The organism is Staphylococcus sp. AntiMn-1 (genome assembly GCF_001663395.1).
GTDB lineage: Bacteria > Bacillota > Bacilli > Staphylococcales > Staphylococcaceae > Staphylococcus > Staphylococcus equorum.
Map to the genome: position 1 here is coordinate 1,844,683 of NZ_CP012968.1, position 57,671 is coordinate 1,902,353.

The window sequence follows — 57,671 nt, forward strand, 5'->3', positions numbered from 1 at the left end:
TTGCGCAGAAAGTAGCTACAAATGAACGTAATTATTCAGTTGGTATCTTCTCGCTTGAGATGGGTGCTGACCAATTAGCGACACGTATGATTTGTAGTTCGGGCAATGTCGATTCTAACCGATTAAGAACAGGTGCAATGACTGAAGAAGACTGGAATCGTTTTACAATTGCAGTAGGTAAGTTATCACGTACGAAGATATTTATTGATGATACACCAGGTATCCGTATTACAGATATTCGTTCAAAATGTCGCCGCTTGAAACAAGAACACGGGCTAGACATGATAGTGATCGACTATCTACAATTAATTTCAGGTAGTGGTTCACGCTTTTCAGACAACAGACAACAAGAAGTTTCTGAGATTTCTCGTACATTAAAAGCCATTGCCAGAGAACTTGAATGTCCTGTAATCGCACTAAGTCAGCTATCACGTGGCGTTGAACAACGTCAGGACAAACGACCAATGATGAGTGATATACGTGAATCTGGTTCGATTGAGCAAGATGCCGATATCGTTGCCTTCCTATATCGTGATGATTATTACAATCAAGGCGAAGATGAAGAAGACGATGACGACACGAACTATGAACCACAAACGAATGATGATAATGGTGATATCGAAATTATTATTGCCAAACAACGTAACGGTCCTACAGGAACTGTGAAGCTGCACTTTATGAAACAATATAATAAATTTACAGATATAGATTATGCTCATGCAGATATGATGGGTTAGAAAAAAAGATTAAATTAATTTTTCCGTACAATAATACAAACTTATGTTTTATTGTACGGTTTTTGTTTGGATTTTATTCTTGAATCTTAATGTAAGTATGTGTCTTTTTTAAATGAAAAATACAATTAAAACATTGGTGTTACTATGTTTGTCGCATTTATTGCAGTATTTGAAAATTAATAAGTATTAGAAAAATGACGAAAAATCAATGTTCGATTTTTGTTTGCAATATCGTTGTGGTATTGGTAGAATACTCATTGGTTAATTGAGAAAAACTTGGAGGTGCTCATATGTCATCAATAGTAGTCGTTGGGACACAATGGGGAGACGAAGGTAAAGGTAAAATTACGGATTTTCTAGCAGAACAAGCAGATGTTATTGCACGTTTTTCAGGCGGTAATAATGCGGGCCACACAATTATATTTGGTGGAGAAACTTATAAATTGCACTTAGTACCATCTGGTATTTTTTATAAAGAAAAATTATCAGTAATTGGTAATGGTGTAGTCGTAGATCCAGTTGCACTATTAAAAGAATTAGATGCTTTAAATGAACGAGGTATTTCAACAGATAATTTACGTATTTCTAATCGTGCACAAGTTATTTTACCTTATCACTTAAAACAAGATGAATATGAAGAAGAACGCCGTGGAGATAATAAAATTGGCACAACGAAAAAAGGTATCGGCCCAGCTTATGTAGATAAAGCGCAACGTATCGGTATTCGTGTGGCAGATTTATTAGACAAAGAAACATTTGAACAATTACTAAAAAATAATATTGAATATAAAAATGATTACTTCAAAGGTATGTTTGGCAAACCATGTCCAACTTTTGATGAAATCTTTGAAACATATTACGCTGCAGGTCAACGTATCGCACCTTTCGTAGTAGACACAGCTAAAGTATTAGATGATGCGTTTGTAGCAGAAGAAAAAGTATTATTTGAAGGTGCTCAAGGCGTTATGTTAGACCTTGACCATGGTACATACCCATTTGTAACTTCAAGTAATCCAGTAGCAGGTAACGTTACTGTAGGTGGCGGTGTTGGTCCAACATTCGTATCTAAAGTAATTGGCGTATGTAAAGCTTACACATCTCGTGTGGGTGATGGTCCATTCCCAACTGAACTATTCGATGAAGATGGTCACCATATTCGTGAAGTTGGCCGTGAATACGGTACAACAACTGGTCGTCCACGTCGTATTGGTTGGTTTGACTCAGTGGTATTACGTCATTCTCGTCGTGCAAGTGGTATCACAGACTTATCAATCAACTCTATTGATGTATTGACTGGTCTTAAAGAAGTGAAGATTTGTACAGCTTATGAATTAGATGGTGTAGAAATCACTGAATACCCAGCAAACTTGAAAGACTTAAACCGTTGTAAACCAATCTTTGAAACACTACCAGGTTGGACTGAAGATATTACGGGTTGTCGTTCATTAGAAGAATTACCTTTAAATGCACGTAGATATTTAGAACGCATTTCTGAGCTGTGTGATGTGAAGATTTCAATCTTCTCAGTAGGCCCAGACCGTAATCAAACAAACTTATTAAAATCTTTATGGTAGGAAAATAATACCAAGTTAGGCTTCTAGTCTAATTATGAAAAAATACCTTGTAGAGTTCACCGTTAACGGTGCGTCTACAAGGTATTTTTATTTATATATAACTGTTATTTAATTGAATTGGCAAATTTTATTACGAAAAGCGAGTATTTGGTCTACTGCATATGCATAACCCGCTTCATCGATAGATTGCACGTTTTTTACTTTTTCGATATGTCGTTGATAATACATTTGATTTTCTAACATTTCTGATACAGCACAGCTTAATTGTTCAGACGTAATGGCCTCATCAATGTGATGACCTACATTTAAGTCTGCTATCTGTTTGGCTACCATAGGTTGGTCTGCACTCTGTGGGAAGGCTAGCATTGGCACATTCATCATCATAGCCTCGTTTGTACTATTCATGCCCGCATGTGTTAAGAATAATGCTGTATGCTGTAATAACTCAGTTTGTGGTACATAATCTTTAATTATAAAGTTGTCAGGTACCTCATCAAAATCGTTCAGATGATTTGTTTCACCGATAGAAACGACGATCGATGCATTGATGTCTGCTAATGCTTTAAAACATTTATTGAAAAAAGCGATATTTTGATTAAAAATAGTTCCTAAAGAAATGTAAATGATTGGTCGTGTCTGATCAATGTCATCCATAAATCCAGAGGGTTGTGGTTGAATGACTGAAGGGCCAGTAAAGACACAATGCTGTGCATCAAACAGGTCATAATTCATTTGGAAACCTTTCATTACATAACATAAGTTGAAATCTCCAGGATTATTCATCACTTCAAAGCGAGTAGGCACCTCAACGTTATATGTAGATTCAATATGTTGTTTCAATTCATTAAATGTGTCATCGGCTTGTTTAATTTCATTGGCATCAACCATTGTTGTTAATTTTTCTGTAAATGCATCAAAACTTTGTTTGCTATGCGCAAATGATGCAATAGAAGATATTGAAGGGATATTTAATTTTTGTGCAAGGATATGGCCACAACTAAACATAGAATCATGAATCATATAATCATAATGCTCATCTTTCGTTTCTTCCAAAATTTGAGGCACGATGATATCCGCAGTTTTTAATAAACCGTTAATTACGTTATATAAGTGATGTTGGCCATAAGATCTAAAACGGTCGACTATAGCATCAGTAGGTAACGTGCGTACTTCTACACCTGTGTCAGCTAATTTATCTTTATATTTATCGCATATGTAATAAACGACGTTTTCACCACGCTCAACAAGTTCTTTACATACTGCAATAGTTGGATTAAAATGTCCGGGTGATCCTGAGTTGATAAATAATACATTTGCCAAAGGTAAGCCTCCTAATTTATTTTATTACACAAGTTTAGCAAAAAGTTTTGAAAACAAAAAAGATTTTAAGTTTAATAGTTTTGTTTTAAATTAAAAATTATTGACACGATATTGAATGAATTTAAAGATTTCTGCATTTTCATTAGTGGCTTTATAGCAGTTTTTTCAAAATAAATCTTAAAACACTAACTTTATACAATTAATATAGAAAATTATACTAATAAAATTAAAAAAAGAGCTTGTCTTCCTTCTAGAGACTTGGTATAATTTAACTTGTGCTTAAGACAGGCTCCTTGGTCAAGCGGTTAAGACACCGCCCTTTCACGGCGGTAACACGGGTTCGAGTCCCGTAGGAGTCACCATTTTTTAGGTCTCGTAGTGTAGCGGTTAACACGCCTGCCTGTCACGCAGGAGATCGCGGGTTCGATTCCCGTCGAGACCGTATAATGCCCATCCAATAGGATGGGCATTTTTTTGTTATCATTATCAATTGATTATACTAGTGTTATTACATATAGAAGTTATAAAATGAGCTTAATTTGAATTTGATAAAAAAATTGCTTATGATAAATGAGCATATGGTAGATTAATTTCAATTTTCAGCATAAGCATAACGAGATGTCGCGGTGATGATGAGTATTTATTGGCATAGCATCATATGAAATCAATGTGAGGAGTGTAAGTATGGCAAATGATAAAAGTATAGAGGGATTGGACCTCATAGATTTAATTAGTGAACGTCACAGTGCGCTTAGACAAACTTTGGAATCCACAACTTCAGAGCAAATACAAGATGTTCACTTCAGCAGCTCAGAATGGTATCTGATTGATAAAATCAACTATGAGAAACCAACTTTTGCCGAACTTACTAGAAAAATTCATCTCACACGCCAAGCTATTCATAAAGCGATCAAACAATTAGAGCACAAAGGTGTCGTTCAAGTTGAAGCTGTACCCAATAATAAAAAAGAAAAATGCGTAAACTTAACTACATTAGGTCTGCAGTGTTTTGAAGAGTATGTAGAACATAAATTACAACTCGTCGCGCACATAGAAACAATGATTGGTAGTACACAGTTAGAGCAACTTAAACAAGTACTCCAGCAAGATTGGCATTTAGAAGATATTGAAATAAATACTAAATAGATAATTAAGTATCAAGCAATAGAAGCAATTGTTTGATGCTTAAATTTTTACAATCATTTTCGTCAACTAGGTTGACATTAATTTGAAAAATTTGGTACAGTAAGTAAGTTCATATTGAGCGGACGTTGTTTGTTGTCATCATGATTTAAATTATTTCCTGGGTGATACTAAACTGATGTTCAATTTATATAGACTAAAATGAAATGGAAATATAGGAATAAGTAGTAAAGCATGGAGATGAATTTAATAAAATGAGCGACAAAGCACGATTGCTATACACTTGAATATATACCTCAAGGCAACACTCACTTTATTATCTCTTAATTATACTTATACTTCGTTTACCATAAAAAGGAGTATATCAAATGGCAACACAAGTAATAGTGAAAAATCCAAAAATGTATGCACTCGTATTAATGATTGGCGGATTTATGGGTCTGTTTAGTGAAACAGCATTAAATATGGCTTTAACAGATATTATGGCTGATTTTCAAGTTTCAGCAGCAACTGTACAATGGTTAACGACAGGTTATTTACTCGTCATGGCTTGTTTAGTTCCTGCATCTTCGTATTTAATCAAATGGTTTAATACAAAGTCTCTAGTTATTACAGGCATATTATTATCTTTATTAGGCGTCATCGTAGGCGCACTTGCACCTAACTTTGGCTTGTTATTGTTAGGACGTATTATACAAGCATTAGGTACAGGTATCTTGTTACCGATTATGGTGACCGTACTAATGTTAATCTTCCCAATTGAAAAACGTGGTGCCGTCATGGGGATAATGGGACTTGTTATTACAGCAGGACCAGCACTCGGGCCGACATTATCAGGTGTTATTATTTCAGCATCAAGTTGGCACTTCATCTTCTGGATTAGCGCAATTTTATATATTGTTGTATTATTGATGGCTTTTTCACATGTTGAAAACGTTGGAGAAATTACGAAACCTAGAATAGATATTATTTCGATTTTCTTATCGACGATTGGTTTTGCAGGACTAATATTCGCACTTAGCTCAATGGCGGAAGCGGCATTTACAGATGTCATCGTATGGTTGCCATTATTCATTGGCGTAATTGGCTTAGCAATCTTTATCGTGCGTCAGTTTAAAATCGACTCACCAATGCTTAACTTAAACGTATTTAAGTACCCAATGTTTATATTAGGTGCAGCAATGGTGTTCATAACGATCTTATGTATATTATCTACAGGTATTTTATTACCACTCTATTTAAAAGGTGCGCTATTATTTAGTTCTGTTGTTGCTGGTTTAATCTTATTACCAGGTAACGCAGTGAACTTAGTATTATCGCCAGTTATTGGATCATTATTTGATCGCTTCGGCGCGAGATACTTTGGCATTATAGGTTTCGTACTTATGTTTATCGCAGCAATCTCATTCGCGTTTATGATTTCAGCTTCTACTCCAGTATGGGCAATCATTCTTGCATTCATGGTGTTATTCTGTGGTATATCCATGGTTATGATGCCAGCACAAACAAATGCGTTAAATCAATTGCCACATCATCTATATGCAGATGGTTCAGCTACGATTACAACATTAATTCAAGTAGGTGGCTCAGCTGGTACTGCGATTGCCATAACAATTTACACTACAGCAATGAAGGCATTCGGTTCAGCTAACCCGACTGCTGCACAAGAAGTTGTACTTGCACACGGTATCCAATATACCTTCTTCTTTATAGTAGGTTTAACAATAATCGGATTTATACTGTCTCTATTTGTTAAAAAAACGAAAACAATTTAAAAATGATATGTGATACATATAAATAAGTGATGCGTACATGTAGAAATTAGAGCGAATGAATCATTCTCCGCTGTAACTTGAATACATGACCCGTTACTTCATATATGTATCACTTTTTTTGATTTTGATAGGAAGATGTATGCGTATTGCATGCTTCTTAAAAGGAAGGTTAAATGCAGGATGTATATGGGTTATAGGCAAGAAGTTCGATTGATACGCTGATATTGTTTACACTTGATGCATCTATGATTTATCGATAAGTACCCATTTAATACGAACAATGTTATAATTTTACAATATACAAATATAATTTTCTATTTAGAAAAATAGAATTAATAGGTTATAAATGGTAAATTATACTAGAGAGAAAGACGTAAAATTTTTAAAAATGAACGTACTACAATTTAGAAATGAGGTTTATAAATATGGCTAGAAAAGTTGTTGTAGTCGATGATGAAAAACCAATTGCTGATATTTTAGAATTTAACTTAAAAAAAGAAGGTTACGAAGTATTTTGTGCCTACGATGGTGATGATGCAGTTGATTTAATATATGAAGAAGAACCCGACATCGTGTTATTAGACATTATGTTACCAGGGCGTGACGGCATGGAAGTATGTCGTGAAGTACGTAAGAAATTTGAAATGCCGATCATTATGCTTACAGCAAAAGACTCAGAAATTGATAAAGTATTAGGTCTTGAGCTTGGCGCAGATGATTATGTAACGAAACCGTTTAGTACACGCGAATTAATCGCACGTGTGAAAGCAAATTTACGTCGTCATTATTCACAACCAGCACAAGAAGTGGACAACGCATCCAATGAAATTTCTATTAAAGACATCGTTATTTATCCAGATGCATACTCTATCAAAAAACGTGGCGGAGAAATTGACTTAACACACCGCGAATTCGAATTATTCCATTACTTATCTAAACATATGGGTCAAGTAATGACACGTGAACATTTATTGCAAACTGTTTGGGGTTATGACTATTTTGGTGACGTGCGTACAGTAGACGTAACAATTCGACGCTTACGTGAAAAAATCGAAGATGATCCATCTCACCCAGAATATATAGTAACTCGTCGTGGCGTTGGATATTTCCTCCAACAACATGACTAGGGGTCGCTTATAAATGAAATGGCTTAAATATTTTCAGTCTTTACACACGAAACTTGTTATTGTCTATGTGTTGCTCATTGTAATCGGTATGCAAATTATCGGTTTATATTTTACCAATAGTCTAGAAAAAGAATTAACACAAACATTTAAAAATAATATTTCGCAATACGCGAAACAAATCGAAATTAATATAGAAAAAGTCTATGACGAAGACAATTCGGTTAATGCTCAAAAAGAAGTTCAAAACTTATTAAATGAGTATGCCAATAGACAAGAAATAGAAGAAATCCGCTTTATTGATAAAGACCAGATTATTATGGCCACTTCAAAGCAGTCTACGCGTAGTCTAATAAATCAAAAAGCGAACGATAACTCTATCCAAAAAGCCTTATCTTTAGGCGAAATTAATAGCCATACCGTGTTAAAAGATTACGGTAACGGGAAACAACGCGTGTGGGTATATAACTTACCAGTTAAAACATCAAACGACGGTACGATAGGTAACGTCTATATCGAAGCGGATATTAACGATGTATTTAAACAACTTAGCAGCATCAACCAAATCTTTATCGTTGGTACAGGGATTTCCTTGTTAATTACTATTATCTTAGGTTTCTTTATTGCACGAACAATTACGAAACCTATTACAGATATGCGTAACCAAGCTGCAGAGATGTCTAAAGGTAACTATACGCAACGCGTAAAAATATACGGTAACGATGAGATTGGTGAGCTGGCACTTGCCTTTAATAATCTATCGAAACGTGTACAAGAAGCACAAGCGAATACAGAAAGTGAGAAACGTCGCTTAGACTCAGTAATCACTCATATGAGTGATGGTATTATAGCGACCGATCGCCGTGGTCGCGTGCGTATTGTCAACGACATGGCATTGACGATGATGGGCTCACTAAAAGAAGATATTATTGGGGACTACATGTTAAATGTCCTTAAATTAGAAGAAGAATTCTCTTTAGATGAAATTCAAGAGAATAATGATAGCTTCTTATTAGATATTAATGAAAATGAAGGCATTATTGCACGTGTTAACTTTAGTACAATTGTTCAAGAAACAGGGTTTGTGACAGGTTACATTGCCGTACTACATGACGTTACAGAACAGCAACAAGTAGAACGTGAACGTCGTGAATTCGTAGCAAATGTTTCACATGAATTACGTACACCACTGACATCTATGAACAGCTACATTGAAGCGTTAGAAAGTGGCGCTTGGGAAGATAAAGAACTTGCGCCGCAATTCTTATCTGTAACACGTGAAGAAACAGAACGTATGATTCGACTTGTAAATGATCTCTTACAATTATCTAAAATGGATAACGAATCCGATCAAATTACGAAAGAAATCATAGACTTTAATATGTTTATCAATAAAATTATTAACCGTCACGAAATGTCCGATAAGGAAACGACATTCGTCCGCGAAATTCCAAATAATACGATTTTTACAGAAATCGATCCAGACAAGATGACACAAGTATTTGATAATGTCATTACCAATGCGATGAAGTATTCTCGCGGCGATAAACGTGTAGAGTTTCACGTGAAACAGAACGCATTATACAATCGTATGACAATACGTGTGAAAGATAATGGCATTGGTATTCCAATTAATAAAGTGGATAAAATCTTTGACCGTTTCTACCGTGTGGATAAAGCACGTACACGTAAAATGGGTGGTACAGGCTTAGGCTTAGCCATTTCCAAAGAAATTGTTGAAGCACATAATGGTCGCATTTGGGCAAACAGTGTAGAAGGACAAGGAACATCAATCTTCATTACACTGCCATGTGAAGTACTAGAAGATGGTGATTGGGATGCGGAGTAAAGAGTTAATCAAATCCATCATCCTATACCTTTTAGTATTAATGAGTGTTGTGCTGACATACATGACGTGGAACTTCTCGCCAGACTTAGCGAACGTAGATCAACAAGATAGTAGTAATAAAGATGCGAAAGCAAATACGATAGGTAAACCACTTGATCAAGGTATGAGTAAAGTTGTTGCGCCATATCAAATCATTCACTCTAATGGTGATGACACAGAAGGTATGGAAGCGACACGTAGCAACGTCGAAGAGACCATCAGCCCCTTGAAAAATCAGCGCGTACTACATGCCGAACAAATGCATAGTAACCATAATTTGATCATTCCAGATTTAAGTGACGAATTTTTAGTACTGGATTTCAGTTATGACATGCCACTAGCGACTTATTTAGGCCAAGCATTGAACATCGATGCGAAAGTACCGAATAACTTTAAATTCGACCGTTTATTAATTGATGACAATCAAGACGGCAAAGTTAAACTCTATGCTGTTAGTAAAGATCGTCATAATGTTGTGCGTATGACGACGACGGCGAAGATCAGTTCATTTGCTAAACAAATGAAAGAACAACAGAAAAGTATGAAGCCATATACAGAGATTATTACGAATAAAGATACCATCGATAAGGCTACACATATTTTTGCACCAAAGGCACCTAAAGGTTTGAAATCATATCACACGATTTATAATCGCATCAGTGTCGATACGATGAATTCTATACTCTTCAATGACTCAGTAGTCGTACGTAGCACGAAAAGTGGGACAGCGACATACAACAATAACACCGGTGTCGCCAACTACAGTGAAGATAATGAAAAATATCGCTACACGAATCTCTCAGAAGATGAGGATCGTTCAACAAACATGCAAGATAGTATTCCAAGTACTTATGATTACATCAACAATCATGGTGGCTTTACAGATGATTACAGACTGTTCAGCACAGATAATAAAGGCGGCGAACTGACATATCAAATGTTCCTAAACGGCCGACCAACTTTCAATGATGACGACTTGAATAATATTAAAGTCTCATGGAGCGACAAAGGCGTCTTCAGTTATGCACGTGCATTGTTAAAATCTAATGTCACGATAGACAGCGGTGAAGATGAAATAGATTTACCAGGTGCTGAAACAGTACGTTCAGAACTGGCAAACAATCCTGAAATCGACTTTGAAGAAGTAACAAATATGACGATTGGTTACAACATGGAACATAAAGATGACGGTAGCGACATCGAAATTCAACGTAATAGTGAATTCAAACCACAATGGTATGTAGAGTATAAAGGCGAATGGCATGCATACAACGATGGGGGGCTAGAATAAATGAACTGGAAACGCGCAAAAACATTATTTATTATCGTATTTATTCTAGTCAACATTAGCCTGATTATTATCTACGTGGATAAAGTGAATAAATCACAAATTAGCGATAGTGAAGACGAAAATGCAGTGAATTTTAAACAAGAAGAAATTAAAATTCCAGAGAACCTCCCAAGTGTGAATGGTTTGAAAATGCAATTACTGACAGCAAGGTCTAATGATTTTTCATCTTATGCGAAGACACGTCCAAGTATCACCAGCGAGCATTCAGGCGCATTAGCCAAAGGTGATATTAGTGACCCAATTAACATCGGTAATGATCAATTCACCGACCTTAAATCGTATGTCAAAGGCAGCGTCTATAAAGGTGAAGATTACGAAATGAGCCATATTGATGATGAAAAAGTTACATTTGAACAGACATATAATGATTATCCAATTATGAATAATAGTAGAGCGAAATTAGAATTTAATGTAGAAGATGGCAAAGCTTCAAGTTATGAACAAACTGCTATGAAATCTATCGAGCCTTCAGAAGGTACGAATAATGATAAAAAGCAAGTGAACACAGCGCGAAGTGCCATCGAAGACCTTTACTATAATCGTTATCTCAAGCGCAATGATGAAGTAACTAATGCACGACTAGGCTACTATACTGTTGTCAAAGAGCCGAACGTTCAAGTGCTTGAAGCCAATTGGGAAATCAAAGTAAAACACGGCGATAAAATTAAAACATATTATGTCGAAGCTGTAGCAGACAGTCCAAAAATTATTGAAGAATAATCTTGTGGATAACTGTGGATAACTGTGGATAAGTTGAGAATGAATTACGCACACCTTTTTAGTAAGGTGTGCTCATGCTGTTGACAAAGTCTCTGACTTTGTTGGCAGTTTTTTTATGCACGCTTTCCGCGGGCGCTGCCTTATCCTGTAGATTTTGACTCGTGTTGTTTACTCAGGCGTCTCGTTAAAAATTTTTACAAGTTACGTATAATTATTAAATCACTTTTTAGAAAGTGATTAATGTAATTTAAAAGATAGATTAGTATTTAAATAAACAATTTGGACATGCTGAAAGCTAAAAGTATGTTAAAATTAAATACTGTTAATGAGAGTTATTAAAGAAGTATGAAATGGTTCAAAAGCCTATCATATACTTAGAATTTTGAAGATAGCTCAAGCTAATTTTTAGAAAAGAGCTCGTTTCATATTCTCAAAAACTTAGATAAATTACTTTATTATAATAAATAATTAGACAGAGGGCATGTTGATGGCACATAAACCGGAGACTTCCCCATAAGTAATAGAAGCAATAGATTAGAAAGGGTGAATCGCTTGATACGTATGAGCGCATTGGCGAGTGGCAGTACTGGGAACGCCACTTATGTGGAAAGTGATAAAGGTAGTATTCTTGTCGACGCAGGTTTGACAGGAAAAAAAATGGAAGAGCTATTTGGACAAATAGATAAACAAATTAAAGATTTAAATGGCATCTTAGTTACACATGAACATACTGATCATATTAAAGGTCTAGGTGTGTTAGCACGTAAATATGGTTTGCCAATTTATGCGAATGAGAAGACATGGACAGCCATTGAAAAGAAAGATAGTAAGATTCCAATGGATCAGAAATTCATTTTTAATCCATATGAAACGAAATCAATTGCTGGATTTGATATCGAATCGTTTAATGTTTCTCATGATGCGATAGATCCACAATTCTACATTTTCCATAATAATTATAAGAAATTCACGATTTTAACAGATACAGGTTATGTTTCAGACCGCATGAAAGGCATGATTCAAGGTAGTGATGCCTTTATATTCGAAAGTAATCACGATGTGGATATGTTACGCATGTGCGGTTATCCTTGGAAGACGAAACAACGTATATTGAGTGATATGGGACATGTTTCAAATGAAGATGCAGGTTTAGCAATGACAGACGTCATCACAGGCAGCACAAAACGCATTTACCTGTCTCACTTATCACAAGATAACAACATGAAAGACTTGGCACGTATGAGCGTTGGACAAGTCCTCAACGAACACGACATCGACACAGAAAAAGAAGTATTGCTATGCGATACTGATAAAGCCAAAGCAACACCGATATATACACTATAGAATATTTTAACTTGTTTGAAGTTTAGATTTTCTTAATGCATTAGCTTCAAGCTAATGTAATCCATGGTCAACAATAAAGTGAAGGAACCGATATCTCAATAGCAGGTATCGGTTTTTTATATTTTTTTAGCATATATATATAAGATAGAATACATTTAATAGGAGGATTTTTATAGGGAAATTTACTCAATAAAAGAAGGAATATATGGGTATACAACCCTAGGTCTTAACTGAAAATAGCTATATGCAATTGACGGATAATTATAACAATTAATGAAATTACTATGTAGTAAGGATTCAGCAAAGATAGTATGAAGATAATGTAAACACTGTGAATAAGTATGTAAGACAACCTCGTACTTATCCACGGAATTATACATAGTTATCCAGAGATGTGCACAATTCACAGGGAAGTACCCACATTGTACACAGAGTTATCCACAAATAAACAGGTTATTCACTTGTTTTTGTGTAGAAAACGTAAACATTATTAAAAAATAGTATGCATTCCTGTTATAATAAGAGGGAATAGTGTGAATAAGTGTATAACTTGTGGATAAGTCTAATAACTGTCAACTACTACACAATTTTTGGAGGATAACTATGAAGATTACGATACTCACAGTAGGTAAACTAAAAGAGAAATACTGGAAACAAGCTATAGCAGAATATGAGAAGAGATTAGGAGCTTATTCTAAAATAGAAATCATCGAAGTAGCTGATGAAAAAGCACCCGAAAATATGAGTGACAAAGAGATAGAGCAAGTTAAAGAGAAAGAAGGTCAGCGCCTACTAGCAAAAGTAAAACCACAATCCACAGTGATTACTTTAGAGATTAAAGGAAACATGCTGACGTCAGAAGGATTAGCCAAAGAAATAGAAAGCCGCATGACACGCGGTCAAAGCGACTTTACATTTATTATTGGCGGATCAAACGGTCTACACAAAGAGGTTTTAGACCGCAGCAACTACGCCCTGTCATTCAGTAAAATGACTTTTCCACATCAAATGATGCGCGTCATCTTAATCGAGCAAGTCTACCGTGCGTTTAAGATAATGAGGGGAGAGCCCTATAATAAATAAAACAAGAAATTAAGTTGTACTTAACTTAGAAGTGGATGTGAAGACTATTAAACTTTTTTAGGTAAGCTTTAACCTGTAAATATCTTTTTAGAAAAAGGTGAAGATTTATTAGATTATCAACATATTAAAGCACAAATAAAAAGTAGGGACTTACAGATAAACAATAAACTTACGAAAGATCCACAAGTTGCTTTTATTCATAATGCACGTAAGTTTCTAGGAGATAAATTTATTAGAATTGCAAAGCCACATAAATTACTAAGTAATAATAAAATAATTGCTGTTAAACTTCCTTAATCAAGCAATGCCTATCCTTCATCGCCATTGCTTGTGTAATCTGTTCTAGTCTATCCATCCATCGTCCACTAATTCTATTCTAGCTTATCCACCCGACGCAATTTTCTGACTCATTCTAGCTTTGCCTATCCACCTATCGTCCTTTATCTACGCACTCCACCTTTAAAATCTACAACTTCCTTATGCTTATTCATTCACTAACCCTCCATACTCTTCTCATCGTTCTTTTAATTCACACCCCCCTTTTCCTTCGTCACTCGGTCATGGCAGTTTGTAATTCTTGTTCAATTAAGTAGATATGTGTACTGATCAAATTCCGTTGTTCGTTCAAGAATTCTAGGTGTGCGCGTAAAACGCTTGGGACATCTATTTTGTTTTGATAAAGCATGTCTGTGTTTTTTCGGATTTCTTTTAATGGCATATTCAAATTGCTTAGGCACTGGATAAATTTAATCATTTCGATATCGTCGTCTGTGTATAAACGCTTGTTATTTCTATCTCTGTCGATGTGTTTCAAGATATTCTTTTTCTCGTAATAACGCAGTTTGCTTTTAGGTATATTGCAATAATCTGAGACATATTCAATGTAATATTGTTTCATGTAAGCATATCCTTTCTCTTAAACCAAGGTTTAACTGATATTGTACTCTATATAAACATGAATGAGGAGGAAATACAATGAAAAAAGCTTTAATTGTTGTAACAAACATTGCGAAATACGATAATTTAGACAGACCTACGGGTGCGTGGTTCTCAGAGGTTACGCATTTTGCGAAAGATTTCTATGACGCAGGTTATGATGTTGATTTCGTAAGTCCGAACGGTGGATATGTGCCTCTTGATCCTATCAGTCTTAACCCTGAAATGATGGGAGCTGAGGACTGGGAATACTACACGGATCATGATTATATGAATAAATTTGGACAAACATTATCTCCAAAAGAGGTTAATCCTAGCGACTATCAAGCCATTTACTTTGCAGGTGGACATGGTGCGATTTGGGATTTTAGAAATAACAAAGAACTTAACGACATTGCGTTAAGTATTTACAATAACCAAGGCATTCTCTCTTCTGTATGTCATGGTGCGGCTGGTCTACTCGACATTAAAGAAAATGGCGATTACCTCGTTCGTCATAAAGACGTGACTGGTTTTACAAATAGTGAAGAACAAGCAAATGGTACAACTGAATACATGCCATATTTATTAGAAGACGAATTTATTAGTAACGGTGCACATTTTAAAAAAGAGGATGACTGGAGCAATTTCGCAGTCGTAGATGGTCGCATTGTGACTGGTCAAAATCCTCAATCAGGACATGCTGTTGCTGAACATGCTTTAAAAATCTTAGCTAATCAATAATTTTAAAAAGGAGCGATACACATGAAATCGTTAATAATTGGCGCTCATGGTGGCGTTGGTCAACATCTCGTACGCAAACTCAAAGCACGAAACGTTGACTTTACTGCCGGTGTTAGAAAAGAAGAACAAGTTGAAGTTTTAAAAGCAGATGGTATTGATGCAACTTACATTGATGTTGCAAAACAATCTATTGATGAATTAATAGAATTATTTAAACCGTATGATCAAATCCTTTTTTCCGTCGGTTCTGGTGGAAGCACAGGTGACGATCAAACAATCATAGTAGATTTAGACGGTGCAGTGAAAGCAATTAAAGCAAGTGAACACGTCGGTCGTCAACATTTTGTTATGGTATCAACGTACGACTCACGTCGAGAAGCGTTTGATGCGTCAGGCGACTTGAAACCATATACCATTGCTAAACATTATGCGGATGACTACTTAAGACATGCAAATTTAAAATATACCATTGTGCATCCAGGCGCTTTAACAAACGAACATGAAACGCAACAATTCAATATGAGTGCGCAATTTGAAAATGTACAAAATCCGTCTATTACAAGAGAAGATGTAGCAGAAGTGCTTGTTTCTGTATTAACTGATGAAGCATTACAAGGTCACGAATTCCAAATCATCAATGGTGATTTGTCATTATCAGACGCAACGACTAAATATCTGGAAGAATAATAAATGAATAATCAACAAGTTGTACTTGCAAAACTACCATAAGGTATCCCTCAAGACCGTTGTATTTAGATTTGAAACAATAGAAGCACGAGAACCTTAAGTAGGTGAAGTTCAAGTAGACTCCATTTATTTATCTATAGATCCTTACATGAGAGGTAGAATGAATGATACAAAAAGCAATATTCAACCTTTCTAAGTGGATGAGCAATTACAATTTATCATGTTCGCACTCGCGAAACTATTATAAGACTTATCATAGCAACGCCTGGAACATTACGTTTTGTTCCAGGCGATTTTTTTATATTTACACTTAAAATCAATGTATATCAAATGATTCTCAACATGGGGCATGGCAATGTATATGCGCTCTTTGTTTAATTATGATTATATCAAACATTTACTTTGTAATTTGTCTATAGTGATAAGTCTCTAAACTAAGAAAATCAAAAGTTAAATTGCGAGTATGAATGTAAAAAGAAGTAAAAAATTTATATTTTTATATAATTATTTTGTGGCATTGTAATATTAATGTAATAATGTGGCCTGTAAGACAAATATGAGGAGGGTTTTTATGAAAAAAGTTTCTAAATTTATTTTAGATAGTAGTTTAGTTTTGAGCTTTTCTGTAACGCCCGAATTATTTAATGTCACTCAAGCACATGCACAAGAATCTGTGAAACCTTCTTTTAATTATAGAGGTTAGACAGCACATCAAAGTAACTTTATTCTAGATAAGAAATTTAAAACATCTCTAAAAGCTGTTAACTTCAAGATTAATAATTACAAGATTACTAAAAATAATAAAGACTTATACGATCCAACATATTACGGGGTTTCTAAACATAAAGCGAATGGTGTTTTCTTCTTATTAGACCGTAAGTCAGTGAGCAAAAAAGAATTTTTGAATCATTACGGTGAAGCAAAGTATACATCTACATCAGCCTGAGGTAAAGAATATATCTATAAAATTGAAGATAAAGATGTGAGATTTTTTGTTAACCAAAAGGATTATGTCATCAAAGGACAAATCATTAGTGAATAAAATGAGATACTAAGCATGTATGAGAAGTGGGATAAAATTCATTTTGAATCGTAGTCTCGCTCCCTAAATTAATTTATACTGCATTTAATTCAAAAGTTATTTTACATGTTTAAGATTGACGATAAAACAATATAAAAAACCGCATCATTAACCGATACGCAGAAAGTTATCCTAGGTGATTTGAATTATTAAAAAAGTGAAATCGAATGAATTAGCATCAAAAGTAGTTAAGTAAAGTTTCATCTTTCTGAATCAGGTAATACCAACACCAACTAATTTAGGCATAAAAACCCCACAATACTTTAAAATATTGTGGGGAATTACTTTCATCCAATTTTAGGCGTTTTTAAAAATAGCTTAGCAAGAAATCAAACTATTTTGTGTGTAACTTTAAATGTAAAACGTGTACTTTTTCTGCCAATTCTTGAACTGGGCCATCGACATCAGCATTTTCAATAACTTGATGGATAGGTAAACTTTTTACTGGTGATTGTGGTGCACCAATGTCACTTAGCCATGTATTTAATTGCTCAGAAGAACTGGCATAAACGATTCTTCCAAGACCTACCCAACCATGAGCGGCGGCACACATCGGGCAGTGTTCCCCAGAAGTGTAAACCGTTGCTGTCTTGCGCTCTTCTGGTGTTAAATGATTAGCAGCCCATTTCGCTATTTCGAATTCAGGGTGTCTAGTGTGATCACCACCACTAACATGGTTGTGATCTTCAAATAAAATGTTGCCATTAGAACTCACTAATATAGATCCAAATGGTTCGTCTCCCTTATTCAATGCCTGTTCTGCTAATTCGACACATTTCTCTAAATAAGTCATATCAGATTCACTAACCATCTAATAACCTCCTTAGTCATTACAAATGAATATTATTCATTAAAAATATTACATAGTACTTGTATCAATTACAAAACGATATTTAACATCTGAAGCTAACACTCTCTCATAGGCATCATCAATTTGGTCAGCTGAAATTAATTCGATTTGAGGTTCAATGTTATGTTTTGAACAGAAATCTAACATTTCCTGAGTTTCTCTTATACCACCAATAGCTGAACCAGCAAATGATCTACGATGACCTATTAAATTTGCTACATGTAATGATATAGGCTCTGCGGGTGCCCCAACATTAACGATTGTACCATCTAGTGTTAATAATCTAAGGTAGTCATCTAATTTCAGATTCGCACTTACTGTATTAATAATTAAGTCAAATGAGCTTGCAAGTGTTTCAAACGTTGCTTCATCACTTGTTGCATAATAATGTGAAGCACCTAATTTCAAACCATCTTCTTCTTTATTTAATGTTCTTGATAATACAGTTACTTCAGCACCCATAGCACGTGCAATTTGAACAGCCATGTGTCCAAGTCCTCCCATACCTATAACTGCTACCTTTTTATCTTCATTTGCATTCCAATGATTTAAAGGTGAATAAGTCGTAATGCCAGCACAAAGTAATGGTGCAGCAGCATCTAAACCAATATTATCAGGAATACGTAATACAAAATCTTCATGTACTACGATATGTGTTGAGTATCCACCTTGAGTTGGTTCACCATATCTGTCTGTACCTGCATATGTACCGACGTTTCCTTTTAGACAGTATTGTTCTTCGCCATTTTGACAATGAACACATTCTCCACAAGAGTCTACCATGCAACCCACGCCGACACGGTCATCTATTTGATATTTACTAACTTCAGAACCGACTTCTTTAACAATTCCTGCGATTTCATGACCTGGCACTAATGGGTAATTAACGGGACCCCATTCTCCATGTGCAGTATGAATATCAGAATGGCAGATGCCTGCATATTTAATTTCTATTAAAATATCGTGTGTATCAAGATCACGTCTTTTAATTTCTGTAGCATAAAAATCAGAATCTGGACTATTCACAGCTCTAGCTTTAACATTTAACATATATTAATTCCTCCATTATTCGTACTTCAGAATATTTCTATTGATATTCTTCACTGTTCATAATAGACCTTAAAGTATACTTTAGGTCAATGAATATGACTTCGCATAAAATTATGACTGAACAAAAACAATATCTGGAGTAAATAATATATGCATTCATTTATAAAACAGTGAAACTATCGATAAGGTTGTTTCCAGTATTTTAAAACTATTTAATATTGATTCAAAAATTACCAAATAAAAAAGAACGCGTCTTATAAAACGCGTTCTCCTTTTTTATAAATACTTTAATTTCACTACCTAACTCACTCTACATACCCTAGTTCATTAACTACTTTGACCATGTCGTCATGAATGACTAAAGTTGCGTGGTTATCATAAGGTGTATGGTCTTTATTAATGATAACTAGGTTCTGTCCTTGAAATTTCGAAATAAGTCCTGCTGCTGGTTGAACTACGAGTGACGAACCTAGGACGACTAAAGTATCGGCTTCTTTTATTTTATCTAGTGCATTATAAATCGTATTTTGATTTAATAATTCTCCATAAAGTACAATATCAGGTCTAATAGGACTTCCACACACTTCACATTCGCGTAAATGATGCTTCATCACATAATCTTTGAAATATGCCTTATGGCAGTCAATACAATAGAAATGATTTAACGTACCATGCAGTTCATCTACATTAAGACTCCTCGCATCAGAATGTAGACCGTCGATGTTTTGAGTGATAACCCCTAATGAACGTTTATCTTGTTCTAGTTGAGCAATCCATTGATGAACAAGGTTCGGCTGTTTATCAGCTAAAAGTAAACGTTTATGATAAAAATCAACAAATCCTACTGGGTCATCTTGAAGATAATCCGTACTTAATAAATATTCAGGCGCGTAGCCATCTTTTGAAATTTCATCAAATAGCCCACCCATAGAACGAAAATCTGGGACACCACTTGCGACAGACACACCTGCCCCTGTAAAAAACGTGATTTTATTAGAATCATTAATGATGTTCTTGAATTGTTCAATCCTGTCATTCATGCATTTCACTCCATTAAAAATTTAAAAATCATACTCCTAACCTTTAAATTAATTTTAAATTTTAAAAAGTAATTTAGCAAACAAAACATATACTTAAGCTGCTACATAGGACGGTAGATTATCTCTTGTTTAAGGGCATATTTACGCTCCTTTTGAAATTATATTATTATTTTATTGAATTTAATATTTAAAACTTATACTAATTAATTCCAAAAGTATGCTATATTTCTAATAATTATATGCATAAATTTTAATAACTAAAGGCGGTTTGGGGCTTTGAAGAAACAGAAACTAAAGTTAAGCACATTGATTATTATTGTAGTATGTATTGTAGTGTTATTTTCACTACTTATTACGAGTGTATTGATTAGTAAGACAATTAAAGAAACTATACATCAAACAACTGAAGAGAAGGCTGAAGTAATTGGTAAGACCGTTGCTCAGTCTGAGATTGTTCAATCTACTTTGAAAAAAGGTGACAATGATAACAGCATACAAACTTATGTGTCTGAAATACAACAATCAACGGATGTGAGTTTTATTGTTGTGATGGATATGAAAGGGATACGAAAATCGCACCCTAATGAAAAACGCATTGGTAAGCATTTTAAAGGTGGCGATGAAACGAATGCACTGCACGGTAAAGAGAGTGCTTCGATTTCTAAAGGGACACTCGGTGAATCATTAAGGTCATTTACACCTGTTTATGATGATGGTAAACAAGTTGGAGTAGTTGCCGTTGGTGTGCCGATGAAAAGTGTTTCTGAAGCACTTGCAGATGGCAATAAGCAGATTATCATTGGGTCAATTGTTGGACTGATTGTCGGTGCCATTGGTGCATATTTACTGTCTAGATATATTAAGAAAATTTTATTGGGTTTAGAACCATCGAATATCGCTAAGATACTTGGAGAAAGGAACACGATGTTGCAATCTGTTCATGAAGGTATCGTTGCTGTTGATAAAGAAGGTAAGATTAATTTAGTGAATAAATCAGCGAGGGATATATTTAATAAGGCAGATTTAAAAGGCAATCCGATAGGCATGAAGATTGATGATTATATGGAGTCTACACAACTACCAAAAGTACTCGAGTTAGGTAAACCAGAATTGGACAAGGAACAAAATATTAATGGAGTGAAGATTTTGGTTAATAGAGTGCCACTGGTTGTAAATAATGAAATTGTTGGTGCAATTTCAACATTTAGAGACAAGACAGAGGTGAACAAACTTTCGGAACAGTTAGTGGGCGTGAAGACATATGCTGATACATTACGTGCGCAGTCACACGAGTTTAGCAATAGGTTGCACGTGATTTCTGGTTTGCTGCAAATGGAACATTATGATGATTTAAAACAGTATATACATGAGATTGTTGAATTGGGTAGCGAAGAGAATGGTAGTATTACGTCGAAGATTAAAGATCCTGTGTTAGCTGGCTTCTTAATTGGCAAATTAAGTTTGGCAAGAGAACAAAATATTAAATTGTCTATTATCAGCCATACAAAGATTCCTGAACCGAAACATTCATATATTACTCATGAAATGATTACGATTATAGGTAACTTAATAGATAATAGTATAGATTCTTTAAGCGCATCTGCTGTTAGTGAGAAAACAATTGACGTACATTTGAAATATATAAATAACACATTAATTATAGATGTTGTAGATTCAGGCTTAGGTCTAAAAGGTGATTTAGCACATCAGATTTTTGAAAAGGGCTACTCTTCTAAAGGGGAGCATAGAGGCTATGGGCTGCACCTTGTTCAACAAAGCGTAGAGAAACTTAACGGTGAAATAAATGTAGCTTCTAATGTAGAAGGTAATGTGACATTTTCAGTCGTTATAAATTATTCAGAAAAGGGGGGACTATAAATGTTAAATATCTTAATTGTTGAAGATGATCCAATGGTTGCACAAATAAATCAACAATTTATTAAAAAAATAGATGACCAAACTTCAGTTGATATTGTCTCAAATGTTAAAGAAGCTATAAAACATATAGAAAATAAAGAAATTGATTTACTATTGCTGGATATATACATGCCTGAGGAAAATGGATTAACATTTCTTAAATATATAAGAGAGCAAGGTTATAAAATAGATGCAATTCTCATCACAGCAGCTACGGATGTCGAGGAGATTCAAACTGCATTTCGTTATGGTGCTGTAGATTATTTGATTAAGCCCTTCGATTTTGAGCGTTTTCAACAATCATTGCTGAGGTATAAAAAAGGCCTCACATTCTTTAATAAAACAAGTAGTATTAATCAAACGGATATTGATGCTGAGTTTCTCAACAAGGAAGTTGTTGACCGTGATTCAGAACTGAAATTACCAAAAGGTGTGACGGAAGCAACGTTACAAGTGATTATTGATAAAATGAAATACTTTGAAGAAAATGAATTCTCTACAGATGACATCTCAAAGCGTGTTAATATTTCGAGAGTTTCTGTAAGAAAATATTTAAAGTTTTTAACGGATATAGAGGTTTTAGAGGAATCTTTAAATTATGGTATAGGGCGTCCGATTAATTTCTATAAGGTTAAAAAGGATAATCTTCAGTATTTAAAGGGTTATATAGAATTATAGTGAAATGTTACCGAATCAAAGGGGTGAAATTCCTTTTGATTCGTTTTTTTTAATTACAAAAAGATAATTAAAATTTCATAAACTATAAATTTATATTGTTTATGAATAGAATAGATTTATACGTAACAAGGGGGTTAATAATGAATACGAAAGCAAATTTGAAAGCGCTTACTAATGGTGGGATGCCAATAGAGAGCAGCTTTAAAAGTTTAGGAAAAAGGCTGATTAATATTAAAGTGGGTGTGTTGCCATTGCCACTTTACTTAACACTAGCTGCAATTATATTAGCTGCATCCGTATATAATACATTACCTGCAGACATGATCGGTGGATTCGCAGTAATCATGATTTTGGGTATCTTGCTAGGAGATCTTGGTCAAAAATTGCCGATTTTAAAAGATATCGGTGGACCTGCTATTTTAGCATTACTTGTACCATCTGTTTTAGTGTTTTTAGATGTTATTAATACGTCTTCAATGGAAGCGGTTACAAGTTTAATGAAGACATCGAATTTTTTATATTTCTATATTTCTTGTTTAGTTGTTGGAAGTATTTTAGGTATGAATAGTAAAGTGTTAATTCAAGGATTCACACGTATGTTTGTGCCTTTACTAGTGGGGACTATTATGGCAGTATCTGCTGGTTTATTAGTCGGCTTATTATTTGGTTATGATATTAAGCATACATTGTTTTATATTGTTGTACCTATTATTGGAGGAGGGATTGGTGAAGGTATTCTCCCATTATCCATTGCATACTCATCTATATTAGGAGGAAGTGCTGAATCATTCGTTTCTCAAATGATTCCAGCAGCAGTAATTGGTAATATATTTGCGGTTGTCACTGCGGGAGTCATGATGCGCGTAGGTGAAAAACATACAAAGCTTTCAGGAAACGGAAAATTAATTAAATCTGAAAACATAAATGAAACAAATGATGATAAAGAAGAGAAAGAAAAAGTCATTGATTTCTCACTTATGGGAGCAGGTTTACTCATTGCTTGTAGTTTCTTTATTGTCGGTACACTTGGTCAAAAATTCATAGGTATACCGGGGCCAGTTATTATGATTCTATTTGCAACGATTATTAAATGTTTGAAAGTAATGCCACACAAAATGGAAGACGGCGCACATAATTTATATAAATTTGTATCTACAAGTTTAACTTGGCCATTAATGGTAGGTCTTGGAATGTTGTACATACCTTTAGAAGATGTCGTTAAGATTGTTACACCAGCTTATGTTGTCATATGTGCATCAGTCGTATTAACCATGATTGTTTCTGGTTATTTTGTAGGTAAATTGATGAAAATGTATCCAGTAGATGCCGCTATCGTGACGGGATGTCATAGTGGTCTAGGCGGTACAGGAGATGTAGCTATATTATCAGCATCTAAACGCATGGCACTTATGCCATTTGCACAAGTTGCTACCAGAATAGGCGGCGTATCAACAGTCATCATGGCCACGTTTTTGTTAAAAATATTAAGTTAAATCATAATACTATATAAGGGGTAATAAATATGTCAGTAAGAAATGCAACTACAGATTCTATCAGTTTACACCATGAACGTTCAGGAAAAATAGAGATTACGAGTAAAGTAGAGGTTAATGATGAACAGGATTTGAGTGTCGTATACACGCCTGGTGTATCTGAAGTATGTAAGGCGATTACAGAAGATGAATCAAAAGTAAATTCGTTAACAGCACGAGGTAATATGATTGCTGTAGTTACGGATGGTACGGCTGTACTTGGATTAGGTGATATTGGACCCAAAGCGGCTATACCAGTTATGGAAGGGAAAAGTATTTTATTTAAAAAACTGGCAAATGTAGATGCATTTCCGATTTCATTAAATACAAAAGATACTGAAGAAATTATATCTATTATAAAAGCGTTAGAGCCTAATTTTTCTGGAATTAATCTAGAAGATATATCCGCACCACGTTGTTTTGAAATTGAGAAGAGATTAATTGAAGAACTTGATATTCCAGTATTTCATGATGATCAACATGGAACGGCAATAGTTGTGCTTGCAGCATTAATCAATGCACTTAAATTTGTTCAAAAAGAGGACTATTCTTCAAAAATAATTATTAATGGTGCAGGCTCAGCAGGTATTGCGATTGCTAAGTTATTATTAGAAGCGGGATATAATAATATTACACTGGTCAGTCTAGAAGGTGTCTTAAATAAATCAGAAACATGGATGAACAGCGCTCAACAAGATATTGCAACATATACAAATCCTGAAAGATCTACAGGCACATTGGATGATGTCATTCAAAATGCAGATGTATTTATTGGTGTATCAGGCCCCAAAGCGTTAACAAAAGATCATGTACAGTCAATGAATGATAACCCAGTTGTTTTTGCATTAGCCAATCCTACCCCAGAAATATACCCAGAAGAAGCAATAGAAGCTGGAGCTACAATCATTGGAACAGGACGTTCAGACTACCCTAACCAAATTAATAATTTACTAGCGTTTCCTGGAATATTTAGAGGCGTGTTAGATGCACAATCAAGTGATATTACAACAGAAATGAAAATAACAGCAGCTAAAGCAATTGCAGGATCAATAAGAGAAGATCAGTTGGCAGCAGATTTCATCATTCCGAATGCGCTAGATAAAAACGTCACTCACCAAGTCGCCGAAGCGGTTAAGCATAGTGCGAAAAAAGAAGGGAAAATATTAGTTTAGAATGAAAAAGCTGACAACATTATTTGTCAGCTTTTTTGATTTTATAAGTTACGTTTAATATTGAAAAATTAATCAATAGGTCATTATTATAATATTGACTTTAGGGATAATTCACGTTACATTATAAAACGTAATAATTACGATTTATAAAAGGGAGTTATGTCTAATGAGTAAAATTCCAGTAACTGTTTTAAGTGGCTATTTAGGTTCAGGGAAGACTACGTTGCTCAATCACATTTTAAAAAATCGAGAGGGACGTAAAATAGCAGTTATTGTAAATGATATGAGTGAAGTCAATATTGATAAAGATTTGGTTGCAGAAGGCGGCGGCTTATCGAGAACAGATGAAAAACTCGTTGAATTATCAAATGGCTGTATCTGTTGTACTTTGAGAGATGATTTATTAAAAGAAGTGGAACGTCTCGTGCACAAAGGAAATATAGATTATATTGTCATTGAATCTACAGGTATTTCAGAACCTGTACCCGTTGCCCAAACATTTTCATACATAGACGACGAACTCGACATTGATTTAACGTCGATATGTCAGTTAGACACAATGGTGACAGTTGTAGACGCGAACCGATTCACCAATGATATTAACTCAGAAGATTTATTGGTCGATCGAGACCAAGGTGCTGATGTTACGGATGAACGCACGATTGCAGATCTACTAATCGACCAAGTTGAATTCTGTGATGTCCTGGTATTGAATAAAACAGATTTAGTTACTGACGAGGAATTACAGAAACTTGAAAATGTACTGAGACAGTTACAACCTGAAGCGAAATTAATTAAAACTGTGAATGCAGAGGTAGAATTAAACGAAATTTTAAATACGGGACGCTTTGATTTTGAAAAAGCGAGTGATTCTGCAGGATGGATTAAAGAATTAACTGAAGGTGGCCATGCGACACATACACCAGAAACTGAAGAATATGGTATTAGTTCTTTTGTTTATTCCAGAAGATTACCGTTTCACGCGAAACGTTTTAACACATGGTTGGAAAATATGTCAGATAACATCGTGCGTTCCAAAGGTATCGTGTGGCTCGCGCAATATAATGAAGTCGCTTGTTTATTATCACAAGCGGGGTCATCTTGTAACATTAGTCCAGTGACTTACTGGGTAGCTGCGATGCCATTAGAACAACAAAGACAGATTTTACACGAAAGAACAGATATTGCAGAAACGTGGGATATTGAATATGGTGACCGAAATACACAATTTGTCATTATCGGAACGGATTTAGATACTGAAAAAATTGAACGTGAACTCGATGCATGTTTATTAAATCGTTATGAAATAGAGCAAGATTGGGGCAGTTTAGCAGACCCTTATCAATGGGAGATAAGTAAGCAACAAAATCCAAAAGAGGAAGCATTTGATTATAATGCTTCCTCTTCTATCTTTGATTATATGAATACTATTTATTTTACTGAGAATTTTTCAGGCGTGATTCGTACAGTGCAATCCATTCTTCAACGCTTGTTTTTTCTGCCAGTTCGCCAAGGAGGTCATAAGGGATTTTCTTTGGATTACTGAAACGTATACAGCTCTTTCCCATATTCAACTTGGTGTTCATATGCTTTGGATATTCATTGATGAACCATTCGTATAATGCCTCATCTCGGTAAAGTCCCATGTGGTAGACAGCCAAATGACGTTTTTGAGCGGCAACTGCGATAAAAGGGAGTGGGGCTTGATCGACATGATATCCATCAGTATAAGTTGATTTCGGAACTGCAAATCCAGGTATACCATGCTGTATATCTACTATAAATCCCACAGGCAAGTGTGCTTCAATCGTATGCCATATCTTTAAAAAACTGTCTTTCCATTTTTCATCGATATTTTTTACATATTCATCAAATGTCATCGTAGTCCCCCTAATTTTTCTATTGTCTAATTCCAATTACTTTTATTCTAATTCAGGAATAGTTTTACTTAATGATTATCTCACTAGTATGTTTAATTTTAAAGGAATAAAGAATTAGTAAATATGCTTTACCAAAAAATAAATAAAACTATTAATACATAGCGTTACCTATATGAATCAAGCAATTTAGAAAATACTTAATTCAATTATATTTGGGAATAGAGTAATCATATATATTTTTTGATGTTGCTACGTTTCTTTTGGGTTTTATTGCGAGAGGTAGTTTCACTATAAAACAATAAATGTTGTACACAGTTAATTTAATAATTTATACTGGGTAAATATTAGAAAGAGCGTCTAAAGTATTTTAATAAAGCATCACTGAAGGAGGTACACTATTGAAACAAGCTACAGAATTTGCGCAGCTATTAAGATCATTAGATGGACAGAAGTATGGTGCATATAAACGGCTGAAGGGTATGTATCAATTTAAGCAGTTTCGTCTTGCAATTGATCATGCACAAGTGGATCCGTATGCGCCGCCTTCAAAAATGAGAATTATCATGAATCGTGAAACGGCAAATATTCCAGACAATCTGATAGATTCCAAAAATAAAATTGTGGCAGTATCTGATTTTCTAGCTCGAGTGTTTAAAGAAAGTATAGAATCGTTGAAACATAACGATAAACACGCAAAAAGTGCTAGAAATATTTCTATCGATCGTTGTGGTCAAGAGATATTAGAGCGGACTGCTGTTGTGATCAATAAACAGGACATTGAAGTGAGGCTAGAAATTAGTTTGCCAGCAGCAGGTCGGAAAATTTTAGGAAAAGTCGCAGCAAATATATTAATCGACACGTTACCAGAAATTGTAGAGCATGCATTACTTTATAAAAATATTGATCAAGCTGCATTAAAGACACAAGTTACGTTAATGTTGGACCAAGCATTTATTCGTGAAGAACTTGAGCGTAGACAACTTGTATCATTTGTCGCGAATGGTTCCATATTGCCACGTAAAAGTGGTGTTTCAGATAAACAATTATCCGGTGCTGTAGCGTTTAATAGTCCGGAAAATGTAGAAGTTGAATTGTCTTTACCGAGTGGGAAAACCATCACTGGTATGGGTGTTCCGAAAGGGATTACTTTAATTGTTGGCGGAGGTTTCCATGGTAAGTCAACGATACTTGAAGCATTAGAACGTGGTGTCTATAATCATATTCCTAGTGACGGTAGAGAATACGTTATTACGTGTCATGATGCTATGAAAATACGTGCAGAAGATGGCCGTAATATAGAAAAAGTGAACATCAGTCCCTTTATAAATAATTTACCGGGAAATAAAAATACTCAGCAATTCTCGACTGAAAATGCGAGTGGCAGTACGTCGCAAGCAACGAACGTGATGGAAGCATTAGAGGCAAACACATCATTATTACTAATTGATGAGGACACATCTGCAACAAACTTCATGATTCGAGATAGCCGTATGCAACAACTGATTGCGCCTGAGAAAGAACCTATCACACCATTTGCGAGTAAGGTAACATCACTTTATAAAGATTATGATGTTTCTACAATTTTAATTGTGGGTGGCTCGGGCGATTATTTTGAGGCGGCAGACCAAGTGTTGATGATGGATGAGTATGTATTGAAAGATGTTACAGCACAAGCTAAATCCATTGCGACGTCAAACGATAGTAATAAAAACACGAATATAGATAAAAAATTCGGAGACATTCCTAAACGCATCCCGTTAAAGTCTAGTTTTTCTAAAAAAGGCAAAGAAAATCGTTTTAAAGTTAAAGGACTGTATTCGATTTTATATGGTAAGGAACTTATTGATATTTCAGGTTTGGAACAATTGGTAGATAATAGCCAAACACAATGTTTGGCGGACATGATTGATTATTACCAGAAGCATCTATTAAATAAGCAGGATACTTTAACTCAAGCAGCTGACAAGCTTTATGATTTTATAGAGCACAATGGTTTAGACGCACTTACTCCATTTAATGGACACCCAGGAAATTTAGCTTTGCCAAGAAAGCAGGAATTCTGTGCAACGCTTAATCGTTATCGTGGGTTAAAAGTGAAAAGCACATAAGAAGACGAAAAAGCGCTTAACCAAAAGTTATATATGTTTTTAAAATAGAAATAGTCTTTTAAAAGATTTTCTGAATTTATCCCATGCTTTTATATCAAGGTAGTATTTATTTTCAGTTTTTTTAATCACCTCTTTTTTTAATAAGTTTTTAAACGTTCTACTGTATTTAATATTTAAACTTTCGTAAGTCTTAGCAGATTGGGGTGAAGTGGCTTGTACTTCGATAAATTTCTTAGCGACTTTATTTTGCTTCCATATTAAAACTTCTGATCCGTTGGTCATATAATCCTCCTTTTTCAATAATTATATCATAATATAAAATAATGATTGTAATTATCACAATATAATTATTATTGTGTTTATAATTAAAACAATTAAATAGTAGGGAATGGCAGTGAGAGGATAACATTTGCTTAATAAAGTACTAATTATTATGAATTCGGGAGACTGATTAAAATAAGAACAACCCTCTTAACGTTTTGTATATAAACGCGTTAAGAGGGTTGTTGACTTTCAATATTTATTATAGAAGTCCTGATGATACATAGTAGATAAATATGATTAAATTTAAAATAAATAACACGATTGCTGGCATTGCCTTCTTAATAGGATCGTTTCCTAAAAATACGAGAGATAACGCGCCTGCTAACATTGTCGCGCCAAGTAATATGCTAGCTAAGAAAGCGAACATGCCATAGAAAATGCCGATAAGCATTGCTAAACCACCAAGCAACTCAATTGTACCAGTGATTTGATTGAAAATGGGTGGATAACCAAGTCGCGAAAAATCAGCTTTCATGGCTCCGGATAATATTTTAGAACCTGTCATTATGAAAAATATGCCTAAAATAATTTGTAATATAATAATTATAATTTCCATCTAAAGCGCCTCGTTTCATTTATTCTTTGTCACGAGATATTAAGCCAGAAAGAATGAATGGAATCACACGATTGATATAGGTTTCAGCAGGGATATCGCTATAACTTTGACACCATTTTTCAGAAGCTCGATATATACTTGCACTTAGCATCGTTGCAGCTAAGTGTCGTGTATCATCATCCTCGAAATTCACCTCTAGCAACAATTTATAAAGTACTCTTTCAACGTGTTCTTGTATAATGTTGCCGATTGTTTCAGGATAACTCCTATGACATCTTCTATTTAACGATAATTGAAACTCTGCGATTGTTTTAAAAATATTAGAAATAGTAGCCTCATCTAATTGACGTTGTTCATAATTTGCATAGTTCAAATTAATCAATAATTCTTCGGCAAGGACTTTATCTAGTAAATCGTAAATATCACTAAAGTGATAATAGAACGTAGCTCTATTAATAAGTGCTTCTTCCGTAATATCTTTTACAGTTATATTTTTAAAATCTTTTTCATCTGAAAGCTTAATAAATGCTTGCATAATTGACTTTCTGGTTTTAATAACTCGTAAGTCTGATTTTGATTTTAGCATTCGACTCCCTCATTTTCTCCCAACACTTTGTCATTAGTGTTGAATATCCAACATTAATATATCTTTGTTGGTACTTATTATCGCTATTAATACTTATTATAAAGCTATATTAGTTATATTTAAACTTTGGAGGTTATCTCAATGGAAAAAAACATGGTATGTGATATGTATTCTGGTATATGTAAACCAAGTGAGGAAAATGAAATTGAAACGATAAATTTTGATGTGAGCGCACCGAATTTAACTTTGTATTATGTAACAGATCCTATGTGTTCACACTGTTGGGCATTTGAACCAACTCTAAATAAATTACTTGTACAATATGGTCATTTATTTAATTTCCAAATGGTTATGGGGATTATTAGAAGAATGGGGAGACGGCCCGATAGATCCAGCGAATGGTATCTACAAGCCTGCAGATGTTACCTCACACTGGCAAGAAGTAGGGAATTATTCACGCATGCCTATTGATGGCACAATAATGGAAATAGATCCTGTTCAATCTTCATTTCCTGCATCTAGACTCTATAAAGCAATTCAGCATGTAGATTCACCTGCGGCTGCAATTAAATTTACTAGATTAGTTAGAGAAGCTGTTTTTGTTTTTAATAAAAATATTTCAGATAAAGCAGTGCTTAAGCATATTGTTGAAGATTTATATAAAGGTGACAATACTATAGATGTTGACTCAATTTTAAACATCGCAGACAGCGACATAGGACAAAATCTACTTACGGAAGATTTTAATTTAGTGAGTCAATTGGGCGTACGTGGATTCCCAACAATAGTAATCGTTAATAAAGATAACCAAGGAACAAAAATTGTAGGAGCTCGCTCATTAGAAACTTATATAGATGCATTAGAAAAATTAGATACTTCTACAACTATAGAGCCAAATCCATTGCCAAAATTCTCATTATATTTAAATGAACAATCAAGTTTATTTTCCAAAGAAATTGAAGTAATGTACGATATCGAAGAAAAGAATGTTCCAAATTTTATAGAGAAAGACTTGGACAAATCGAAATACACTATCTCGAATATACTTGGAGAAAGGTATTACGAAGCCAAATAAATTGAGTTGTTATTAATGAATTATAAAATTTAACAAGATGAAAACACTATGAAAAGTAGTGTTCTCATCTTTTTTATTTCCCGAGAAATAATTAAATAACAGAACAGACCCTTTTTAAATTTAATAATAAAGAATGCTAGTTACATCGTTGTTACATTGAATATTTAGATGCTATAAACAGTAAATTATCTTTATATCGCCTGGTGTTTTATCATGTAATCAGCAGAGGATTTTTTTAATTGTGTGATGCTCATATACGTTTTAAATATAAAAGTATAGGCATGATATTAAATTAGAAAATCATCAATATTCAATAAGGTTTATAAAGGAGTACTAAATAAATGACAAAACATATACCATTAAGTGTCCTCGAACTTGTAGGCATTTCAGAAAATCAAACAGTCAAAGAAGCGCTTGAAGCATCTATGGATAATGCAGAGCTTGTAGATCATCTTGGGTTCAAGAGACTTTGGTTTGCTGAGCATCATAATACAAAAAATCTTGCATCCAGTGCTACATCACAACTGATTGCGATGGCAGCAGCACGAACAAAAAATATTCGTGTCGGCTCGGGCGGGATTATGTTGCCAAACCATTCACCATTGCAGTTAGCTGAAAATTTCGGCACGACTGCACAACTTTATCCTGGGAGAATTGACCTTGGACTTGGAAGAGCGCCTGGCACTGATCAAAAGACATCACAATTGATTACACGTTCTGATAGTGATGCACAGACTTTTGCAAATTCTATTTTTGACCTTATGGGCTGGTTTAGCGACGAAGGTCTCGGTAACAGTGTTCCTGTGACTTCCACAGTAGGAACAGGTACGAATATACCAATTTGGGTATTGGGCTCAAGTATAAATGGTGCATCTATTGCTGGACAGCTTGGCCTGCCGTATTCTATTGCGACACATTTTGCACCTGATGACTATAAACAAAAAATTGACATGTACCGTTCAACATTCAAGACGGATGCGCCAACTTCTCAGATTGATGAACCGTATGTCATGGCGGGGATTAATGTAGTTGTAGCACCAACAGATGAAGAAGCAGAAAAAATTTGGACAACGACGATTCAAATGATGAGAGATATGCATACTGGTCAGCAACGTAAGCTACAACCACCTGTAGATCCCGAAGAATTAGGGTCAGAAGAACAAAGAAAAATGATGGAATCAATGTTCAGTATCAAAGCGGTGGGTTCACCTGAAACAGTTCGTAATAAATTAGAAGCATTCACTGAAGAGACTGGAGCGGATGAACTTATCATTGCGACTTATGCGTATGACCCAGAAAAAAGAAAACAATCTATGGAACTACTCGCAGACCTGTGGTTCTAAAGCAGTGATGCTCAAGGAAGTTATTTTCATGGTTAATCAAAGTAAAAAACAAAAATCGTCTGATTAGATTTAAGATAATGAGAACTGCATGTCGTTTATGATATGCAGTTCTTTTATATATAAATAAAAAGTGAATAAAAATTATTTTAAAATTGAAATTAAGGATTTAATACATCTTTTTTAAAAGCTATTTGCTATATGCATCTTTAGTTTCGTATACTATTACTATCAAACTAAAGGGGAAATTATATGAACAATTCACAAAATCAAGTTATTCAAAGTTATAAAGAATTTTGGACGCGTTTTTTGGACATTAATGGCAGATCTACTCGTCCTGACTTTTGGCATCCTTTTTGGATTAACTTCGTAATATCTTCGCTTTTAGGAATAGTATCAGCAGGTTTACTAAGCAGTGTATTCGCAATTGCAATTATTATTCCTTCATTTACCGTTATGGCCAGACGTTTACATGATACAAATCGTACGATGGTTCTTGCAATAGTTTCTCATATCAGCGGTTTTATAGCGATGGTGGCAACTATTGTATTTATTGTCGGTGTTTTAGCAGTTGCAAGCTCCGGTAGTGGTGGCATGATTGGTGCTTCATTATTAGCTGGTGCATTTGGTGCAGTTGTTGCTGGAGTAATAGCACTATATACTTTATATGTATTAGTTATCACTGGTAATAAAGAACCTAATAATTATGGCTCAGGGGGAAGCTGTGAAATTGACCCTCAGGCTCATACTCATTAGTTAAATAAATTCATTAAAGACTGTAGATAAAGGCTCAAAAGAGTTTTTATCTACAGTTTTATTTTGTGTTTTCTTTAAAGTAATGGTTCGATTTTTAAAATACTATCTCCAAAAATTAAATAGTGGTAAACTTATATCTTAAGTATTAAAACTGAGCATTTAATAAAGGAGTAGTTGAGTACTTTGAAACTAATAAAAAAAGCAATCATACCGGCAGCTGGTTTAGGTACAAGATTTTTACCAGCAACAAAAGCAATGCCGAAAGAAATGCTACCAATCTTAGATAAACCTACAATTCAGTATATAGTTGAAGAAGCTGCAAAAGCGGGCATCGAAGATATTATTATCGTAACGGGTAAACATAAACGTTCAATTGAAGATCATTTCGATAATCAAAAAGAATTAGAAATGATATTAGAGGACAAAGGTAAAACAGATTTACTAGAAAAAGTACATTATTCTACAAGCCTTGCTAATATATTTTACGTAAGACAAAAAGAACAAAAAGGTTTAGGTCATGCGATTTATTCAGCAAGACAATTTATTGGTAATGAACCATTCGCAGTTCTTTTAGGTGATGATATTGTAGAATCTGAAACGCCAGCAATTAAACAATTGATGAATGTATATGAAGAAACAGGCAAGTCAGTGATTGGCGTACAAGAAGTGCCAGACTCAGAGACACATCGTTATGGTATCATTGATCCTTTAGAAAAATTAGGATTAAAATATAAAGTTAAGCAATTTGTGGAAAAACCAAAACAAGGTACAGCACCATCAAACTTAGCAATCATGGGACGTTACGTTTTAACGCCAGAAATTTTTGATTATCTTAAAAGTCAAAAAGAGGGCGCAGGGAATGAAATTCAATTAACCGATGCCATTGAGAGAATGAATAGCGAAAGCCAAGTTTATGCATATGATTTCGAAGGTAACCGTTATGATGTCGGAGAAAAGCTGGGATTTGTCAAACAACGATTGAATATGCATTAAAAGATAAGAACATGAAAGATGAATTAAAAGCATTTATTAACAACTTAAATTTATAAAAAATAAACGCAATCCACTTAACAATAGTGAGATTGCGTTTTTTCATCTTAAGTATAATCAGTTTATAATATCAACAAATTTTTCATTTGCTGTTAAATAATAGCCATCAGAAGTTTTTAATCTAGGTGTAAGCTTGTCAGTGAATGCAAGATCAACAATATCTAATGTCATTCCAGGTTTTAAAGTTTTAATTGGATCGTTGTTAAATGAAATAGTTTCGTACAATTTACATTTTTTAATAACTTCTACTGATTTTGGAATATGAGATACATAACCTTCAATCTTATTAAGATTTATTTCTGTTACAAACGCTTTATCCGCTGTGATGTATAAATCATCATTGGTGATTAATAGAGGTGTTTGATCAGCACTTTTCCCAGTTGCTTTAATTTTTATAAGTTGCCCTTTTGCAATTGAGTCGAGGGGATCATTGAAATCAGTATTTTTATATCTGTTGATTTCTTGTTTCACAACAATATGGTCAGGCGCATGTACTAGATAATGATCCGTATTTAATGAAACAGCTTCTTTTTTATCTGAAATAAATTCAAGGTGAAAGTTCTGACGTTTTAATTTACTTTGGTCATTAAAATTTGGATAAGTTGCACGAACTAACACTTGGTCAAAGCCGTTATATTGAATTGAAATATTAAAATCAGTATCTTCAAATTTCAAATCGTCTGTTTTAATATAAATACAGTCATTTTCTACTATGAAATCCACTTTTTTACTGAAGCGGTCATCTTTAATTTTGACTAATTTTACTGCGTCAATAGCTATATTAGGCTGTTTATACAATTCTATGACTTCATAAAATGTATTATTGATTAGTCTTGTACCATTGTATATGGCAGTACATTTTGTTTTAAGTTCAACCAAATTCTTGAAACTTTCAGGATATTTAAAATAAACCATGTGATCTTTAATATATTTATAAGCATTTGCTTCATAAATCATATATCCAATATATGCTACAAAGTTCTTTTGGTTATGGTGGTATGTATGATAAACATTTTTATACTTATCATTTATTAATAATTTTTCCATCTCGTAGCCTGCACCTGTGATTACAGACTCAACTTCATTGAATTGTTGATAAAAGAAATCCTTGTCATTAGAATTCAAGAATGTTTTTGTAACTAAGAAACGAGAAATAAAATCCATTTCTAAAATACGACATAAAATTTGCTCTTTAGCGTATTCAGGAAGTTCCATTTGAATAATTTCTTTAAGTACATCCAAATTAAACTGAGATTTTTCCATCATGTCAGTGGCTTTTATTAATGAAATATTATCAGCATAACGATTTACATGATAGACAGGTTCTGGTGACATAGAAGCACTTTGAGATTTACTGATTAATTCAGAATAAAACAGTTTATCTTCTCCATACTTTAAATTTTTGAACTTCATATTGTTATCAATAACAGTTGAGCGCTTGAACACTTTACCCCAAGGGCCAACAGCTCTAAATATATTATAAATTTCATAAGGTACCAGTCCATTCGCTTCTTTATAAGAAGCGAAGTTAGCTACTTTTCTTATTTCATTATTCATATGTTTGTAACATTGACCAAACCCAATATCTGAATTATGTGTTTGCATCTGACGAATTAATTTAGGAAAACCTTCTGCTTCTAACCAATCATCAGCATCTAGTATAGTTAAATATTCTCCATTGGCTTCTTGCATACCAATGTTACGTGGGATTGCAGGGCCGCCTGAATTTTCATCTAATTGAATAGCTCGAATAAATTCATATTGTTCAGCATAACGATTTAATATTGCGTACGAACCATCTGTGGAAATATCATCCACAAAAATAGCTTCAATTTGCGACTTATCAATATTTAAATTAATTAAGGATTGAATACAATTTTCTAAAAAAGGTTCTTTGTTATATACTGTTACCACTATTGAAATTAATTTCTGAATTGTAATCTCCTCCTTATTGCTTGTAACTAAAAGTGTTTATCACCATTATATATTATTTTCATGTAATGTACATTCAAATATTAATAAAGAGGATTAACTACGTATTTGAAGATACATAAAGTGAAATTATACTTTTAATGTTTATAGCTCGACTTTTAGTGCCTTATATGTAGAAACGCATCAAACATGACGCTAAAAATAATTCACTTAGAATGTTACTCTATTCATTTAACAGGTTTGCTTATTCGTTTCTATGCCTCTTGTAATGTTATAGTTTAAGAAACTATAATAGCGAATGCGATTAAATATTCAAATGGTGATGTGAACATCTATTTAAAAGTAGAAGATGCTAAAGTTATCGTCATCATGGAAAATGATGCACCGAATTTAACTCAAGAAAATGTAGAACAAATATTTAATCGTTTTTATATGGCAGATCGTTCTCGTATAGGATATGGAAGCGGATTGGGCTTATCAATTGCACAAAGTTATATGAAGAAAATGGATGGTAAAATATGCGCAAAATTAGAGAATGAAAAAATATCCATTATATGTGAATGGGATAAACGAAGCGAGTAAAAACTATAAAACTGCTTATATATCATTTCATTGGTTGTAAGTTATACGCTATAAGTATTGGAGAAGGTTGCCTATGAATAATTTTAAAAAGATATTTACAAGTAGCACGAAAACGGCAAATAAGAAAGTAATCACCGTATATGTGATTTTGCGCTTAATTGTTATGTTCAGCCTTATTAATGAATTGATATTTATCCAAAGATGGGATGTGATTTTCACCCTTGTTTTGACGCTTGTACTCTTTACCATTCCACAATTAACTGAACGATTATTAAAAATTGAAATCCCTAATTTACTTGAATTTATAATTATACTGTTTATTTTTAGTTCTACGATTTTAGGTGAACTTGGAGATTTTTACAGTTATTTCAGACTGTGGGACACAATGCTTCATTCAATTAATGGCTTTTTAGCTGCAGGTATTGGATTTTCACTAGTATTTTTACTTAATAAAAATGTACGAGGAATCAATTTAAATCCACTGTTTCTGGCAATCGTTACATTTTGTTTTTCTATGACAATCGGTGTGATGTGGGAGTTCTTTGAATATACTGTTGATCAGGGTATGGGTATGGACATGCAAAAAGATCGAGTAGTTCAAAAAGTGAATAGTGCAGCTTTGGCAAATGAGCACAATACTGTGCATCACATTGATAATATTGAGAAAACAATTATAGAGAGTAAAGACGAGTCGGGAAATCATGTAGAAAATGTGGTTGATGGTGGCTATCTTGATGTCGGCATACATGACACAATGAAAGATTTATTTGTGAACTTGCTGGGTGCAGCTACATTTAGTGTGCTAAGTTACTCATACGCGAAATACGACCGGAAAAAATATAAATTTGTGAAGAATTTTATTCTAAAAAGAGAAAAACCATAATTGTTCACTGTCGATATTATGAAGTTAACGACACCTGAAATTAAGCTCAAATAGTTAAACCTGAGGTCCTTTTTGTCCAATATAATCAATTTTATAATTTAACTATTTGAGTTTTTATCTACAGAGCTCCTTTTTGGTATTGAGTTTTAAGTAAAATAAGTAATATAGTTAATAAAATGAATGAGGGTAACCAAACAAGATCCAAATTCAACATGCCTAGATAAATACAAACAGAAAGAATGGGTAGGCCGAGTGCATTTCCCAGGGAATAAACACTTTTTACAGTGTGACTTGCGTATTCTGTCACGATTATTTTTCTGAATATGATTCTTGCACCACCAAAAGATAGACCAAAGCATAGCATTAATAGCAGTTTTATTATTATTGTATCCTCGTAGTAATACCACAGAACAGATATTGATATACTTATAATTAAAAAGATATTCATCCATTTATAGGACATATACTTACTAAGTAAAATACCGATAAATGCCATACCAACGCCTAAAGCACTATCTAATAATGCTACTTCGTGTATCTCTCGATTTTTATATGCTGTAAATGTAGGTAACATAAAATTGATAGTTCCTAATATCGGCCACATAAGCATAACAATTAGGTAATGAACTATTTTAACAGTTTCCTTTGAAGTATGTGCAGTTTCACAGGTAACATCATGTGTAATCAATTTTACTTTTTTAATGCCTAAGTGAAGTAAGAAGTAGACTATCCCGTATATTAAAAAAATCCAAAATAAAGCAATGAATTTCATAATTACTGCAATAAACAAAGGGCCTATCATTAAAGCGACTTGATTGACTGTCATTGAAAGAGAACTATATTTATTAATAAATTCTTCATTTTTATTCTCAACTAATTCAGAAAACCACAATTCTAAACTTGTTTCTAATAGAAAAAATACAATCCATAAAGCAAAATTCAAAAGTATTAATAAAAGCGTGTTTTGGTAAAGCATGGTGATAGCGATAACTATAAAAAATATTCCTAAAAAAGATAATTTTGTAAGGTTACTGCCTGAATAATTTTTGAAAAATAAATTGATTAAAAATGGAGTGAATATTGCAGGAACGAATGAGAGAATAGTTGAAATCGCTAAATCACTTGTAGATTCAGGACTGGCTAATTCCCAGTTAATCGCTAGAATTAATCCACCACAGATAAATCTATATAAAGCCGTAATGATTAAGTAATTATTCATTATAATCATCACTACTATCAAAAATTTTATTTGCTAAATCATTAGCTTTATTTATATGTTTATATATTTTAGTAGTTGGTAGCTCGGGCCAGCTAAATTGTACTAAACCATCACGACTGCTCCAATTTTCAGGATCACTTATGATATCACCGATATTTTTTAATAAACTGATACGCTTAATTTCGGTATCTTTTGATATATCTGGGAAATTGATATTTGTTATTTTTCCTTTTTGTGCCTTCATGAAAGCTATTGCTGATGTGCTGTTTGGTCTGAATGTGAATGGAGGTTTGAGTTTGTTGTTTATATACATTGAAATATGTAGTTGATAGGGGTTAATACTGTAAGAAGATTCAACTAAATCCATAATAGCATCTCCGCCTGGTCTAGCTGCGGCTTCAATGACGTATAGATTGTTGTCTTTGGTTTTTATTTCTATGTGAGCTACCCCACGATTAATTCCTAAAGATTTACATGATTGTATTGCTAGTTTTTTAATATTTTCATCTTTATATCTGTGGCTAGGAACTAAGTGACCCATTTCAGTAAACCAAGGTCTTGGAGATAAATATTTTTCTGTGACAGTGATTACTTCATAGAAGTTTTCACCACATAAGACTTCTACAGACACTTCCTCGTTACTATCGATAAACGCTTCAATTAGAAATGTATTTTTAGAAACTTTGAAAGAATCAGCATAAGCAGCCATAACTTTTTGAGATTTCATGTAAGCTTCCATACATTCTGCTTCATTATGAGCTAAGTAAACGCCGCCACTACCACCAAAATCTACAGGTTTTATAATAACCGGAAATTCAAATATTTGTATCAATTCTTTCAATTGTTCAATAGTTTCAAAAAGTTTCGATTTTGGAGTAGGGATATCAGCTTTTTCAAATACTTCCTTCATTAGATATTTATTTCTACAAGCTTCTACGACTTCATCATCAAGGTAAGGCAACCCGTAGTCTTTGTTTAACTTATTAGCTACTTTAAGTGTCCAATCATTTAAAGGAACTATAGATTTAGGTTCATAACCTTGTGTTTTATAATAGTCTATTTCATTTTTTATATCCTCATAACTTAAGGGGTCTGCATCAATACAAAAATCAAAATAAGCATTGTATTTATATTTCGAACCTTTTATTGCTGTCCATATCTGAAAATCTCCTATTAATTTCCCACCGGCATATGATCGTTCTCTAAGGAATTGATCAGCTCCTAATAACAGTAAATATTCTTCCATATTAGCCTCCTTAATTTTTATGCATATTTTATTACATAAAAATAATACCATATTAATGTAAATTTAAACAATTGGGAAAACGATTGTTTTGTTATAGTATTGTGGTTTATTTTATATAGTGTTGCTTTGTCTTGATTAGAAGTTTGGAAAAACTTAGTGAGCTGATTGGTTAAGAAGTATCATGATCTAAGTTAGCGTACAAATTTGAGGCTAATATATTAAAGGATTTTAAAGTTATAGATTGGGGATGAAATCAAATTTCATATTTTTGATTTCATCCCCAGTCTTTTTTCATTAAAATAAAGTTTTATTCTTCTTGCAGTTCATTGTATCCAAAGTCAATTTCAAAGCCTAAATCTTGAATCATTTTATAGTCTAGTTGATTAGGCTGTCCTCCAGTAATTAAATAGTCTCCTACAAATATTGAATTTGCAGCCTTCAAAGCTAAAGGTTGTAGTGAACGTAAATTAACCTCTCTACCTCCAGCAATTCTAATTTCTTTAGATGGATTAACGAGTCTAAATAAAGCAATTAGTCTTAAACATTTCATAGGAGTTAATTCATCCATTTCTCCGAACTTTGTGCCTTGAATAGGATGTAAAAAATTAATAGGAATACTATCGGCATCAATTTCTTTTAAGGCGAATGCCATATCAATAATATCTTGATTTGATTCTCCCATACCACAAATGACACCAGAACATGGTGAAATATTGTTTGCTTTCATAATTTCTAAAGTATTGGTTCTATCCTTATAAGTATGTGTAGTTACAACTGTTTCATGGTAGTTTTCGCTTGTATTTATATTATGGTTATATCTATCGACACCAGCTGCCTTGAGTTTTTTAGCTTGCTCATCATTGGTTAATCCAAGACATGCACATACTTTCAACTGTGGGTGATTTGATTTTATTTCTTCTACAGTTCTACTTATATGGTCAATTTCTTTATTACTTGGACCTCTGCCGCTCATAACAATACAATAAGTGCCTATATTGTTTTCATGCGCTACTTTGGCACCACTAACGATTTGTTCTTCTGGCACTAAACTATAGCGCTGCTTTTGTTTCATATCCCTAGATTGACCGCAATAACCACAATCTTCAGGACAGATACCACTTTTTGCATTTAAAATCATGTTTAATTTAACTTTTTTGCCGTAATAGTGTTTTCTTAATATGTAAGCCTCGTTTAATAAATCTAATGTGTCTACGTTAGAATCTTCATATACATTTAGCAACGTATCTTTAGTTAATATTTTCCCTTGTAAAATGTTTTCAGCTAATTTCATATTAATTCTCCTCATTTCATTAGGCTTTAATAGTTTCTCCTTTTTATAATAAGGCTATTTCTATACAAATGTAAACTAAAATAAACAAATGGTTTACATTAACTCCGTACTAGCTGAAAATTCTGATGAGGGGGGAACAAGGTTTTATATTCAACTTGCTTAAGGAAGTCTAATAAAATTTACAAAAACTTAAAATTTGATTTGATTCATCTAAGTAGTCACGATAAACTAAAGTCATTGTAAAAAATATATTTACGAGGGGATAGTGTAGTGTTTAATAGTAGCGAACAATTAATTTTAGGATTTACGATCATTATTTATTTTATTTTTCTATTGCTCATGTCTGTATACATACAACGAAAAATTAAAACTTATGATGACTATAATATGGCAAGTAGAACGGTAACATTATGGCCACTGATTTTAACATTTGTCAGCACTGGTGTAGGTGGCGCGACATTGTTAGGTTATATGGAGAATGGTTATACATTAGGTATGGGACAGCAGTGGATTCATATCACTATGATGGCCGCTGTTATCGTACTTGCATTCTTTTTATTAAAACGTATTAGATTATTAGGTGAAAAGCACAATATGGTAACAATCGGTGATTATACTGCGCTTCGTTATGGAGAATCAGCACGTATTCCAACTGTTATCAGTTTCTTATTTGCTTATTGTGCGATGACAGGTATGCAGTTTGTTGCAATTGCTTCTATTTTAAATTTAACAATAGGATTAAATATGACAGCGGGTATTATTATAGGATGTATCTTGCTGACTATAAAAACTTATCTCGGCGGTTTAAAAGCTGTGATTTGGCAAGATGTTGTTCAAGGGACGATGCTAACGATTGGTATCATAGTACTATTCTTTGTGGTTATATTCTACTCAGGTAATTGGAGCGAAATTAAAGCTAATGCGAGTAGCCAAAATCAAAATGATATGTTGAACTTCCTTAATATCACACCAAATGAAATCTTAATTTATCTGTTAACATTAGCTTTTTATCAATTTATCAGACAAGATGTGTGGCAACGTATTTGGGCAGCTAAAGACTTGAAAACTGCGAGAAATGGTTATGGCCTCTCGATGATTATTGCGGTAGCATTAGGTGCAATGACAGTATTTATTGGTGTCTATGCTAAGTTTGGTTTGAATTTGGACATAGCAGAAACCCCATTAGTTTATTATAATGTCATCCAAAACGTGTTCCCATTTCCATTAGTCCTTGTAATGATTATAATATTATTAGCAGCAGTCATATCTAGTGCGGATTCCTTCTTTATTGCAGGTTCTTCATCTATAGCTAACGATATTATAAAACCAAATGTGAAAAGTGATAATCAGAATAAAATGCTGTTATATAGTAAACTTTCAGTGTTAATCGTAGCTGTGATTTCTTTAGTATTGGCGCTTATGATCCCAGGATTAGTAGATCTTATGGTAACAGGTACTGCAATGTCAGTTTCAGGCTTACTTGTGCCAGTGATGTTCGGTCTATTTTGGAAAAAACCTACGAAGCTTGCAGGTAACATTGCAATGTGGAGTGGGCTTGGTTCAGCAGTAATATGGCAAATACTAGGTCATCCGTTTGGTCTACATCCAATCTTAATTGGGTTGCCACTATCAATAATTATGTTATTACTTGTAACATTCTTTGGTAAAAAAGATTACGCAACAGTTTAAGCAAACAGTTCACCAAAAACTTTATAAAAAATAACAAAATCTCACTCATCTTATTTGATGAGTGAGATTTTTATTATAAGCTAATTGTGTTTTTTATCTCATATACTTTTATATTAGATTATATCTCAAGTTATTCCTCTGATATTTTAACCACTTGTTTACCGAAGTTTTCACCAGAAAATAATTTTCTAAATGCATTAGGCAATTGATCAAAACCTTCATCGATTGTTACTTGTGATTTTATTTTATCTTCAGCTACCCATTTGGCAAGTTGTTCGCTTGCTTCTTTAAAATGCTCTGCAAACTGTCCTACTACAAAACCTTGCATTAGGGCTTGGCTTTTAACTAGTGTTTCCTGAATTCTTGGTCCCATTTCAGTTTGCGTATTATTGTAAGTTGAGATTGCACCACAAACAGGTACACGTGCAAATGTATTTAAATGTTTGAAAACTTCCTCTGATAATTTTCCACCGACGTTTTCGTAATATACATCAATACCATTTGGTACAGATGCGGCAAGTTGTGCTTCAAAATCATCACCTTTATAATCAACAGCCGCATCAAAGCCTAATGTGTCTGTTAAATATTGTGTTTTTTCTTTTCCACCGGCAATGCCAACTACTTTTGCGCCTTTTATTTTAGCAATTTGTCCTACTACAGACCCTACAGCGCCTGAAGCAGCAGATACAACAACTGTTTCTCCTTCTTTTGGTTTACCTATTTCCAACAAACCAGTATATGCTGTCATACCTGGCATTCCTAAAATGCTTAAGTATAAATGTAGAGGAACTTCAGTGGAAGGTATTTTAGTCACTTTATTGGCATCAGTAGTGATTATTCTTTGCCAAGGTAAGACACCCGTAACATAATCTCCTTCTTCCAAGTATTCTACTTCGGATTTTATAACTTTCGCTAAAACATGCCCATCAATTGGTTTGCCGATTTCATAAGGTTTAACGTAACTTTTTGAATCATTCATTCTTCCGCGCATATAAGGATCCACAGAAATATAAATAGATTTTAATTGTACTTCACCTGTACTAGGTTCCGCTGTTTGGATTGCTTCGTATTTAAAAGTGTCATCTTTAGGTAATCCTTCTGGTCTTTCGTTTAATACAATTTGTTCATTTTGCATAATAATCCTCCGTTTTAATGTTTTTTAATTAGTGTTTAAACTGACTTGCTTAAATAAAATGATTTCTTGTAATAATGATTGCTTTTGAACTATAAAAATCAAACCTTTTTTATTGTTTTTCCTCCTCTTGCGTGGTTATATAATAAGATAACAGTTAAACCTTAGTTTAAGAGAAGGGATGTGCTTACATTGGAAAAATTTTATATTGATCAAGTAGCAAGCATATGTGATATAAGTAAAAGTAAATTAAGATTTTATGAAAAAAAGGAGATATTAAAATTTATAGAAAGAGATACTAATAATAAAAGGCTCTATAGTAAAGATGATATTGAAATGATAAAATTCATAAAATGTTTAAGTAATTTGAATATGAGTTTAAAAGAAATCAAAAAAATACAGGTATGCTATATGATAATGAAATAGATATAAAAACAATATTAGAAGTACATTTAGGGGTTTTGAATAACCAAAAAGAAGTATTGAACAAAAGAATTGGAGTTATTGAAGGAGAGTTACTTCAAATCACTTAATTTATTACTCCCCAGTTAAAGTTGTGATATTAATATATGGAAAGTTCATTTGAAAAAGAGGTGTATTCATTTATGAGTATTGTTACAGTAATTTTAGTTTTATTAGTTGCTATTGAATTTATATATATAATGATATTACAAACGATTAAAACGACTTCCCTTAGAACTAGTAAAATATTCAATATTAAGCAGGAAGAATTAAAAAAGCCCAATTTAAAGGTTCTTATGAAAAACCAAGGTGTATACAATGGACTTCTGGGTGTGATGTTATTATATGCGCTGTTCTTTTCCCATAATCCTAGAGAATTAATTACTTGTATTTTAATTTATATCATTTTAGTTGCTATATATGGGACAATTACTAGTCAAAAATCTATAATTTTAAAACAAGGCGGGCTCCCTATAATCGCACTTATTTCATTGCTTTTTTAGTTTGAATTTAACTTATTGCCGTAAGGATGAACTTTAAAATCCCCCTACTGTTATACAAGTAGGGGGATTTTATTATTCATCGACATCTGCAACAACTGTTTGTTGGTAATCAATTAATATGACAGATCTGAGACCTGTACCTTGTTCTGATCCTTTTTCAACTGGACTCACATAATGACTTACATTAGGGTCGTAAACGCCGTAGGATTCTAAAGGGTTCTCCATTTCAAAAACTTCTATTATATTGTTTTCATCAGTATCTTCCGGATTATTCCCAGCAGCTTCCGGTACAGCGATAGCATTCGTTCCACCAACAATATTCTTTCTTTCAATTAAATGAGCAAAAGTAAACGGCTCTCCATCTTGGTGTAAACAGTTCGGTGAGGAAACAGCTTTATCTCCGTCATTTTCTACATACAATTTAACGAAATGTACACCCACATGAATCGGTAAAATTTTATCTTCTTCGTTCCAAAACGTTTCATGATAGTTGGCTATTATAATATCGTTCAACAATTTATTACTTCTTATATTTTCATCAATAGAATGGAATTCTCTATATGAGCCAGAATGTTCTGGATTAAACTTCCCTTGAAAATACGCAGAATAATCAACGCCATTTCTTTCAATGGTAGGAAGCCAAAAAACATCTTCTGTGCCAGGTAACACGATTGCTCTAGAGTATCTTCTATATCTATTAAGGTTAGGGGCATAATCATCTTCAGGTAGATCAGCAAAGTACGCTAATATTTCATTATAATCTTGTTCAATACCCTCATAATTTAAACTTTTCATTAAATCATATCTTGAATAACCATCTTTTTGTAATTTATTCATTATTCAATAGTATCCTTTCTGTTTTTAAATCTAATAATGTTTGAATGTCCGTACTAATTGCGTCCAATTGTTCATGATTCTTATATATGTGACTTAATAATCTCTTTTATATTTTATACCATTGTAAGTAGCAAACACAAATATCGATAAATTTTGATTTTCTAAAAATGAACAAAAACATTTTACCGATTTAATCCGACTATTCTTATATCATTTACCATTTTGGTGTTGACGAAGTATATAATATTCGCTATATTTACTAGCATAGATATTATCTGAAAATTCTATATATTGAGAATTTTCATCTTAGGAAATGAGTAAAGTAATTCAAAAAATATTAAATTAAATTTTAAAATTTCCTCAACAGTCACTATTAAGCACAACGAAACTACATTTAGGAGGAAAAACATATGCCAAAGAAGCAGATACATTTTAATGGATTTGTTCAAAACTCACCATCCCCACATTCATCTGGATTATGGAAACATGACAAAGACCAAGGTGCACATCATAATCAATTAGATTATTGGATAAATATTGCGCAAACTTTAGAGAAAGGTAAGTTTGATTCTATATTTATTGCAGACGTTTTAGGAACATATAGTGTTTATAATCAATCGAGTGATGCTGCAATTAAGCATGCAGTTCAACTGCCTGCGCACGATCCTATACCGATTATTTCTGCTATGGCGGCAGTGACAAAACATATTGGCTTTGCCCCAACAATTTCTACTACATATGCACAACCGTATAGTTTAGCTAGGCAATTATCTACATTAGATCATTTAACTAATGGTCGTTTAGGTTGGAATGTTGTCACTTCTTATTTAGAAAGTGAAGCGATTAACTTAGGATTGAAAGAACGATTACCAAAAGATTTAAGATACAACAGAGCAGATGAATTTCTCCAAGTCGTTTATAAACTTTGGGAGGACAGCTGGGAAGATGGGTCTGTAGTTAACGATAAAGACACGGATACGTACGCGGACCCTGATAAAGTGCATGAAATTAACCACGAAGGTGAATTCTTTAGCGTGCCAGGACCCCATATAGTTGAACCATCACCTCAAAGAACGCCTGTATTATTTCAAGCAGGTGCTTCAGAAAAAGGTAAAACGTTTGCGGCGAAACATGCAGAAGCAGTGTTCACGAAACATACCTCAGTAGAATCATTGAAACGCTATGTAGACGATATACATACTAGAGCTGAACAGCATGGCAGAAGTAAAGAAGATATTTTAGTATTCCCTATGGTACTCCCAATTATCGGAGAAACAGAAGAAGAAGCCTATCAAAAATATGAAGCATTAACAGAGCATATTAGCTATGAAGGTTCCGCATCATTATTAAGTGGACATACAGGTATTGATTTTTCAGAGTATGACCCAGATCAGTATATAGAAGATATTGAGACTGAAGCGATGCAAGGCAATCTTAATATGTATACCAAAGACCCACACCATAAATGGACACTCAGAGAAGCTGTGAAAAATCATGGTCTAGGCAATGGCACAGCTAAATTTATTGGAACGAAAGAGCAAGTCGCTGACAAGTTTGAAGCATGGGCAGTTGAAGGTGGGGCCGCTGGGTTTAATATCGCCCAAAGCTATTCACCTGGTACATTTGAAGAATTTGTCGATTATGTTATCCCTGAATTACAAAAAAGAGGTCTATATAGAACAGAATACGAAGGCACAACACTTCGTGAAAATATGTTCGGTAAAGATCAAAAAACAATAAAGGAAAATCATCCAGCAAAAAACAAGAGTGCAGCGAATACTCTTATATAAATTAATAATAAAGGAGTAAAGAACAATGGATGAAATTACTCTCTATACATGGATAGGCTTCATATTATTTATGATAGTCATGGTTATTGTCGGTTATATCAGTTCACGTAAGATGAAAAATATTGCTGATTTTGCCACTGGTGGCGGTAACATTGGGCCTAGAGTGCTTGGACTATCATTTGCAGCAACATACTTAAGTGCAGCCACCTTTTTAGGCTATCCCGGTTGGTCATATGAATGGGGTCTTAATAACTTATGGTTATTTCTAGCCATGTTTATTGGTGGACCCACGGGTGTCTTAATGGTGGCTAAAAAGGTAAGGAAATTGAATACAAATCAAAAATCTTTATCGCTTCCAGATTGGTTAGGAGATTTTTACGATAGTGATATAATGCGCGTAGGTACTGGCATTATCCTTCTTTTTAATATATTTTATATAGCCAGCCAGTTTGTTGCAGGCGCAAGGATTTTTGAATATTTACTCGGTATGTCTTACTTTAGCGGACTCGTCTTTATTGCGGTTATTGTTGTACTTTACGTATACGTTGGTGGCGCACTTGCAGATATCTATACCGATGCGATTCAAGTTGTAATTATGGCCATTGCAGGTCTTGCTGTATTTATCTCAGGAATTGTTATTTTTTGGAAAGGGAGTATAACAAGTACATTTGCTGGTATCGCAAATAATTTATCTAACCAAAACGAAAATTTAGTTAAGGTATTTAATCCAGAATCTGTACATTTCAACTCTTTTGCCATGGTTTTAGGTGCAATCGTTATACAGTGGGCGTTTGCTTCTGCACCACATTTGTTCAATAAAATATTAGGTTTGAAAAATGAAAAAGATTTAGGAAAAATGATTAATACTTATATTATGGTCACGGGGCTATGTCTACTCGTGCTATTCGGTGGTATATTCGCTCGTGTCGCGCTTGGAGATAGTGTCGAAACGTCAGACTTAGCATTGCTTGACTATATCATTTGGGCATTTCCTGCAGTGATTGTAGCACTTTTCGGTGTGGTCATTTTAGCTGCAGCAATGTCGACAACAGATGGATTATTTGTATCTATTTCTACAGTATTTGCGAATGACATATTCTTGAAGTTCTTAGTTAAAAGAAAAATAATTAATATTAGTGATGAAAAAGCGAATAGAATTGCATTTCAAATAAGTAAAATCAGTGTGCCAATTGTAGGTTTATTATCATTTTTACTTGTCTTACAACCTCCAAAACATATGAGTGACATTATGTGGATCGGAATATCAGGTATCGCAGCGGGGACATTAGGTCCTATCTTACATGCCATCTACGCTAAAAGGAAAGCACCAGCGAGAGCAGCAGAGTTATCTATGTTTGTAGGGCTAGGTTCATATTTAGTCATTTACTTCGGCGGTATTATTCCAAGTACTATGTCAGCAGGGGCAGTAGCAACATTTATCGGTATCGCAACAATTACAATTGCTACATTTTTCATCAAGCCAAAAGATAATCAAAAATATAATGTAGAAGAAGGTAATAATTAATGTTTGTTAATGAGATGTTATCGATATGGTTATATGGTTTTCTAGGAATGTTTGTTGTAGTGTTTATTTCGTTAAAAGTCGGATATTCAAATAAAGATAAATAAATAATTTTAAAAGGAGCATTTACATGCCATTAATTAAATTAGACATGATCAAAGGTAGAGAAAAAGAGGAAATCAAAAGTATTTTAGATATCACATATAACGTGATGTTAGATGCGTTTCAAGCACCAAAAGGTGATAAATATTTAATTGTGAATCAACATGAGGACTATGAAATGGAAATATTAGATACAGGCTTAGGCATCGAAAGAACGGATGACGTGATTGTATTTACTATCGTTTCAAGACCGAGAACAAAAGAACAAAAAACGACATTCTACAAAAATTTAGTGAATACGTTACATGACAAAGTAGGCATTCGTAAAGAAGATATTATGATTAGTTTAGTAGAAAATACCGATGAAAACTGGAGTTTCTTTAACGGTGAAGCACAATTTTTAACAGGTGATTTATAATCTAACTAAAGGACATATTATTTCGTTAGGTGACAACACTTATATAAAGCATAAAAAATACACTTCCATTTAGTGGTGGAAGTGTATTTTTGTGTTTATCAAAAATTAGAATTTATCTTTTAAGTCTTTAGCTTTATCTGTTGCTTGGTCTTTCAATTCTTCTTTTTTCTCGTCGTCATTTTTAATTTCGTTGGCCTTATCTTTAGCTTTATCTGTTGCTTGATCTTTATACTCGTCAAACTTACTCATAAATAAACGCCTCCTTAAAATGTTATATTACTATGATTCCACATATCAAAGAAGTTAAACATATTTATTTACGAAAAATTATTTCGATATTCAGACGCACTGATTTCAAAGTGCTTTGTAAAATTTTTAGAAAATAGTAAAGGATCTTTATATCCGACTTTACTTGAAACTTCACATATCATGTTATTCGTATGTATAAGTAATTGAGATGCATGATACATACGGATATATGTTAAGTATGCTTTGGGAGAACAATTTAAATTCTTCTTAAACAGCTTGAATAAATGACTGCGAGTGACATTAACATATTGCGCAACATCAACGACACTAATATTCTTGTGATAGTTTGAATTGATAAATTCGACTGCTTTTTGGATATCTTCGTTAACAATATCGACGTTAACTGAGAAATTTTTAGGAAACTGTTCTTGTAGCATATAAACTAATTGGTATATATGCTGCATGATTAAAATATCATGTGAGTTGCTAGACGCAATGGTTTTTGAAAGATTACAGATATTTTGGATCGTTTTTTTAATTTCAGAAGTGTCTTTACCTTTAATGACGTGATCATCAACGATATAACTGCGTGCTAAATAATCTAGAATCTGTTTACCGCTAATACCAACCCAATAATAAGTCCAAGGTTTTGAAAATGAAGGCTTATATTCAACTTCCATACCTTTTTCTAGTAAAAACATATCGCCTTTTTTTAAGTTAAAACTCTCCCCATTATATTTAAAAATACCTTCACCATGCGTCACGATATGTATGACAGATGTTTGGAAAACTGTATAATTATAACCTACGTTTGGTACACCGACTTCAATACCACATTCTACTAAATTAGCATCTATTAACTTTTTGCTAAATTTTTTCCATAAAACTTGCATAACACACCTCTCAATTCATTATATTGAACTTCTTTAGACTTATATAACCACATTATAATAACAAAATGCAACATTTTGCCATATAACATCATCATTATGCTATTCATTACACGCACTTTAAGTTGGTAAAATGACATTAACATATATGTAAACGCTTTAAAAAGTGAAATTTTAGAGGTGGAGAAGATGGATAGATATTTAACTGGAAAGCAAAAATTAGCTTTTGGATTTGGTGCAATAGGGAAGGACGCCATATTTAATATTGTTGGGCTCTTCTTAATGTTTTATATCACAGATATTGTAGGTTTATCTCCTGCGTTTGTCGGAGTTATGCTTTTTGTTGCACGTATTTGGGACGCGATTAATGACCCGATTATGGGGATGATCGTTGATAATACGCGGAATAACTTTGGTAAGTTCAAGACTTGGCTCGTTATCGGTACGCTTGCTAATGCTATTGTTACAGTCTTGCTGTTTACGAATTTAGATTTATCTCAAACGTCTATGTATATTTATATATCGATTATGTATATTTCCTGGGGAATGACATATACGATGATGGATATTCCATACTGGTCTTGGTTACCGAACTTGACGCATAATCCTAAAGAACGTGAAGAGATTTCAGTTATTCCTAGATTTTTCGCAAGTTTAGCTGCATTTATTGTAGGTACTTTTGGTTTGTTCTTTATACATAAATTAGGTGATGTCTTTGGTAGTGGCAGTGATTCAGTAGGAATTTTTGTCTTTGCCGTAATTTGTAGTATTGTTTTTATCTTTACGATAGGTGTAACAGTATTCAAAGTACCTGAAGATCATGAAATGGAAAAACAAATAGGTATTAAAGTTAATTTTAAAGATATTGGTCGTATTTTATTTAAAAACAAAGAGTTACTTGCCATCATGGGTGTTTTATTAACTTTTAATTTATGTCTACAAACGCTTAATGGTTCTATCATTTATTACTTTAAATATGTAGTGAATGCGGAACATTTATTTTCAATTTTTAATGCAATGATTCTGTGTGAAATGCTTGGTTTGCTACTTTTACCACGTTTTATTAAATGGGTTGGTAGAACTAGAGCGTTTAATACATCCATTACACTTATCATAACTGGTTTGGTTATTATTTTAATATCAGGCTTCGTGGCGCCACAGAGTACTATCTTAGTCATTATAGGTGCAGGTATGTTACGTGTTGGTTCAGGATTTATGATTGGTATAACAACAGTGTCGCTTGCAGATGTGATTGATTATGGTGAAGTGAAGTTTGGGCAACGTAATGAGAGTGTGATCACTTCCACAAATACGTTTTTAACTAAAGCTTCACAAGCAGTTGCCGCTTTAATTGTGGGGATTGGCTTATCTGTATTAGGTTATACGCCGAATGAGGCACAATCAGAGACCACGGTTAATGGTCTGCGTATCATGATTATTGTCGCACCGCTAGTTTTCGTTAGTCTAACAGCATTTTTATATCATAAAGCATTCCATTTAAAAGGTGACTTTTTAAATGATATTGAGAAAACACTCCGATATAAACGTCAGAGAGAACATAGAGAGAATATTAAATAGAGGGGATGTCATTTTATGTTAGAAAAGCAATTTCATGAAAATATGGAGGTTCAGCATGTGAACTTGATGCCAAGACGTGCATTTTATATACCTTATCAACGAGGGGAGGATGACTACCGTTTAGAAACACGTTATAATACAAAAAATGTGACATTATTAAATGGTGATTGGCACTTTGAATATTTCAATTCTCTAGAAGCATGTTTAAATCAACCTCAACAGATTAAAAAGGATATATTGCCAGTACCGTCTGTATGGAATTTATATGGCTACGATCAAATACAGTACCTTAACACACAATATCCAATTTCATTTGATCCACCATATGTTCCGAAGTATAACCCATGCGGACGTTATACGCGTTCTTTTGAGTTAAGTTCATATGATATGCAGAGTGATTATCATTTGAATTTTGAAGGTGTCGCTAGCGCATTTTATGTATGGATAAATGATCAATTTGTAGGTTATAGTCAGATATCTCATGCTATTTCAGAATTTGATATTTCAAAATTTGTACGTGATGGAGAAAATACGATACAAGTTCTTGTATTAAAATATTCAGATGGCACATATTTTGAAGACCAAGATATGTTCAGACATTCAGGTATTTTTAGAGATGTTTATATTTTAAAACGAGCGCAATCACGTGTAGATGATTTTAAAATTGAAACACACTTAAATGATGATTTGAATAAGGCAACGATAGATGTGAACTTGGCACGTAAACAAGGATTAGACCAAGTTGAATTACACTTATATAATCCATATGGTGAATTAGTCAGCAGTACTCAAGCTTCAGAACAGTGTAGGTTTACAGTTAACAAACCACAATTATGGTCAGCAGAAAGCCCTGTACTTTATACGTTAGCAATTACTACTGCTCAAGAAGTGATTACCCAAAAAATTGGTATTCGAGAAGTTAAAATCAGAGATAATCAATTTTATATTAATGGACAATCTATTAAATTACGTGGCACCAATCATCATGATAGTGATCCTAAAACAGGCTATACGATAAATGAAACTCAATGTATGAGAGATTTAGAGCTTATGAAGCAAGGTAATTTTAACGCAATTCGTACAGCACATTATCCGAAATCGCCTTTATTCTATGAATTAACAGACCAATATGGCTTTTATGTGATGAGTGAAGCAGATTTAGAAACGCATGGTGTAGTTCGTTTATATGGTGAAGAGAACACTGAGCACTTTAATATCATTACGGATGACCCTAAATATCAAACTGCAATTATCGAGCGTATTGAAGCATCAATAATCCCTTTGAAAAACTATAGTTCGATTGTTTCATGGTCAATGGGTAATGAATCTGGATATGGCGTTAATATGGTTGAAGGCTTGGCACGAGCGAAAGAATTAGATGTTACACGACCACTTCATTATGAAGGCACATTACATCGTGATAAATCAAAAGACTATGATTTATCTAACGTTGAAATGATTAGTAGGATGTATCCATCTCCAGAAGAAATTGAAACGACATATTTGAAGAACCCGAATTTAGATAAACCCTTTATTTTGTGTGAATATGCGCATGCCATGGGGAATTCACCAGGCGATCTTCATGATTATCAAAAGCTTGTTGAGGCATACGATAGTTTTATTGGAGGGTTCGTATGGGAATGGTGTGACCACGGAATTCAGACAGGCGTGAAAGATGGTAAGCCAATATTTAGGTATGGTGGAGATTTCGGAGAACGTCTACATGATGGTAATTTCTGTGTGGACGGTATTGTTTCACCTGACCGTATACCTCACGAAGGATATTATGAATTTAAACATGAACATAGACCTTTAAAAGTAATAGCGCAAGATGAGTATCAACTGACATTACGTAATCAACTTGATTTCACACATATAGAAGATTATTTAAGTGTTGAAGCAACCGCTACTTATTTAAATGGAAAGCGTCAGACGTTTGAAGTTACTTTTACTAAATTCGCACCCCATACGACTCAAAATATTGATTTAAGTGATTATATTAATATAAATGAACTTAGTGATGTGATGTTACACTACAAATTGGAATGTACAGATAAGTTACGTCCGGCTCATTTTGAATTAGGATATGATCAAATCGTGTACCAACGCCAATCAATGACGTATCAGAATACGAAACCGTCATCAATAGCATATAAAGACGATATTCATACAATCCATGTTTCTATTGGTGATTGGATATACACTTTTAATAAAATAGATGCGAGTTTAAAAACAGTTGCGCATGAAGGTGTAATAGTTATGAATCAGAAAACAGAAAATAATCTATGGCGTGCACCAACAGATAATGACATCAATGCTAAGCAAGAATGGGCATACGCTGGATATAAAGATATTACTACGCGTGTGCATGATTACAGAATCGTTGAAAATAAGAGTGACGTCAGTCTTGTTTTTGATATTGCGTTGGTTAATGAAGCGGTTCCTCCTGTGCTTTCAGGTACACTTACGTGGACAATTCAAAACGATGGTACACTTACTGTGAATTATGATTTAGCGAAAGATACATTAGCGCCATTTCTACCACGTTTCGGTTTAGCCATGACATTACCAAGTAACTATGAGCAAGTCGAATATTATGGGAATGGTCCTTATAGCAGTTATCAAGATAAAGGTGTGGCAACATATTTAGATTATTTCGAAACGACAGTGACAGATAATGTAAGTAACGATATCAAACCTCAAGAATCAGGAAGTCATAATCAGACTACATTTGTTAAAGTTTCAAATGGCCGAAATGCTATGGTTGTAACAAGTGGAGACACATTCAGTTTTAATACCACGCATTATTCATTAAATCAGCTAACGCATACGTCACATAAAGACGAATTAGAAGTTGAAGATTATACGTATTTGTATATTGATTATGCTCAAAGTGGGATTGGCTCTAATAGTTGCGGTCCAGAATTAAATGAAGCTTATCGACTCAATGATACACAATTAAAATTTAATTTTAAATTGAATTTTGAGTAGCTAGTGTTTAAGGTGTTCACTCATATTAGTCAGCAACATAGAACTGTCGCTTAAAAATTACTTATAATACAAAAATCCCGTTATCAAATAAAGTGATAGCGGGATTTTTAAAATATAAGTATTATGATAGTCAGCGTATTAACTAAAAATTTGTAGCAATAATTTAATCAATCGTAGCTGGTTCGCTAGTTAGATTATTTTTAGAGTTATTAACGATTTTTGATTTCTTAGGTACTGGTACAATATAATTTCCATTAGGTATCTTAATGAGTAACCCGATAATCACAATTGATATAACTACAATGATTACAAATGAAAGTCCGTATAGGAAGAAACTATCTCTATTGTCAAAAACTGGGATTTTGTGCACGAGCCATTTCACTAATGGATGCACTAGATATATTCCCATAGAGTAATTACCTATATGAGTTAATGTCTTTATAATTAATTTATTATTTTTAATGAGAGCATTAAAGTAAATTAAAAGAGCTAAGAAAAATGGTATATACAATAAGAATATTGGATGGGATGAAGTTACGAAGTTATCTAAATCTATAAATAATAAAAAAGATATAAATAATACAGTAATTATTGGTAAACATATAGCTTTGTATCTTTTAATCATTATGTTTATTTCTTCATAATATTTGGCAAAAACAATCCCCAACATAAAATATGAAATCCAATTTAAGATAAAGGATCTACTAGAAATAAAAGTACCTAATATAGGTATGTCTAGAGTAAAATGTTGATTATACAAAAGCCATAATGCATTCACTAAAGTTAGTGTGCCATAAGCTAACAATAAAGGAATACCTTTTTTGATTTTTTGTAAAATAGGAAACAATATGTAAAATTCAATTACAGTTAAAATAAAATATAAATGATAATTTCCTGTTCCATATAAATAATACTCTAAAAAATTAGTGTCACTGTTTAAAGTCACTTCTACTAC

General features: G+C 33.6%; 48 protein-coding genes, 2 tRNA genes and 5 pseudogenes (2 of these 55 only partly in view). 37 read left to right on the forward strand and 18 right to left on the reverse strand.

Translation table 11 applies throughout. The features are described 5' to 3' along the window. Together dnaB and AOB58_RS09045 are read left to right on the forward strand one after the other, a co-directional pair. On the forward strand, positions 1–737 hold the 3' portion of the coding sequence (gene dnaB / locus AOB58_RS09040) for a replicative DNA helicase (RefSeq protein ID WP_002506230.1). The gene continues 667 nt to the left of window position 1, outside the view; only the last 737 of its 1,404 coding nucleotides appear in the window; its start codon lies beyond the left edge, outside the window; it ends in the stop codon at positions 735–737. A 290-nt stretch (positions 738–1,027) separates the two neighbouring features. After that, complete coding sequence (locus AOB58_RS09045; RefSeq protein WP_064783319.1) at positions 1,028–2,311, forward strand: adenylosuccinate synthase; 1,284 nt, start codon at positions 1,028–1,030, stop codon at positions 2,309–2,311. A gap of 108 nt (positions 2,312–2,419) precedes the next feature. Here AOB58_RS09045 and AOB58_RS09050 read toward each other — a convergent pair whose 3' ends face one another. Next, positions 2,420–3,631, reverse strand: a complete 1,212-nt coding sequence (locus AOB58_RS09050) for a macrolide family glycosyltransferase (RefSeq protein WP_064783320.1) — start codon at positions 3,629–3,631, stop codon at positions 2,420–2,422. Between the two features lie 287 nt (positions 3,632–3,918). Here AOB58_RS09050 and AOB58_RS09055 point away from each other — a divergent pair. The 10 genes from AOB58_RS09055 (at position 3,919) to rlmH (ending at position 14,059) form a co-directional block, all read left to right on the forward strand. Further along, a tRNA-Glu gene (locus AOB58_RS09055) sits at positions 3,919–3,993 on the forward strand. Between the two features lie 7 nt (positions 3,994–4,000). Further along, positions 4,001–4,073: transfer RNA gene (locus AOB58_RS09060), tRNA-Asp, on the forward strand. 242 nt (positions 4,074–4,315) lie between these two features. Then, positions 4,316–4,777 carry a MarR family winged helix-turn-helix transcriptional regulator gene (locus AOB58_RS09065; protein ID WP_046465674.1) on the forward strand — a complete coding sequence of 154 codons (462 nt, stop codon included), beginning with the start codon at positions 4,316–4,318 and terminating at the stop codon, positions 4,775–4,777. 365 nt (positions 4,778–5,142) lie between these two features. Further along, entirely contained in the window at positions 5,143–6,549 is a 1,407-nt protein-coding gene (locus AOB58_RS09070) for a DHA2 family efflux MFS transporter permease subunit (protein WP_064783321.1), read from the forward strand. Between the two features lie 425 nt (positions 6,550–6,974). Further along, the gene (gene yycF, locus AOB58_RS09075) at positions 6,975–7,676 is read left to right on the forward strand and encodes a response regulator YycF (RefSeq protein WP_002506236.1); all 702 of its coding nucleotides are present in this window, start codon (positions 6,975–6,977) and stop codon (positions 7,674–7,676) included. A gap of 13 nt (positions 7,677–7,689) precedes the next feature. Continuing rightward, a complete protein-coding gene (gene walK, locus AOB58_RS09080; protein ID WP_002506237.1) occupies positions 7,690–9,522 on the forward strand; it encodes a cell wall metabolism sensor histidine kinase WalK in 1,833 nt (610 codons plus the stop codon). Further along, positions 9,512–10,852: a YycH family regulatory protein gene (locus AOB58_RS09085; protein WP_002511858.1), complete on the forward strand. Its 1,341-nt coding sequence runs from the start codon at positions 9,512–9,514 to the stop codon at positions 10,850–10,852. Before walK ends, AOB58_RS09085 begins: the two co-directional genes overlap by 11 nt. Beyond that, a complete protein-coding gene (locus AOB58_RS09090; RefSeq protein WP_064783322.1) occupies positions 10,853–11,632 on the forward strand; it encodes a two-component system regulatory protein YycI in 780 nt (259 codons plus the stop codon). Positions 11,633–12,175: 543 nt separating this feature from the next. Continuing rightward, positions 12,176–12,976 (forward strand): MBL fold metallo-hydrolase, encoded by an 801-nt coding sequence (locus AOB58_RS09095; RefSeq protein ID WP_102134920.1) that lies wholly within the window; start codon positions 12,176–12,178, stop codon positions 12,974–12,976. 603 nt (positions 12,977–13,579) lie between these two features. Beyond that, positions 13,580–14,059 carry a 23S rRNA (pseudouridine(1915)-N(3))-methyltransferase RlmH gene (gene rlmH / locus AOB58_RS09100; protein WP_064783323.1) on the forward strand — a complete coding sequence of 160 codons (480 nt, stop codon included), beginning with the start codon at positions 13,580–13,582 and terminating at the stop codon, positions 14,057–14,059. Positions 14,060–14,609: 550 nt separating this feature from the next. Here the strand turns inward: rlmH and AOB58_RS09105 are convergent. Continuing rightward, positions 14,610–14,957, reverse strand: a complete 348-nt coding sequence (locus AOB58_RS09105) for a helix-turn-helix domain-containing protein (protein ID WP_021339344.1) — start codon at positions 14,955–14,957, stop codon at positions 14,610–14,612. 77 nt (positions 14,958–15,034) lie between these two features. On the opposite strand from AOB58_RS09105, the gene AOB58_RS09110 reads away from it, so the two are divergent. The 4 genes and pseudogenes from AOB58_RS09110 to isaB all read left to right on the forward strand — a co-directional run bounded on the left by AOB58_RS09110 (position 15,035) and on the right by isaB (position 17,447). Continuing rightward, the gene (locus tag AOB58_RS09110) at positions 15,035–15,718 is read left to right on the forward strand and encodes a type 1 glutamine amidotransferase domain-containing protein (RefSeq protein WP_002511752.1); all 684 of its coding nucleotides are present in this window, start codon (positions 15,035–15,037) and stop codon (positions 15,716–15,718) included. 21 nt (positions 15,719–15,739) lie between these two features. Beyond that, positions 15,740–16,405 (forward strand): SDR family oxidoreductase, encoded by a 666-nt coding sequence (locus AOB58_RS09115; RefSeq protein ID WP_002511751.1) that lies wholly within the window; start codon positions 15,740–15,742, stop codon positions 16,403–16,405. Between the two features lie 45 nt (positions 16,406–16,450). Then, a pseudogene (locus tag AOB58_RS14010) lies at positions 16,451–16,598 on the forward strand (NADP-dependent oxidoreductase); the annotation flags it as partial. Positions 16,599–16,976: 378 nt separating this feature from the next. After that, a pseudogene (gene isaB / locus AOB58_RS09120) lies at positions 16,977–17,447 on the forward strand (immunodominant staphylococcal antigen IsaB family protein). A gap of 373 nt (positions 17,448–17,820) precedes the next feature. Here isaB and AOB58_RS09125 read toward each other — a convergent pair. The 3 genes from AOB58_RS09125 to AOB58_RS09135 all read right to left on the reverse strand — a co-directional run bounded on the left by AOB58_RS09125 (position 17,821) and on the right by AOB58_RS09135 (position 20,426). After that, positions 17,821–18,297 carry a nucleoside deaminase gene (locus tag AOB58_RS09125; protein ID WP_002511750.1) on the reverse strand — a complete coding sequence of 159 codons (477 nt, stop codon included), beginning with the start codon at positions 18,295–18,297 and terminating at the stop codon, positions 17,821–17,823. A gap of 48 nt (positions 18,298–18,345) precedes the next feature. Next, the gene (locus AOB58_RS09130) at positions 18,346–19,386 is read right to left on the reverse strand and encodes an NAD(P)-dependent alcohol dehydrogenase (RefSeq protein WP_002506279.1); all 1,041 of its coding nucleotides are present in this window, start codon (positions 19,384–19,386) and stop codon (positions 18,346–18,348) included. Positions 19,387–19,691: 305 nt separating this feature from the next. Beyond that, the gene (locus AOB58_RS09135; protein WP_064783324.1) at positions 19,692–20,426 is read right to left on the reverse strand and encodes an NAD-dependent protein deacylase; all 735 of its coding nucleotides are present in this window, start codon (positions 20,424–20,426) and stop codon (positions 19,692–19,694) included. 276 nt (positions 20,427–20,702) lie between these two features. Between AOB58_RS09135 and dcuS the strand changes: the two genes are divergently transcribed. The 5 genes and pseudogenes from dcuS to AOB58_RS09160 all read left to right on the forward strand — a co-directional run. Then, the gene (gene dcuS / locus AOB58_RS09140) at positions 20,703–22,304 is read left to right on the forward strand and encodes a DcuS/MalK family sensor histidine kinase (protein ID WP_064783325.1); all 1,602 of its coding nucleotides are present in this window, start codon (positions 20,703–20,705) and stop codon (positions 22,302–22,304) included. Next, the gene (locus AOB58_RS09145) at positions 22,305–23,021 is read left to right on the forward strand and encodes a response regulator (RefSeq protein WP_021339353.1); all 717 of its coding nucleotides are present in this window, start codon (positions 22,305–22,307) and stop codon (positions 23,019–23,021) included. Positions 23,022–23,161: 140 nt separating this feature from the next. Next, complete coding sequence (locus tag AOB58_RS09150; protein ID WP_021339354.1) at positions 23,162–24,514, forward strand: 2-hydroxycarboxylate transporter family protein; 1,353 nt, start codon at positions 23,162–23,164, stop codon at positions 24,512–24,514. A 29-nt stretch (positions 24,515–24,543) separates the two neighbouring features. Further along, a complete protein-coding gene (locus AOB58_RS09155; protein ID WP_064783326.1) occupies positions 24,544–25,725 on the forward strand; it encodes an NAD(P)-dependent malic enzyme in 1,182 nt (393 codons plus the stop codon). A gap of 166 nt (positions 25,726–25,891) precedes the next feature. After that, positions 25,892–27,079, forward strand: a pseudogene (locus AOB58_RS09160) (GTP-binding protein); the annotation flags it as partial. A gap of 82 nt (positions 27,080–27,161) precedes the next feature. Here the strand turns inward: AOB58_RS09160 and AOB58_RS13355 are convergent. Beyond that, the gene (locus AOB58_RS13355; RefSeq protein WP_021339357.1) at positions 27,162–27,605 is read right to left on the reverse strand and encodes a DUF1801 domain-containing protein; all 444 of its coding nucleotides are present in this window, start codon (positions 27,603–27,605) and stop codon (positions 27,162–27,164) included. A gap of 398 nt (positions 27,606–28,003) precedes the next feature. Between AOB58_RS13355 and AOB58_RS09165 the strand changes: the two genes are divergently transcribed. Next, on the forward strand, positions 28,004–29,713 hold the full coding sequence (locus AOB58_RS09165) for an ABC-ATPase domain-containing protein (RefSeq protein WP_064783327.1): 1,710 nt from the start codon (positions 28,004–28,006) through the stop codon (positions 29,711–29,713). A gap of 39 nt (positions 29,714–29,752) precedes the next feature. Here AOB58_RS09165 and AOB58_RS09170 read toward each other — a convergent pair whose 3' ends face one another. From AOB58_RS09170 to AOB58_RS09180, 3 genes are all read right to left on the reverse strand, one after another. Beyond that, the gene (locus tag AOB58_RS09170; RefSeq protein ID WP_021339359.1) at positions 29,753–29,995 is read right to left on the reverse strand and encodes a hypothetical protein; all 243 of its coding nucleotides are present in this window, start codon (positions 29,993–29,995) and stop codon (positions 29,753–29,755) included. Between the two features lie 241 nt (positions 29,996–30,236). Next, positions 30,237–30,593, reverse strand: coding sequence for a DoxX family protein (locus AOB58_RS09175; RefSeq protein WP_021339360.1), 357 nt, complete (start codon positions 30,591–30,593; stop codon positions 30,237–30,239). A 19-nt stretch (positions 30,594–30,612) separates the two neighbouring features. After that, positions 30,613–31,179, reverse strand: coding sequence for a TetR/AcrR family transcriptional regulator (locus AOB58_RS09180; protein WP_002506296.1), 567 nt, complete (start codon positions 31,177–31,179; stop codon positions 30,613–30,615). A 267-nt stretch (positions 31,180–31,446) separates the two neighbouring features. Here AOB58_RS09180 and AOB58_RS14015 point away from each other — a divergent pair, with 267 nt between their 5' ends. The 5 genes and pseudogenes from AOB58_RS14015 (at position 31,447) to galU (ending at position 35,399) form a co-directional block, all read left to right on the forward strand. Continuing rightward, on the forward strand, positions 31,447–31,650 hold the full coding sequence (locus AOB58_RS14015) for a thioredoxin domain-containing protein (protein WP_335743662.1): 204 nt from the start codon (positions 31,447–31,449) through the stop codon (positions 31,648–31,650). Next, positions 31,583–32,254 carry a DsbA family oxidoreductase gene (locus AOB58_RS09185; protein ID WP_335743663.1) on the forward strand — a complete coding sequence of 224 codons (672 nt, stop codon included), beginning with the start codon at positions 31,583–31,585 and terminating at the stop codon, positions 32,252–32,254. Before AOB58_RS14015 ends, AOB58_RS09185 begins: the two co-directional genes overlap by 68 nt. 341 nt (positions 32,255–32,595) lie before the next feature. After that, positions 32,596–33,597, forward strand: coding sequence for an LLM class flavin-dependent oxidoreductase (locus AOB58_RS09190; protein WP_002511738.1), 1,002 nt, complete (start codon positions 32,596–32,598; stop codon positions 33,595–33,597). A gap of 306 nt (positions 33,598–33,903) precedes the next feature. Continuing rightward, a complete protein-coding gene (locus tag AOB58_RS09195) occupies positions 33,904–34,350 on the forward strand; it encodes a DUF805 domain-containing protein (protein ID WP_230622017.1) in 447 nt (148 codons plus the stop codon). Positions 34,351–34,533: 183 nt separating this feature from the next. Continuing rightward, a pseudogene (galU, locus tag AOB58_RS09200) lies at positions 34,534–35,399 on the forward strand (UTP--glucose-1-phosphate uridylyltransferase GalU). 58 nt (positions 35,400–35,457) lie between these two features. Here galU and AOB58_RS09205 read toward each other — a convergent pair. Next, the gene (locus tag AOB58_RS09205) at positions 35,458–37,314 is read right to left on the reverse strand and encodes a glycosyltransferase family 2 protein (protein WP_081359022.1); all 1,857 of its coding nucleotides are present in this window, start codon (positions 37,312–37,314) and stop codon (positions 35,458–35,460) included. 342 nt (positions 37,315–37,656) lie between these two features. On the opposite strand from AOB58_RS09205, the gene AOB58_RS09210 reads away from it, so the two are divergent. Together AOB58_RS09210 and AOB58_RS09215 are read left to right on the forward strand one after the other, a co-directional pair. Beyond that, on the forward strand, positions 37,657–37,914 hold the full coding sequence (locus AOB58_RS09210) for a sensor histidine kinase (protein WP_040762673.1): 258 nt from the start codon (positions 37,657–37,659) through the stop codon (positions 37,912–37,914). Positions 37,915–37,987: 73 nt separating this feature from the next. Further along, positions 37,988–38,797 carry a DUF2238 domain-containing protein gene (locus tag AOB58_RS09215; RefSeq protein ID WP_002506301.1) on the forward strand — a complete coding sequence of 270 codons (810 nt, stop codon included), beginning with the start codon at positions 37,988–37,990 and terminating at the stop codon, positions 38,795–38,797. 118 nt (positions 38,798–38,915) lie between these two features. On the opposite strand, the gene AOB58_RS09220 is transcribed toward AOB58_RS09215, so the two are convergent. The 3 genes from AOB58_RS09220 to bioB all read right to left on the reverse strand — a co-directional run bounded on the left by AOB58_RS09220 (position 38,916) and on the right by bioB (position 42,553). Next, a complete protein-coding gene (locus AOB58_RS09220) occupies positions 38,916–40,016 on the reverse strand; it encodes a hypothetical protein (RefSeq protein ID WP_064783329.1) in 1,101 nt (366 codons plus the stop codon). After that, the gene (locus AOB58_RS09225) at positions 40,009–41,262 is read right to left on the reverse strand and encodes an ATP-grasp domain-containing protein (RefSeq protein WP_064783330.1); all 1,254 of its coding nucleotides are present in this window, start codon (positions 41,260–41,262) and stop codon (positions 40,009–40,011) included. The genes AOB58_RS09220 and AOB58_RS09225 overlap by 8 nt, the downstream gene beginning before the upstream one ends. Before the next feature lie 307 nt (positions 41,263–41,569). Further along, entirely contained in the window at positions 41,570–42,553 is a 984-nt protein-coding gene (gene bioB / locus AOB58_RS09230; RefSeq protein WP_002511733.1) for a biotin synthase BioB, read from the reverse strand. 270 nt (positions 42,554–42,823) lie between these two features. Here bioB and AOB58_RS09235 point away from each other — a divergent pair, with 270 nt between their 5' ends. After that, complete coding sequence (locus tag AOB58_RS09235; protein WP_064783331.1) at positions 42,824–44,242, forward strand: sodium:solute symporter family protein; 1,419 nt, start codon at positions 42,824–42,826, stop codon at positions 44,240–44,242. 130 nt (positions 44,243–44,372) lie between these two features. Here the strand turns inward: AOB58_RS09235 and AOB58_RS09240 are convergent, their stop codons facing one another. Continuing rightward, complete coding sequence (locus tag AOB58_RS09240) at positions 44,373–45,377, reverse strand: NADP-dependent oxidoreductase (RefSeq protein WP_064783332.1); 1,005 nt, start codon at positions 45,375–45,377, stop codon at positions 44,373–44,375. Between the two features lie 189 nt (positions 45,378–45,566). Here AOB58_RS09240 and AOB58_RS09245 point away from each other — a divergent pair. After that, a pseudogene (locus tag AOB58_RS09245) lies at positions 45,567–45,907 on the forward strand (helix-turn-helix domain-containing protein). Positions 45,908–45,979: 72 nt separating this feature from the next. Next, a complete protein-coding gene (locus tag AOB58_RS09250; protein WP_002511730.1) occupies positions 45,980–46,339 on the forward strand; it encodes a DUF1304 domain-containing protein in 360 nt (119 codons plus the stop codon). A 72-nt stretch (positions 46,340–46,411) separates the two neighbouring features. On the opposite strand, the gene AOB58_RS09255 is transcribed toward AOB58_RS09250, so the two are convergent. Beyond that, positions 46,412–47,176: a 2OG-Fe dioxygenase family protein gene (locus AOB58_RS09255; protein ID WP_002506309.1), complete on the reverse strand. Its 765-nt coding sequence runs from the start codon at positions 47,174–47,176 to the stop codon at positions 46,412–46,414. Between the two features lie 410 nt (positions 47,177–47,586). Here AOB58_RS09255 and AOB58_RS09260 point away from each other — a divergent pair, with 410 nt between their 5' ends. The 3 genes from AOB58_RS09260 (at position 47,587) to AOB58_RS09270 (ending at position 51,008) form a co-directional block, all read left to right on the forward strand. Beyond that, a complete protein-coding gene (locus tag AOB58_RS09260) occupies positions 47,587–48,966 on the forward strand; it encodes an LLM class flavin-dependent oxidoreductase (RefSeq protein WP_021339374.1) in 1,380 nt (459 codons plus the stop codon). A gap of 25 nt (positions 48,967–48,991) precedes the next feature. Then, positions 48,992–50,491, forward strand: coding sequence for a sodium:solute symporter family protein (locus tag AOB58_RS09265; RefSeq protein WP_064783333.1), 1,500 nt, complete (start codon positions 48,992–48,994; stop codon positions 50,489–50,491). Between the two features lie 127 nt (positions 50,492–50,618). Beyond that, positions 50,619–51,008 carry a tautomerase family protein gene (locus tag AOB58_RS09270; RefSeq protein ID WP_064783334.1) on the forward strand — a complete coding sequence of 130 codons (390 nt, stop codon included), beginning with the start codon at positions 50,619–50,621 and terminating at the stop codon, positions 51,006–51,008. 105 nt (positions 51,009–51,113) lie between these two features. On the opposite strand, the gene AOB58_RS13665 is transcribed toward AOB58_RS09270, so the two are convergent. Together AOB58_RS13665 and AOB58_RS09275 are read right to left on the reverse strand one after the other, a co-directional pair. Beyond that, on the reverse strand, positions 51,114–51,257 hold the full coding sequence (locus AOB58_RS13665) for a hypothetical protein (RefSeq protein WP_002506316.1): 144 nt from the start codon (positions 51,255–51,257) through the stop codon (positions 51,114–51,116). A gap of 68 nt (positions 51,258–51,325) precedes the next feature. Continuing rightward, a complete protein-coding gene (locus tag AOB58_RS09275; RefSeq protein WP_021338998.1) occupies positions 51,326–52,150 on the reverse strand; it encodes an AraC family transcriptional regulator in 825 nt (274 codons plus the stop codon). Positions 52,151–52,336: 186 nt separating this feature from the next. Between AOB58_RS09275 and melB the strand changes: the two genes are divergently transcribed. Beyond that, a complete protein-coding gene (melB, locus tag AOB58_RS09280) occupies positions 52,337–53,725 on the forward strand; it encodes a melibiose:sodium transporter MelB (RefSeq protein WP_064783335.1) in 1,389 nt (462 codons plus the stop codon). Between the two features lie 15 nt (positions 53,726–53,740). Beyond that, positions 53,741–56,716 carry a glycoside hydrolase family 2 TIM barrel-domain containing protein gene (locus AOB58_RS09285; RefSeq protein WP_064783336.1) on the forward strand — a complete coding sequence of 992 codons (2,976 nt, stop codon included), beginning with the start codon at positions 53,741–53,743 and terminating at the stop codon, positions 56,714–56,716. Positions 56,717–56,879: 163 nt separating this feature from the next. Here AOB58_RS09285 and AOB58_RS09290 read toward each other — a convergent pair whose 3' ends face one another. Beyond that, positions 56,880–57,671: the 3' portion of an acyltransferase gene (locus tag AOB58_RS09290; protein ID WP_064783337.1), read on the reverse strand. Its footprint extends 300 nt past the window's final position; the window shows 792 of its 1,092 coding nt (coding positions 301–1,092); its start codon lies beyond the right edge, outside the window; its stop codon occupies positions 56,880–56,882.

Excerpts from the sequence above, each read along its gene's own strand:
- AOB58_RS09045 (WP_064783319.1), top strand. The coding sequence starts at position 1,028 with ATGTCATCAATAGTAGTCGTTGGGACACAATGGGGAGACGAAGGTAAA.
- AOB58_RS09065 (WP_046465674.1), top strand. The coding sequence starts at position 4,316 with ATGGCAAATGATAAAAGTATAGAGGGATTGGACCTCATAGATTTAATT.
- AOB58_RS09070 (WP_064783321.1), top strand. The coding sequence starts at position 5,143 with ATGGCAACACAAGTAATAGTGAAAAATCCAAAAATGTATGCACTCGTA.
- yycF (WP_002506236.1), top strand. The coding sequence starts at position 6,975 with ATGGCTAGAAAAGTTGTTGTAGTCGATGATGAAAAACCAATTGCTGAT.
- walK (WP_002506237.1), top strand. The coding sequence starts at position 7,690 with ATGAAATGGCTTAAATATTTTCAGTCTTTACACACGAAACTTGTTATT.
- AOB58_RS09085 (WP_002511858.1), top strand. The coding sequence starts at position 9,512 with ATGCGGAGTAAAGAGTTAATCAAATCCATCATCCTATACCTTTTAGTA.
- AOB58_RS09090 (WP_064783322.1), top strand. The coding sequence starts at position 10,853 with ATGAACTGGAAACGCGCAAAAACATTATTTATTATCGTATTTATTCTA.
- rlmH (WP_064783323.1), top strand. The coding sequence starts at position 13,580 with ATGAAGATTACGATACTCACAGTAGGTAAACTAAAAGAGAAATACTGG.
- AOB58_RS09105 (WP_021339344.1), bottom strand. The coding sequence starts at position 14,957 with ATGAAACAATATTACATTGAATATGTCTCAGATTATTGCAATATACCT.
- AOB58_RS09110 (WP_002511752.1), top strand. The coding sequence starts at position 15,035 with ATGAAAAAAGCTTTAATTGTTGTAACAAACATTGCGAAATACGATAAT.
- AOB58_RS09115 (WP_002511751.1), top strand. The coding sequence starts at position 15,740 with ATGAAATCGTTAATAATTGGCGCTCATGGTGGCGTTGGTCAACATCTC.
- AOB58_RS09125 (WP_002511750.1), bottom strand. The coding sequence starts at position 18,297 with ATGGTTAGTGAATCTGATATGACTTATTTAGAGAAATGTGTCGAATTA.
- AOB58_RS09130 (WP_002506279.1), bottom strand. The coding sequence starts at position 19,386 with ATGTTAAATGTTAAAGCTAGAGCTGTGAATAGTCCAGATTCTGATTTT.
- AOB58_RS09135 (WP_064783324.1), bottom strand. The coding sequence starts at position 20,426 with ATGAATGACAGGATTGAACAATTCAAGAACATCATTAATGATTCTAAT.
- AOB58_RS09145 (WP_021339353.1), top strand. The coding sequence starts at position 22,305 with ATGTTAAATATCTTAATTGTTGAAGATGATCCAATGGTTGCACAAATA.
- AOB58_RS09150 (WP_021339354.1), top strand. The coding sequence starts at position 23,162 with ATGAATACGAAAGCAAATTTGAAAGCGCTTACTAATGGTGGGATGCCA.
- AOB58_RS09155 (WP_064783326.1), top strand. The coding sequence starts at position 24,544 with ATGTCAGTAAGAAATGCAACTACAGATTCTATCAGTTTACACCATGAA.
- AOB58_RS13355 (WP_021339357.1), bottom strand. The coding sequence starts at position 27,605 with ATGACATTTGATGAATATGTAAAAAATATCGATGAAAAATGGAAAGAC.
- AOB58_RS09170 (WP_021339359.1), bottom strand. The coding sequence starts at position 29,995 with ATGACCAACGGATCAGAAGTTTTAATATGGAAGCAAAATAAAGTCGCT.
- AOB58_RS09175 (WP_021339360.1), bottom strand. The coding sequence starts at position 30,593 with ATGGAAATTATAATTATTATATTACAAATTATTTTAGGCATATTTTTC.
- AOB58_RS09180 (WP_002506296.1), bottom strand. The coding sequence starts at position 31,179 with ATGCTAAAATCAAAATCAGACTTACGAGTTATTAAAACCAGAAAGTCA.
- AOB58_RS14015 (WP_335743662.1), top strand. The coding sequence starts at position 31,447 with ATGTGTTCACACTGTTGGGCATTTGAACCAACTCTAAATAAATTACTT.
- AOB58_RS09190 (WP_002511738.1), top strand. The coding sequence starts at position 32,596 with ATGACAAAACATATACCATTAAGTGTCCTCGAACTTGTAGGCATTTCA.
- AOB58_RS09215 (WP_002506301.1), top strand. The coding sequence starts at position 37,988 with ATGAATAATTTTAAAAAGATATTTACAAGTAGCACGAAAACGGCAAAT.
- AOB58_RS09220 (WP_064783329.1), bottom strand. The coding sequence starts at position 40,016 with ATGAATAATTACTTAATCATTACGGCTTTATATAGATTTATCTGTGGT.
- AOB58_RS09225 (WP_064783330.1), bottom strand. The coding sequence starts at position 41,262 with ATGGAAGAATATTTACTGTTATTAGGAGCTGATCAATTCCTTAGAGAA.
- bioB (WP_002511733.1), bottom strand. The coding sequence starts at position 42,553 with ATGAAATTAGCTGAAAACATTTTACAAGGGAAAATATTAACTAAAGAT.
- AOB58_RS09240 (WP_064783332.1), bottom strand. The coding sequence starts at position 45,377 with ATGCAAAATGAACAAATTGTATTAAACGAAAGACCAGAAGGATTACCT.
- AOB58_RS09250 (WP_002511730.1), top strand. The coding sequence starts at position 45,980 with ATGAGTATTGTTACAGTAATTTTAGTTTTATTAGTTGCTATTGAATTT.
- AOB58_RS09255 (WP_002506309.1), bottom strand. The coding sequence starts at position 47,176 with ATGAATAAATTACAAAAAGATGGTTATTCAAGATATGATTTAATGAAA.
- AOB58_RS09260 (WP_021339374.1), top strand. The coding sequence starts at position 47,587 with ATGCCAAAGAAGCAGATACATTTTAATGGATTTGTTCAAAACTCACCA.
- AOB58_RS09265 (WP_064783333.1), top strand. The coding sequence starts at position 48,992 with ATGGATGAAATTACTCTCTATACATGGATAGGCTTCATATTATTTATG.
- AOB58_RS09270 (WP_064783334.1), top strand. The coding sequence starts at position 50,619 with ATGCCATTAATTAAATTAGACATGATCAAAGGTAGAGAAAAAGAGGAA.
- AOB58_RS13665 (WP_002506316.1), bottom strand. The coding sequence starts at position 51,257 with ATGAGTAAGTTTGACGAGTATAAAGATCAAGCAACAGATAAAGCTAAA.
- AOB58_RS09275 (WP_021338998.1), bottom strand. The coding sequence starts at position 52,150 with ATGCAAGTTTTATGGAAAAAATTTAGCAAAAAGTTAATAGATGCTAAT.
- melB (WP_064783335.1), top strand. The coding sequence starts at position 52,337 with ATGGATAGATATTTAACTGGAAAGCAAAAATTAGCTTTTGGATTTGGT.
- AOB58_RS09285 (WP_064783336.1), top strand. The coding sequence starts at position 53,741 with ATGTTAGAAAAGCAATTTCATGAAAATATGGAGGTTCAGCATGTGAAC.